Genomic DNA, 57,671 nt, shown 5'->3' on the forward strand with positions numbered 1-57,671 from the left:
AGTAACAGTAACAGTAACAGTAACAGTAACAGTAACAGTAACAGTAACAGTAACAAAAATCGCTCTAGGCAGTTTCATCGAGCATTAAAAATAAATATATAAATCAACCATAATAAGGATATGTCATGTCGTTTATTAAATTTTGCACTTTGGCACTCATTGCCACATCCTCTCTAACTGCGTGTAGCAGTCACAACCAAGCCAACTCGAATGCTAAAACGAGTATTAGCCAGATTGAAGACAGTAACTCATTCCTAAGCACCCTAAAACCAAGCAGCGCTGAAGCGATAATCGGTCAAGTAACAGGTATTACTTCGCAAGATAGAAATCAGCAAAAAGTCACTATCGTAGCCCAAGATGGAAAGTCCTATACCGCGTCTATTAGCAAAGCTAATTTTGGTCAGCAGAATGCTTATCAAATGCAAAAATTGGCGATGGGTGACTATATAGAAGTCGAAGGTGACATAGAAGTAACAGACGAGCAATCAAAGCCAGATGGTGAGCATCAGCTAACTGTACATGCCATGCCATATGTATTACGCAAGATCATTGTCGCTGACCATCAAGTAGACTGCGTAGGCGTTGCGCCACAATCCTGCCTTTTAACAAAGCCAGCTGACCAAGTCGATAGTCAAGTAGATTGGCAGTATCGATATAGTGGTATAGAGGGTTTTGATTATGAGCCGGATTATGAATATACCTTGCTTATAAAAAATACAGCCGTTACTAGACCACCTGCTGATGCATCGTCAGTGCAGAGCAAACTGATTCAAGTCATTGAAAAGAAAAGAACCCAGCCTTAGTGATAAAGATATAACCCCTCTAAACAGACAAGCAACCACACGATTAATTGTTAACATTATTCAACCTGTGGTTGCATCTGACGTTTATTACGCCTAGTATTTCGCTTCTTTAAATAATTCTATTTTTAACAATAACACCTCTACAGGTTTGTCTACTCACAATAAAGAAGGATTCGTTATGCCAACAAATACAACCACAATTATTGATGGTGGCATGGGACGAGAACTGGCGAAACGCGGTGCACCGTTTCGTCAACCTGAATGGTCAGCACTGGCAATGATAGAAGCGCCAGAGATCGTTTGTGATGTACACCGTGCTTATATTAAGAGCGGCGCGGCAGTCATTACGACCAACAGTTACGCGCTAGTACCCTTTCATATCGGCGAGGAACGTTTTGCGGCGCAAGCACAAGATTTGGCAGCAGCGTCAGGTGAAATGGCACGTGCAGCAGTGACGCTGGAAGGCGCAGCAACCAAAGTAGCTGGCTCTATCCCGCCACTGTTTGGCTCCTACCGTGCAGACTTGTTTGATGCTGACCACGTAGAAGATATCGCTACCCCACTGATCAAAGGTCTAAATCCGTATGTCGATTTTTGGCTCGCTGAGACTCAGAGTCTAATCGCCGAATCTATCGCTGTTCGTGAGCTACTTAATACGCTAGATACAGACAATAAACCGCTATGGGTAGCTTTTACTTTAGAAGACAGTATGGATATCGATGTACCACGTCTGCGTTCAGGAGAAACCGTCGAGGAAGCCGTAGCAACGATGGCTGCTCTCGATGTCGAGGCGATACTCTTTAACTGCTGCCAACCTGATGTCATCGAACAAGCATTAGATGTCGCGCAAACTGTACTGCAAGTAAAACAAGCGCAGCATATCAAACTTGGCGCTTATGCCAATGCCTTCCCGCCGCAACCAAAAAATGCCGCCGCAAATGATACGCTTAATGAAGTGCGTGATGATTTAACCCCGCCTGCCTATCTGCTTTGGGCACAAAAGTGGCAAGCACAAGGCGCTTCATTAATCGGTGGCTGCTGCGGTATTGGCCCTGAGCATATTCAGGAATTAAGCCAACATTTTACTGCTACTGCCTAGACATAGGCTGATCCGAATATAGAAAATGTAAGGTAATTAGATCGTTGAGTTCATCATGCTGACGACCATCGAATGTTGTTTGATGGTCGGCATGTTTCTGGTCATGGAGCTAGGGCTGTAAGCGTATCGAAAAATTCAGTAGCAGTTGCAGGCTTGAATGAAATCATCGACTAGCTTGTCATAAATATGCGTATTGTATTCTTAACAGTCTACCCTCTTTCCCGCTACCCTGAAGTCTGTCTACCCGTTTGTATCAGTAGGACCCCACTTAAAATCAGTACCAACGCTATAATTTCTAAGCTGGTGATGTCCTCGCCAATTAACGCGCCAATGATTACAGCAACGACTGGAGCAATATAAGTAGCACCAGCAGCCCGCACTGAACCTAACGTCTCAATAATAAAATAATAAATCAAAAAAGCAGCGCCAGTACCCAAAGCACCCAGACCAAGTATCGTTCCCCACATTGCCCTAGTATCTGTCGTCAGCTGGGTTATACCATCAAAATCAATGAGTACGGAAAGCGTTATGACGGCTAACCCCACTTGCCAAGTGGCTAACGCTAGTGGTGGCAATCTCAGAGGAGACAGATAGCGCCGCGCATACACAAAAGATGCACCCACACTCAAAGATCCTGCCAACATCCATAAAACGCCAACGAGTGAGACACCAGTAGCGCCTTGCCATGGTCGCGCACTTAATGCGATACCAGCAAATCCTAGCGCAAGTCCAATCGCCATTTGCTTGGTCGGACGCTCTTCAGGTAAGAACAGCGCCGCGCCTAAAAAGGTAAATATAGGGATTGAGCCACTTAATAGACCTGCAATGCTACTGGGCAATAGCGCCGTACCTGCGACAAATCCATAATAATAAAATGAAGTTGCAAGCACCGACATCACTATAAAGTGTGGCAAATGCTGTAACTGCGCCCGAGTAATTACTTTGCTGTGCCAAGCAACTGCAACCAATGGCAAGAACCCAAATAGCAGGCGTAAAAATACGGTTTGTGAGGGGCTGATTAGAGCCGTCGCCCATTTCATAAAAATAAAATTCGACCCCCAGATGACCCCGAGAAGCACCAGTGCAGCATATGCTCGAAACATAACATTGGCCTTAACAAATAGATGAGCTGCTTTTTTCAAACAGCTAGCGTCGACAGTGTTTTATTGCTTGTATTAACAGTCTGGTATTAACTATCTTGTATCAATAGGCTTGTACTGACTAACTCGTTACACAGAGCGAATGACGCCACCATCAACCCGTATATTCTGCCCAGTGATGTATCCAGCAGCTTCGGATAATAAAAAGGCAATCGTTGAGGCGATTTCTTCAGAAGTGCCATAACGCCCCATCGGTACACTCTCGCGTCGCTCATCGACTTCAGGCAAGCTATCAATCCAGCCAGGTAAGACATTATTAATACGCACACCTTTTGCTGCATAATCATCTGAGAAAATCTTGGTAAAAGCGCCAAGGCTGGCACGAAAAGCCGTTGACGTAGGAAAAAGCGCAGTCGGCTGCGTTACCCAAGAAGTAGATATATTGACGATAGCACCGCTACCCTGTGCCACCATGATTGGCGTGACCAAACGAATTGCACGTACCGCACTAAGAAAGTAAACCTCTAGCCCTTTATGCCAATCCTCATCAGTGATGTCTAAAATAGTTGCGCGCGGGCCGTGACCAGCAGAGTTTACAAGCGCATCAATACGTCCCCACTGTTGCATCGCCGAATCAACCAAACGTTGTACATCTTCATTAATAAGGTTGGATCCAGTAACACCAATGCCGCCAAGCTCTTTTGCTAAAGCCTCACCTTTACCAGAGGAAGATAAAATAGCGACATGATAACCATCAGCTGCAAGTTTACGAGCAGCGGCAGCACCCATGCCTGACCCGCCTGCTGTGATAAGCGCCACTTTTTTTGTCGTTGTAATATTATCCATATGTCTTTCTCCATTAGTTATCGTTTCATTTATCATAACCAATAAAATCAGATTCCTAACATCATAATAAAAGATGCTAGACTGTAGAAAATCTACAGTCTAGGAAAATAAAGTGACAAACAGTCATCGTACATTGCCACCGCTCAATGCCTTACGTGCATTTGAGGCTGCAGGGCGTCATCTTAATTTTCGGGCAGCGGCGGATGAGCTGTTTGTGACACAGGGCGCGGTCGCTCAGCAGGTAAGAATGCTAGAGGAGCATATCGGCTTTGCTTTGTTTCAAAGACTACCAAGAGGCGTGGCGCTCACCAGCCAAGGTTCTGTTTACTTTGCAGAAGTTACTCGCGCTTTTAAGATTTTGGATAAAGCAACAGCTCAGCTACTCAGAGAACCTAAAACTGTCACTATTAGCGTGACGCCGACTTTTGCCACTAAGCTATTATTGCCGCGCTTATCGGCATTGACTGCTGCGGTCCCTGATGTCGAGTTGCGTACTGTAGCGACCGAGTCCGTTGCAGACTTTGACCGTGATCAGGTAGATATCGCGGTACGCCTGACGCGCCCACCATTCCCTGCGGTATTTGTTACTCAGCTGCTGTTCAAACAAACGCTCGTAGCCGTGGCTAGCCCTCACTTAATGGCCAATAGAGAACTGCCTATATCACTTGAAGCGCTACAAGAGATGCCATTGCTCCATGACTCACATCATCATTGGCCACGATTTTTTGGTACTACAGGTAAGCTAGCCGGTGCTGTATTTAACCAGACCGCATTGGCTTTAGATGCAGCGCTAGCGGGTCAAGGCGTTGCGATTGCTTGTCAGGCGTTTGTACAAGCGGATTTGAATGCAGGAAGATTGGTACAGATAAGCGAGTCAACGCTAACAGTCGATCCAGATTATTATCTTGTTCGCAAAAAGAGTTCGTCATCAACACCAACTGTCGACGCTGTCTGGAACTGGTGTGTCACTCATTTAGCACTGGCTTGATTTAGTCAGGGCTAGCTAAGCATTAAGTTAAACGTCAATATAAATAATCTAATCTCAAACTTATTAACGTTTTTAACCTGTAAAGCTAACTAAGATTTCAGTCGTGCTTTTCTATCCTACTACAGTCGTGCTTCAACATAATGATGCAGACCTTCCTACTTTCTTATCCTCATCTTTTTTCCTCGTTTTATCTTTTTACTAACTACCCTAACTCAGAAGTAAAGTACAGCTACCTATCCCCTTCTCAATCAAAAAACGCCCTATTTTTACGCGATTAAAATACTAAGTTTTTATGTCACATTACGTACAACTTACACAGTTAATTTATCATAAACAATTATCGGCTAAATCATTACTTAATTTTGTATTAGTATGCATTGGTATTCAATAAAAGATTGAAGATACAAGTACTTACATTGTCTATAAGCTATTCTTTTTATATAAATTTCACTTGTTGTACCTGCTTAAGGACCAGACATGACTGCTAACACACAAGAAGCTTTGACTAGCGCAGCACTCAGTTTTCAATTAATGACGCGAGCTGAGCCTCCAGAGTTGGTTATTGCTACGATAAAGTCGTTATTAGCAGTAAAAGAAGCACACGATGAGATATTGATTATCGATAATAATAATAAAGAGACATCGTTATATGAGCCGTTGGCAGCATTTTGCCAAAGCTTAGACGCTAAATTGAACGTCCATTTTTATCACATTGATCGTGTCGAAGGATTCAAAGCGGGCGCTTTAAACTTGGCACTTGGGTTAATGAGTCCAGACTGTAGTCACATTGTGGTTGTCGATAGTGATTACCAAGCATTACCACATGCTAGAGCCTCTATTACACAGGCTATTGCCCAGTATCCTGAGCATACCCTACTGCAGTTTCCGCAGTTTTATCGTAATGAAGGACAGCTCGATGCGCGTAGCGAGTTGAATCACTATTTTAACCATCATCTGTACCGCTCTTTTAATCGCAATCGCGCCTTATCAACGGGTACTTATGCAGTCATTCGACGCTCGGATCTTTTGAGCATAGGAGGCTGGTCAGGCGCTTCTATCACTGAAGATGCTCAGATGGGCGTGCTTATGCATCGACAAGGTTTTCGCAGTCAGTTTGTACCAGAAGTTATTGCCACGGGTTTACTGCCTAACACGCTAGATGACCTAATATGTCAACGCCGACGCTGGATCTACGGCAATATGCAAGTACTCACGGATTACCTGTCAGTCCCGTACCACTCTCCAGTTCAGTATGTATCGCAATCCAAAAGTATGAGTGAACGTCTAGCATATATACGCGCTCATCTGTCTCAATTGAGTGCTTGGGTCAATTTTACAGGGTTCTTTATCCTTTTGCACATCTGCTCATTACTGGTGATGGTTGACATGCTTTTGGTAAATAACGCTGACATGTCGATGCTTGCACCTTTATATGTGGTTTATGCGGTTTATGCGTTTTTTATCTTTAGACGTTTGTGGGCATATTGCCGTGATCAATCGCCTCTCAATCAACAAATAGATGACGACCATCAGCCACGTTTTGGCAGAAAAGTACGAGCATGGTTGATGCATTTGAACTTTTGGGAAATTGGTGCCTTGTCATGGCTTCCGGTGCTGTGGGGACGAGAGAAACCTTTTGTCTGTACGCCAAAACAAAACTATATCCAAAATCGTCAGTCATTATTTATTAAGAATATAGCGGCGTTACCAAAACTGCTATTGGTGCTAAATATCATTACAGTCCTAGTTGTAGCGCCATTTTCACCGCTCTACTCACCAGTACTGTTTATATGTGCAGCGGCAGTTTGTATTCTTAAACTAAGCGCAGCCAAGGTAGCAATAGATAATTTCGCTGATGCTCGAGCAGATATATCGAGTATGAGTAAGGTTCTAAAACAAACTTTAAAGGTAGCCCATGAAAAAAAGACGACTATCACGACATCTTATGCAACGTCTTTATTTAAAGATAAAAAAACCATCGACTCGTAAGAATCAGTACTTCTAAAACTAGTACTTATAAAGATAGTGATTCGTAAAAACTTGCGGTTTATATAAGCCAATTTTGAAACAAGGTCATTCTATTGTCTTTTATCGTTTCTATACTAGGTTCCCTATACACCACTCTACTAACCATAACGCTTATAGCCATGATGCTTATAAATATAAAGGTCTCAAAAACATGATTAGGTCTTCGAATTCACCGCTACGTATTGCCATTATTGCGCATTCACTTTATCCCATTGCCCAGCCTTACGCGGGTGGTCTAGAAATGATTACCCAATTGATTTGTGATGAGCTAGTGGCGCAAGGTCATGAGGTATTGCTTTATGCTCATAAAGATAGCGAGACAAAAGCAACATTGGTGCCTTTATTGACTCGTCATGAGTTTAATAAGATGGTCTATGATAATGAGCATGAAACGGTCGCCATGGGCCGTGAAGAGATGTACCAATATCTCACCTATCAGATAGCCTTACGAGATATTATCGAACGTGATGAGCGCGGTGAGATTGATATCGTACATAATCACAGTTTGCATCACATTCCGATGATGACAGGCCAAGCGTTTGGCGAAAGGTTTTTTACCACTTTTCATACGCCTATTTTTCCACAGTTACGTTTGGCACTTTTGACGCTACGCTCTGGTACAACCACTCAGTTTACAGCGATTAGTAAGCACCAACAGCAGTTGTTTGCTGAATTTGTCCCTTCACAAGTGGTGTATAACGGCATTGATGTCGAATCCTTTACTGCCAATACAGAATCGCTTGGCAATACTGATGGTAGCGATAACGAGGTATATTTTTGGTATGGGCGTATCTGCCCTGAGAAAGGCACTCATTTAGCCATGCGGTACTGTATGGAAGCTGGGAAGAAACTTATCATAGCAGGACCTAAAAGCAACGAAGACTACTTTAATCAAAAAGTAGCCCCTTTACTATTTAAAGACAGTAAGAGTGGCGATGACAAACTATTCAGTTATGTGGGTCATGTCACCAAGGACGAGATTAATAATTACTTGTGCCAAGCAACTGCCATGCTATTTACCAGCACTTGGGATGAGCCATACGGATTGACCTTAGCTGAGAGTTTGGCATGTGGCACACCAGTCATTGGTTTCGATGCTGGAGCCAGTGCCGAAATTATTACTCCAGAGACAGGAGTCATCGTACCTAAAAAAGACAAAGCCGCCTTTATCAATGGTTTTTCTACGATTAAAAACCTATCACGCCAAGCCTGCCGTGACCGCGCCTTACAGTTTTGTTCAGTGTCAGCCATGGTAGACGGCTATCTGGAACTGTACCGAGCAGCGTTAAAAAATAGAACGGTGTTGATAGAAGACAATTCAGAAAGCTATATCAATAGTATTAACGGTATCAACAGCTATGAGCTGTCTGATTTAACAAAAGACTCCCTGCAGTTTTTTAATCAAGCCATTCAAGCGCCAGTTGAAACTGATAATGATCTTGTTAGCTTTTCTGAGGGGTCGTAATGATGCGTATCGGATATTATGCGCATCATCACGGCTCAGGACATTGCCGACAGGCAGACAAGCTGGCTGCATTGCTACCTAATGATGCAAGAGCGCAATTAACGGTATTTACGAGTTTAGATATAGATAGTTATCGTTTTACCGCTATTGATGAACAGCAAATCGTACGTTTGAATGCAGAAGATGAATGCCCCGATGACATATTGGCAGGTCGTGCGGGAGAATATTGGCAACCAGCCAGCTTACACTACTCGCCCGTAGGCAATAGTGACATTCAAAAACGCAGTCACCAAATATTAGACACTATCTTTCGACGTAAGATCGATCTGATGATTATTGATGTCAGCGTCGAGGTGGCCATGCTCTGCCGTGCGGCAAGTATTCCTTACCTTTACGTTAGGCTTCCGGGCATTCGCGATGATGCGCCACATTTGGGTGCTTTCGCTGGCGCGCTTGCCTTACTAGCGCCTTATCCTAAAGCGTTAGAGTCTGCCCACACATCTGAGTGGATCTGCGATAAAACGCTCTATCTTGACTTTATCTACTCTCAAAAAGCTGAGTCATACACTTATGAGAGTTTTATAGATATTTTGGCAAAATTGAGTGTGGATAATGAAACTTCTGTTCCTAAATCTACCCGCCTACCATCTAACAAGACTCAATTAACAGACAAGTCCGGAGCTACAACACATATTATCACCGTTATTAAAGGCTATGGTGGACATAAAGCGATTGACGAAAAACTACCGGAGTTGCGCTCACTACTACCAAATGCATTGATTGTCTCTCTCGGGCCTATAGACGATGACAAACGATGTTATGTCGATATCTCAGCTGAGGTAGATGACGTCACACCATTTATTTGTCATAGCGATTATCTAATGATGGCCTGTGGCCTAAACGCTGTCGCGCAAGCATATCATTACGATACGCCGCTCATAGTAGTGCCTGATGACAGACCTCATAATGAACAAGCCGTCATGGCTGAAGCGTTAGTCGCTCAAAATAAAGCGCTAAATTGGCAGCAGTTTAAAACCTTAATGAGCATCAATAACGGTCAACCTGAATCTCTTGCCCAAACCATTCATTGCCGAAGCAAACAACACCCTACTACATCGGTTGATAGCATTAAAGAAAATAGCAGTGAGGAAGATAGCAGCGAGGAAACTAACGCAGTTACGTCAACGGCTGCTCAAGCGTTTATGCATAGCACCGCTGATTATCCTACTACTAAGCGTTGGTTTGAAAACTGGTTGCTTCCTCGACTCAACTTAACACCCGAATCAACAATTAAAGACTGACTTATTAAATATTGACTTATTAAAAATAACAGGCAACACGATAACGAGGCAAAGATAAACGATGACCATTCAGCCAACGAGTAACGCTAGCACGACTTCTGATACTGTATCGATGACAGTCATTACGACTTGCTATGGTCGTAATCGTCATCTCTATAACCTACTTAGTAGTCTAGAAAATAGTAGTGTAAGGCCAGCCGAAGTCATTATCGTCAACGACGACGCTGATCCCAATCGGTTAGCTGAATTCTCATTAAACATCGTGAAGTTACCGACTACGGTTAAATCAGCTGTGAATGATGGTGGTGATACTAACACTGCAGAGTTTGATATCGGACATAACCGTAATCTTGGGGCACTGCAGGCAACTCACGATATGCTGATTTTTTTGGATGTTGATTGTATCGTAGCGCCTACGTTTATTGAGCAAATGTATAAGAAGCTTCTGCAATATCCTAATGCGCTTTTGATGGGTCAACCACGCTATCTAACGCGACCTTTATCAGTAGAAGAAAATGCACAACTAAAAATTAACCATCTGCCTTTCTCTGTTTTAGACGAGCTGTCTGTCTATAATCCTTATCGTTATAATTTTGATGCAGCTGACTCATATCCTACTGAAACAGAGCAAACCGCTATCAAACAGACTGATGATTACGGTGCATTTTGGAGCCTATGCTTCGCTATCAATCGACAGACTTTTGATAAAATTGGTGGTTTTGACACCCAATATACAGGTTATGGCGCAGAGGATACGGATTTTTCCTTTACAGCACGTCGATTAGATATCGATTTTTACCTTACTGCCGATATCACCTATCATCAGCAGCACAGTGTCTACCGGCCACCCCTCAATCATCTAGACAGTATCATTGTCAATGCCAATCGATTCTATCAAAAATGGCACTGTTGGCCCATGGCAGGATGGTTGTCACAGTTTTCCGATATGGATCTGATTGATTGGACCGAAGAACAGTCGTTACCGATAGCCATACAACGAGAGCCTAGCGACAATGAGATAAAGCGCGCTCATTGCCCTGAAGCTCCCTATGTTTGACTACTTCTAGCAATTTCTAGCTAAACATAGCTTAGTTAATCAATATTCTAGTACCGATGAATAGTCACTCCTGTAGATGGTCGACTCATTTCCTGACGTTCAAAATCCCAATTATGACCATGCCAAAAGTGAGCAGTTTTATCATTGTCATTGAAGCCGATCATTACTATCTCTAACGGTAGTTTCGTGTTTTGAATATGGTGCAAGTATGCTCGAGCTGCAAACATCAGCCGATATAATAGAAAACCTGACGAGGGCGCTGACGAATGAATATCGGTAAAGCATGGATAGTCAGCAACGACTTTATGATGCTCTGATAGCACACTGTGATGAATGGAGCTCAACCATAGTTTTTTCATGTTCGAAGGAATATCTAAGATGCGATGAGCAGTAATAGGATCATCATTAGGGCTTGGGTCATCAGCTAATGTTGGAAACTGATACGGCTGGTTACTCGTCAATACCCCTAGCGGGGCGGTCTCTGCCATTTGCTCCACCACTGATATATGATTGCTTCTAGGCGGTAGGCCAAAATGCAGCTTACTGTCACCAATCTGCCGAAAAAACAGCAGCTTAGGTAACAAACTAGCTAACTGATGGCTGGCAAAAAAATCTGCGTGAATAAAGTGATTAAATAACACTAAGACATCATCGGGCTGCAATAACATCTCAAGCTGCGTCGTGGTCACAGCAGGATTATTTGCAATCAGAACAACTCGTTTAGCTTGATCCAAGGCAGTCTGTATAACGACTGGTAGCGTCAAGAAAGCAGATTGCGCTGTATTTATGTCATTAGATATATATTCGCTCTTCTCTGATAGCGAGATACTCTGTTTGAATATTGGTTTTTTTGTATTGGACTCTATATTGGACATAGCAACCTTAGTTAATGTAATCTTTTGATTGCTACTTTAGCATTATTAGCGATTTTTATAGACAAATTGACGATGTTAGTATACCTATTGCTTTTGCCTTAAATAAGTAAAGCCCTTAAAACTTATACTTGATCAAATTTTTTCACGCTTATATATGAAGCCTTCTTCGTCATAAATTTGATAAGTAACATCTAATAACGTTTCCAGTAATCCAGACTTATCAAAATGCCTGACACTCATCACGATTGGCGAAGTTAATATCCCCTCTTCAAATGGGATATAGGTTATCTCTTGATGACGTAAATGCTCAAGTGTCTTTGGTACGATAGTCAACCCTTCTCCTGCTGCTACTAACCCTAGGGCAATATGCAATTCACGTACTTCCATGAAATAATTCGCCTTCAAATTACGATTTTCAAATAGTTCTAATACGTAATCAATGAAACTGGGCCTCGGTGCTGTTGGATAAAGTAAGAGGTTTTCATTTGTTAAATCGATCAAGCTTAAACTGTCGCGTTTTTCTTTTGATAATGGGTGCTCGATAGGAACAGCGACTACTAAATCTTCCTCTCTAAGCACCATTCGCCTAATGGAAGCATCTTCAAATAACAACCTGCCAAAACCTACATCTATCTTACCTTCTGTCAATGCTTGCGTTTGTTGCCAAGAGTTTAGCTCATACAATTTAACCTCGATATTCGGATGAACTTCTCTGAAACGGGATATTACTCTCGGCAATATGCCATACAATATAGATGATACAAAGCCTATTGAGAGTGAATTATCAAAATTTCCCTTACGAATAGTCATAGTACGCAAGTCGTCTGATTTTTTTAAAATTTGAATAGCATGATCATAAAAAAACTCGCCAGCCTCAGTGAGTTTCAAGGGACGGTTCTCCCTATCGATAAGCGTAACGCCAATCTCTTCTTCCAACTGTTTTATCTGCCGGCTAAGTGGTGGCTGCGAGATGTACAAACGAGCAGCTGCTTTATTGAAGCTTTTTTCTTCTGCCACAGCTATAAAATAGCGTAAATGCCTGAGTTCCATTATTCTTCCTTGATTGACTTCCTATTGCTTCTATCCTAAGTCGTTCTAATTTCTTCCCTTTTATCTATCACCTAATTCATATACAAAATATCCATACCTAAAGAACATAACATACCACCTACCTTCCAACAAAATACCTAAAAAGTATTAAAACAAGACTAAATAGGTCTTAGACATGTCGATATTTAACACCTATAGTTCTTATTAAGCATAAGGAAGCCAAAATTTTATACTAAGGATAGATATGATTCGTTCAATTAATACTTTACTAGTGCCAATACCTACTATTCGAGCGCATAAACTGGCTTGTACCGTGATGAATGAACAAGTATTGGTTCTGGTACATATCCAAACCGAAGATGGCTACGAAGGTTGGGGCGAAGCAACGACGATTGGCGGCTTAAGTTATGCTGAAGAAAGTCCTCATAGTATCAAAACTAATATCGATACTTACTTTACCCCTCTCTTGATGAAAGAAAAGCCTACAAGCACAGCGAAAGCAATGCAGCTATTGAATACCCACATCAGCGGCAATCGTTTTGCAAAATGCGCGATTGAAACTGCTCTACTCGACATCGAAGGCAAAAGACTCAATCTACCTATCAGTGAGCTCATCGGTGGTCGCGTCCGTGATCGTATCGAAGTGGCATGGACGCTTGCTAGTGGAAATACTGATACCGATATCGCTGAAGCTCATCAGATGATTGAACAGAGAAAGCATCGGATTTTTAAATTAAAAATAGGCAGCAACCCTATCCTTGATGATGTCGCCCATGTGTTAGCTATTAAACAAGCTTTACCTGATTGCCGCATCACCGTTGATGTCAATCAAGCATGGACAGAGCTTGAAGCTATGAAAGGTATTAGTCTGTTGCAAAATGGCGGTGTTGACTTAATCGAGCAACCAGTATCGATGCGTAATAAATCAGCGCTGAAGCGTTTAACTGAGCACTTTGACGTGGCTATTATGGCTGACGAAGTCGTGCAAGATCCACATAATGCGTTCCAATTGGCAGCGGATCATTGTGCTGATGTCTTTGCTGTAAAAATCAATCAAGCTGGTGGATTAAAAGCCGCCTGCCTTATCGGACAAATGGCACATCTAGCAGGTATCGAGCTTTATGGCGGGACGATGCTAGAAGGACCTATTGGTACTGCTGCATCAGCGCATGTGTTCTCTACTTATCCTAGTCTGAACTTTGACACGGAGCTTTTTGGCCCGTTGCTACTAACAGAGGATGTTTTAGCTCAACCGCTTGATTATCAAAATTTTGGTTTAATTATTCCAACCGGTGCTGGCCTAGGTATCGAGGTAGATAGCGACAAAGTATATCACTATGCCAGACAAGCAAATTTATCATCCTCAAATCCTATATCGTTAGGAACTTACGTAAGCGACTCTCACGCTGGGGCTTGATAGTGCTCTGCCAAAAGCTCCGTAAAATAAATGCTGATATAGACCAAATATCAGCCATATGACTAACCATAAAATATAAGGACATAATTATGTTATATCACGTCAGAATGGATGTGTTGTTACCGACAGATATGAATGCTGATCAAGTTAATGAACTTAAGCAAGCTGAAAAAGCGCTATCACACAAACTGCAGGAACAAGGTAAGTGGCGTCATATTTGGCGCTTAGCAGGAGAGTATTCTAACTTTAGTATTTTCGATGTCGAAAGTAATGAAGAACTACACGACATTATGATGTCGCTACCACTTTACCCTTATATGAAAGTCGAGGTCACCCCTCTACTTCGTCATCCTTCTTCTATTCGCGATGATGATAGTTAGTGCCTTATAACGCTATTACTAGATTTCATTATTACCTTTGATGCTAATCAAATAATAGCGCCTTAACCCATTTTTTAATAATTATTGGTCTATACCAGACCAACGGGCACCTGTTGCCAAAAATAAGCAGTGAATGAATAAAATTTGAGTAAGAGTACTCGATATAACTACCTTTTAAATAGTCCTCAACAAGGAGAGAGACATGGAACGCAGCCAAATTGAAGCATTAGCCACTCAGTTCATCAAAGGTAAAATTGACTTTCCTGAACAAGTTAACCCACGTATACAAGCTATTGTCTTACGTATCGTAACCGACCTCATGCAGACCATCAATGATTTGAAAATCACGGCAGATGAATACTGGTCTGGGGTTGAGTTCATTGGTGATTTGGGTAAAGAAGCAGGATTACTCTCCCCTGGTCTTGGTTTTGATCATTTTATGGATTTGATGATTGAAGAAGATCTCAAAGCAGCTGGTCTTGATGGTGGCACTGTACGTACGATCGAAGGCCCACTTTATGTTGCTGGAGCTCCAGAAGAAAAAAGTTTTGCACGTTTAGATGACGGCACTGATATTGAGAATGGTACCGTTCTATTCATGCAAGGATGCGTTTATGGCGAAGATGGCAAGCCTTTACCAAACGCCAAGGTTGAGGTCTGGCATGCCAACAGCTTAGGTAACTATTCTTTCTTTGATGAGTCTCAATCTTCTTTTAATCTACGACGCACCATCATTACTGATGAAAACGGCAACTATGCATTCCGTAGCATTGTACCACTAGGTTATGCAGTACCGCCAGAAGGCATGACTCAAAAGGTCTTAGGCGCGCTAGGACGTCATGGTCATCGTCCAGCACACATTCATTTTTTCGCTAGTGCAGACGGTTATCGTAAATTAACCACCCAAATCAATATCGACGGTGATGAATATCTATGGGATGACTTTGCATTTGCTAGTCGTGAGGGTCTAGTTCCCGAAGTAAATATGATTGAAGACGCTGATAAGTTAAAAGAGCATGGTCTTGATAAGCCATATGCCAGTATCGATTTTGATTTTCACTTAGTCAAAGATATCGATAAGCCAGTGCAAGGCAGTGAAGTCGAACGACGCCGTGCGCAAGCTTAACAGTTGAATATCTCAGCTTTATTCGATACAGCTATTTGCTACTGATCAATAGCTATTAAATATATAGATTTGCGCTTGATATACACTTTGTTGTCATGTCAAGCGCAGCAGACTCACATCATTATTCACAAGGAAGACAGTCATGAGCGAGCGTATTAACTTAGTTCCTGAAGGATCAGATATTTCTATCGATGGTTTTTTGGAAGAAAATAAAGAAAAAGGAATTTATCGTCTACATCGTAGCGCTTTTACCAACGAAGAGCTTTTTGAGCTTGAGATGAAACATATCTTTGAAAGCAATTGGGTCTATCTGGCTCATGAGACACAAATTCCTGATAATAATGATTACTACACATCATATATTGGCCGCCAACCCGTCATCGTGGCTCGTAATAAAGAAGGTGAATTGCATTGCATGATCAATGCATGCTCTCATCGAGGCGCTCAATTATGTCGTCATAAGAAAGGCAATAAGACAACTTATACGTGCCCATTCCATGGTTGGACTTTCAATAATTCAGGCAAACTGCTCAAGGTGAAAGATCCACGCGGCGCAGGTTATCCTGACGCCTTTAATAAAGACGCTTCTCATGATCTAAAGCAAGTCAAACTTGCCAACTATAAAGGCTTTTTATTTGCGAGTCTTAATGATGATGTCGAACCGATTGAAGACTGGCTTGGCGGCTCAACCAAAATTCTTGACATGATTGTCAACCAATCTCCAGAAGGCCTAGAAGTACTACGCGGCACCTCAACCTATACCTTTGATGGTAACTGGAAGCTACAAGCTGAAAATGGTGCTGATGGCTACCATGTTTCAGCTGTCCATTGGAACTATGCTGCGACAACAGCACGTCGCAAAGAGCAAGAAGCAACAAAAGAAGACAATATTAAAGCCATGAACGCTGGTAAATGGGGTCGTCAAGGTGGCGGATTCTATTCTTTTGAGAACGGTCATTTACTCCTCTGGACCCAGTGGGAAAACCCGCAGGATCGACCTAACTTTGCATATCGTGATGATTATGTTGCCCAGTATGGTGAAGCAATGGCCGACTGGATGATTGGACGCTCTCGTAACTTATGCTTATATCCAAATGTCTACATTATGGATCAATTTAGCTCGCAAATCCGTATGCTGCGTCCAATAGCCGTTGATAAAACTGAAGTCACAATCTGGTGTATCGCACCGAAAGGCGAAAGCGATGAAGCACGGACTCGTCGTATCCGTCAGTACGAAGATTTCTTTAACGTAACTGGTATGGCAACACCAGATGACTTAGAAGAATTCCGCTCATGCCAGCAAGGCTATAACGGCATTAAGCTCGAATGGAATGACATGTGCCGTGGTTCCGAACACTGGATAGAGGGTGCTGACGAAGGTGCAAAAGCCATTGACTTGAAGCCTTTGTTAAGCGGAGCTAAGACTGAAGATGAAGGATTATATACCGTACAACATCGTTACTGGCATGAAGAGATGAAAAAAGCCTTAGGAAAAGAACAGCAATTACATGGTGCAGGCTAAAAATCCTACGTACTTAGGCCAATATTAAGCCCCATTACTTGCTAGTCATGGATGTTACGAGACTAATAGATACACGAGGATACCGTCAATGAAAAATACAACGATTAATATCGAAGATGTTAGACAGTTTTTGTACCGTGAAGCACGGTTACTTGATGAAAAAAACTGGGAAGAATGGTTAGCCTGTTATGACGAAGACTGTCCATTTTGGATGCCTAGTTGGGATGATGATGGCGAACTAATAAGCAATCCGCAACGTGAAATATCTCTTATTTATTACCCTGATCGTCGTGGACTTGAAGATCGTATTTTCCGTATCGAGACTGAGCGTTCTTCTGCAACCATTCCTGATACCCGTACCACACATAACTTATCTAATATCGAATTACTTGAAGATAATGATGGCATTGTTAGCGTCCGATTTAACTGGATCAATAAGTCTTATCGTTATCATGAGACCAACACTTATTGGGGATTCTCTAAATACAAAATAGATATGAATCAAGCTAGCCCAAAGATTTTGGACAAATACATCGTATTAAAAGATGATTACGTACACCAAATTATGGATGTATATCACGTCTAGAATTCGCATGATTTTATTTATGCTTGCCAGCTAGTACAAATAATTAAATTTAAAAATAGCTTGTTGGTAATTTATAAAGTATCAACAAGCCAACCAAAAATATAGTGATGTTAGTCAGTAGCCATATATTGAAAAAGGATGTTTCTCATGGAATACAACATAGCTCTACAGTTTGAAGATGGTGTCACGGGATTTATCAAATGTGAAGATGATGAAACCGTTGCCGAAGCTGCTTATCGCCAAAAATATAATATCCCTGTGGACTGTCTTGATGGCGCCTGCGGTACCTGCCGTTGTCATTGTGAGTCGGGCAGCTATGACATGCATCCCGATATGTATATTGAAGAAGCACTGACTGAAACCGAAGCTAATGATGGCTACGTCTTGACCTGTCAAATGATCCCTGAGAGCGACTGCGTCATTAAAGTGCCAACCTCATCAGAAGCCTGCAAAGTCAGCAAATCTGTGTTCAAAGGTAAGCTACAGCAGCTAAATGTATTGTCAGAATCTACCATTCACTTCGGCGTTGAGGTTAATAACCCAGATGCCTTAGTATTTTTACCTGGGCAGTATGTCAATATTACTATCCCTGACTCTGATGAGACACGTTCCTACTCTTTTAGCTCAATGCCTAGTACCAATCAGGCTGAATTTGTCGTCCGTAATATTCCAAATGGCAAGATGAGTACCTTTTTATCTGATGTTGCCAAGCTAGGTCAAGATATTGACTTTGAAGGACCATTCGGTAGTTTCTATTTACGTCCTATCGTACGTCCTACTGTATTTTTAGCTGGTGGTACAGGTATCGCACCCTTTTTATCGATGCTAAAAAGCTTAGAAATATCGGGCGCTCATCATCCTATCAAAATGGTCTATGGTGTTACTAATGATGCTGATTTGATAGAGATTGAAAAACTGGAAGAAGTGAAGAAAAACCACGATTGGTTTGACTATTATACCTGTGTAGCAAGCGAAGAAAGTGACCATGAGCGCAAAGGCTATGTGACCAGCCATGTTGAAGCTGATTGGCTAAATAACGGCGATGTTGATGTCTATCTGTGTGGTCCTCTGGCGATGGTCGATGCCGTTAGCCATTGGTTAGATACAAGTAGCCTCAAACCTAGCAATTTTTATTATGAAAAGTTCACACCTAGTGAGCAGTAATATAGCTCAAACAATACAGCGATAGAATACTTTTCTCTAGGAGACAGCAATGAGTAAGCGCTTTGATAATAAAGTATGTGTCGTAACGGGGGCCGCACAAGGTATCGGTCGCGGGGTCGCATTACGCTTAGCAAATGAGGGTGGCAAGATAGTCATGGCAGACTTCTCACCTTTGGTAGAAGACGTGTTAGCAGAAATCACTGCAAATGGCGGGCATGCGACTACCATCCAATCTGATCTTGAGACTTATCAAGGGGCACAGGATGTTATCGATAAAGCACTTGATACCTACGGTCGTATTGACATATTGGTCAATAATGTAGGCGGTGCAATATGGATGAAACCATTCGTCAGTTTCTCTGAGATAGAGATTGAAAAAGAAATCAGTCGCTCACTATTTCCAACATTATGGTGTTGTCATGCAGTATTGCCAGCGATGATTAAACAACAATCTGGCACTATCGTTAATGTTTCCTCCATCGCGACACGTGGTATCAACCGTATACCCTACTCAACTGCAAAAGGCGGTATAAACGCCATGACTGCATCACTTGCTTTTGAATATGCAAGTGATGGAATTCGCGTTAATGCAGTGGCAACAGGTGGTACTGAAGCCCCACCCAGAAAGATTCCACGTAATACAAAGCCTTTAACTGATGAGGAGAAAGGCTGGATGAACGCAGTTGTTGATCAAACCATCGACCGCACATTTATAAAGCGTTACGGCACAATAGATGAACAAGTCAATGCCATCGCATTTTTGGCTTCTGATGAATCTTCCTATATCACTGGAAGCACTATCCCTGTAGGCGGTGGTGACGCAGGCTAATCTCTCTCGTCAGATTATTAAATAGCATAGCGTTGAACAGAGAACTATCTAATCGCTGCTGATTTGCAAGGAAGCAATATGGCAAACGTAATACACACATTGAAAGACGACTGGTCACTCTCTGCCACCGTGGCAGGTTTTTTGGCCGTACTGATCTCTTATGCTGGCCCCTTAATTATCTTTTTTCAGGCAGCACAAGCAGCGCAGGTGTCTGAAACGATGATGGCATCGTGGATCTGGGGAGTATCTATAGGTGCCGCTGTCTCAGGTATCTATTTATCCATTAAGTATAAAACCCCTATCATTACCGCTTGGTCAGCGCCTGGTACCGCACTACTGGTAACCGTCTTTCCGAATATGAGTATTAATGAAGCGATAGCCGCTTATATCGTATCAGCGATTGTGATTTTTTTAGTAGGCGCAACTGGATCTTTTGACAAAATTTTAAGATGGATTCCTAATGGTATCGCTGCCGGTATGATGGCAGGCATCCTGTTTCAATTTGGTTTAGAGTTATTTGTAGCAACTAATACGATGCCATTTATCGTGTTTAGCATGCTTGGCTGTTACTTAGTAGCCAGACGTTTCTCACCGCGCTATACCATGATTTGGGTACTGCTATGCGGTGTCATTTTAAGTGTTCTATTGGGTAAGATGAACCCTGTCGATATAGATTTAGCCATTACCATACCGACTGTGATATGGCCTGAGTGGACGTGGAATGCCGTATTCAACCTTGCGATTCCACTCATTCTTGTCAGCTTAACTGGACAGTTTTTACCCGGCATGGCGATTCTTAATCTTAATGGTTACGACACACCAGCTAAGCCTATCGTCAGTATTACAAGCCTCGCTTCGTTAGCAGTCACCTGTGTAGGGGGTATTACAATTGTCCTAGCAGCAATCACCGCAGCACTTTGTACTGGCAAGGATGCTCATGAATCAAAAGAGAAACGCTACATAGCAGGTGTGGCAAACGGTATTTTTTATCTGTTGGGGGGACTACTTGCCGGTAGTATCGTGATGGTATTTAGCTTGCTGCCCAAAGAGCTAGTCGCAGCATTAGCCGGTCTTGCACTTATCGGTGCTATTTCTACCAACGTTACTATAGCAATGAAAGATGACTCTCAAAGAGACGCAGCGCTTATCACTTTTTTAGCAACAGCATCTGGTATGAGTTTTCTAGGACTAAGCTCTGTTTTTTGGGGCATTCTTATCGGCATGGTTGCTTACTATATTTTAAGCAAAAAACGCTTATTACCTTTGTTTTCATAAGCAAAAATATACGTCATTTTTATCAATAGAACAGCCCAAACAACAAGACAGTCTCGAAGATGCATAAAACTTAAGTCTCGCAATACCTAATATTATTTTTGTATAGGACATAAACATGATTAATAAAGCTGAAAAAAATATCACGGATGTACTTAGCCAAATTAAAGATGGCGCCACTATTATGATTGGTGGTTTTGGAACTGCAGGGCAACCAGCTGAACTCATTGATGGCCTTATCAATTTAGGTGTTAAAGACCTTGTCATTATTAATAATAATGCTGGAAACGGTGATCATGGTCTTGCCAGATTATTAAAAACGGGCGCGGTACGTAAAATCATTTGCTCTTTTCCTCGGCAGTCAGACTCATGGGTATTCGATGAGCTTTATCATGCAGGAAAAGTTGATCTGGAATTAGTACCACAAGGTAATTTAGCTTGCCGTATTCAAGCGGCAGGCATGGGACTTGGGGCCGTATATACCCCAACAGGGTTCGGCACTCTACTCGCAGAAGGCAAAGAAACTCGTCATATCGATGGCAAAGACTATGTCTTGGAATATCCAATTAAAGCTGATTTCGCCTTAATAAAAGCAAACAAGGGTGATCGTTGGGGTAACTTAGTTTACCGAAAATCTGCACGTAACTTTGGTCCAATTATGGCAATGGCAGCTGACGTGACTATCGCTCAAGTCTCTCAAACAGTTGATCTTGGTGAGCTTGATCCTGAGCACGTTATTACACCAGGCATTTTTGTGCAGCACGTGGTGCAAGTCCAAACTGCTAGCGCTAGTACTGAACTTTCTGATACTGCAGCTTAGCCACCGCTAAATACTGCCAATTATAAGGAGCGTCATCATGAGCCATACCTCTTACACCGTTTTGACCCGTGACCAAATAGCCGAACGGGCTGCACAAGACATTCCAGATGGAGCCTATGTCAACTTAGGCATCGGCCTACCGACCAAAATCGCACAATACTTATCTAATGATAAAGACGTATTTTTGCACTCAGAAAACGGCTTATTAGCTTTTGGTCCATCACCTGCCAAAGGTGAAGAAGATCCCGAACTGATTAATGCTGGAAAGGAGTACGTTACTATGCTCGATGGCGGTAGCTACTTTCATCATGGTGACTCTTTTGCCATGATGCGCGGTGGCCATATCGACATTTGCGTGTTGGGTGCGTTTCAAGTAGCTGCTAATGGTGATTTAGCCAATTGGAGTACTGGTGCAGAGGATGCGATACCCGCTGTTGGAGGTGCTATGGACTTAGCCGTCGGCGCTAAAAAAGTCTTTGTAATGACCAATCACATCACCAAAACTGGGGATCCTAAAATCGTCAGCGAACTTACCTACCCTGTGACTGGGAAAAATTGTGTAGATCGGATTTATACCGACCTATGCGTCATTGATGTCACTGACAAAGGACTGCTAGTCACTGAAATGGTCGATGATATGAGCTTTTTGGACTTGCAAGCATTGACTGGTGCAACGCTAATTGACGCTACTCAATAAAAAACCCTCTTACTAAAAGCCTAGAACAATTAAAACTCAGGATAATCACCATGATTGATTCAATCACTAGTTTAAATAATGCTTATATTATCGACGCCATTCGTACCCCTTTTGGTCGTTACGGCGGCGGTCTAGCACCTGTACGTGCAGACGATTTAGGTGCTATCCCTATCAAGGCGCTAATCGAACGTAATACTAATGTCGATTGGGTAAAAGTAGATGACGTCATCTATGGCTGTGCTAACCAAAGCGGTGAAGACAACCGCAATGTTGGACGTATGTCCTCATTGCTAGCCGGCCTACCTTATCAAGTGCCTGCAACTACTGTTAATCGCTTGTGCGGCTCGTCGATGGATGCGTTAGCGATAGCTGCGCGTGCAATTAAAGCCGGTGAAGCTCATCTAATTATTGCAGGCGGCGTTGAGAGTATGAGCCGTGCGCCATTTGTGATGGGTAAGTCAGATAAATCCTTTGGTCGTAGCCAAAATCTTGAAGATACCACTATGGGTTGGCGCTTTATCAATCCAAAAATTGATGAGCTATATGGCACAGAAACCATGCCTCAAACGGCTGAAAATGTTGCAGAGCAATTCAATATCAATCGTGCTGACCAAGATGCATTTGCATTACGTAGCCAACAACGTACTAAAGCGGCGCAAGAGTCAGGATTTTTCAAGGATGAGATTACTCCTGTCGTCATCCCCCAACGTAAAGGCGAGCCTGTCACCATCGATACTGATGAGCATCCTCGTGCTGATACTACACTTGAAAAATTGACCAAATTACGCCCTATCGTCACCGTAGGTGGCACCGTAACCGCTGGAAATGCTTCTGGAATCAATGATGGCGCAGCAGCCTTCTTAATAGCGTCAGAGCAAGCGGTTAAAAAATTCAATTTGAAGCCGCGTGCACGTATCGTGGCCTCAACTACGGTAGGCGTTGAGCCATGTATTATGGGCTTTGCCCCAGCACCCGCAATGAAAAAACTGCTTAAGCAAACAGGACTAACGCTTGATGATATGGATGTCATTGAATTAAACGAAGCCTTTGCTGCGCAAGCTCTAGCTTGTACGCGTGACTTGGAGCTAGCTGATGATAGCGAGCGCGTCAACCCTAACGGCGGTGCGATTGCCCTTGGTCATCCACTCGGCGCATCAGGTGCACGTTTGATCTTAACCGCTCTCAACCAGCTTGAAAAAACGAGTAAGCGTTATGCAATCTGCTCAATGTGTATTGGTGTTGGACAAGGCATCGCAATAATTATTGAACATGTTGAGAGCTGATTAATCGTTCAAAATAAAATAGACACCCAGCTTAATAAGTCAAAAAGAAGACCTTAATCACCCGACAGTTAACACAAGGACGTTCATCATGCCTGTACTTGAAAATAAAGTTGTCACGCTAAACTATGCCACCTTTGGCGATAGCAGCAACCCTGCCCTAATATTCTCCAACTCTTTAGGTACTAGCTATCATATGTGGCAACCACAAATCGATACCTTACAAGCCGATTACTTTATCATCTGCTATGACACTCGTGGCCATGGTAAGTCATCAGCACCCAGAGGTCCTTATAATTTAAACCAGCTTGGGCAAGATGTGATTGATTTGTTAGATCACCTGCATCTTGATAAGGTATTTTTTTGTGGCATTTCTATGGGCGGCATAACAGGTCAATGGTTGGCTATTAATCACCCTGAGCGCTTCCACCACTTGATGTTATGTAATACCGCCGCGAAAATTGGTAACGAAATAGCATGGACGGAGCGTGCAAAATTGGTACGTGAGCAAGGTCTAGCTCCTATCGCGGCTACAGCTGCTCCGCGTTGGTTCACAGCAGATTTTATCGATCATTACCCAGATGTAGTCACGGCATTGTCTAGCGCTCTTGCGGCTGGCAGTGCCGAGGGCTACGCAAGCTGCTGCGAGGCGTTATCTATCGCTGATACTCGCAAACAGTTAAAAGATATTCGTGTACCAATTACAGTGTTAGCAGGCGCTGAAGACCCGGTGACGACCTTTGCCGATGGCCAATATATGGTCGACCATATACCTAACGCTAAGCTCGCCACTATCGATGCCTCGCATATCTCAAATATTGAACAACCTGAAGCATTTAATGAGTATGTTAGATACTACCTGCAATAACGCCAATAAATGCTTTTAAAAACACATTCATTAGCGTTAATTAATTGGGCTAATTTTATCTATTTATCTTATATTTTTAATCATCTATATATTTTTTTAGTATATGGATGATTTTCTGCGTATTCAGTATTTTCATAATAGAAATTAATGAAACTTCTTGGCGTTAATTGTCTTACACACACTCACTGCAAGCATCATTCTTAGTATCTCATACTTGATAAGAGTACCGACTACTCTAATAAAGATAAAAGTCAACATTATTTCAATAGAATGTTATATAGAAAGATATACCTTTTAGGTATCGATTGATACCTAGATAGTTTTTGACTTAGCACCTGTAAAACCCTAACTTGTAAAGCACGTATAAGGATATCATCAACGGAGAATATGAATGGAATCTCAAACCTTAAACATCAATAAAGTTATTGATGAAGCCAAATTTTCACCTTTTCATTGGAAAGTCCTATTTTGGTGCTTACTGATTATTATCTTTGACGGCTACGACCTCATTATTTATGGCGTGGCCCTGCCATTGCTTATGGAAGAGTGGTCATTGACTTCGGTACAAGCAGGTTTTCTTGCTAGCGCAGCACTATTCGGCATGATGTTTGGTGCCATGATTTTTGGTACTTTATCTGACAAAATCGGTCGTAAAAAAACAATTATGATCTGTGTCGCTCTATTCAGTAGCTTTACTTTTTTTGGTGCTTTCGCTAGTGGGCCTATGCAGTTTGCGGCTTTACGCTTCATTGCAGGTCTAGGTATTGGCGGCGTGATGCCAATCTGCGTAGCACTAACATCTGAATACGCACCTAAACGTATGCGTAGTACTTTAGTCGCTATTATGTTCAGCGGTTATGCAATTGGTGGTATGACGTCAGCATTATTAGGATCTTTTTTGGTGCTAGATTTTGGCTGGGAAATTATGTTTTATATTGCGGGCATCCCTACTTTACTATTGCCAATTATCTGGAAGATGCTACCTGAATCCTTGATGTATTTGGTCAAAGAAAAGCGAGAAGACGAAGCTAAAAATATCGTTCAAAAATTGGCTCCTCAAGAAAAAGTCACACCCTCTACTACGTTAGTACTAGACGAACCCACCAAAGGTGATGATGCACCAATTAAAGCGTTATTTCTGAACAGACGTGGATTCACTACTATTATGTTTTGGGTAGCATTTTTTATGTGTTTGCTGATGGTTTACGCTTTAGCAAGCTGGTTACCAAAGCTAATGATTCAAGCCGGTTACTCGCTAGGTGCTAGTATGTTATTTCTATTTGCACTTAATATTGGTGGGATGATTGGGGCTATTGGTGGTGGTGTCCTAGCTGATAAATTCCATTTAAAACCTGTATTGACTATTATGTTTGTCGCTGGGGCAATAGCATTAATTTTGCTTGGCTACAACAGTCCTCAGATTGTACTATATACGCTTATTGCGATTGCAGGTGCTACAACCATCGGCTCACAAATTCTGCTCTATACTTTTGTGGCTCAATATTATCCTACCGCTGTACGTACGACTGCTATGGGTTGGGCGTCAGGGATTGGACGTATTGGTGCTATCGTAGGTCCTATTCTAACTGGTGCGCTACTCACCTTAGAGCTGACCCATCAGATGAACTTCTTATTTATCGCTATACCAGGTATTATCGCAGCCATCGCTATCTTCTTAGTAAATCTGAGCGCAGCGGTCGACAGCAAAGAAAGCAAACTGCAACCAACAAGATTAGATACTTCAGCAGCGTAAAAGTAATATTGACTTTAAAAAATCGTATTACTGTTATCGTAGAAAACACATAGTACATTATCTTTTTATAAACTAATATAACTGGCGTTTCGACCCCGACAATTGCAACGTCAGTTATATTTATAAGAGAATTCCTAGCATATATTCTAATACTTGAATAACATGATAAGTATTGATAAAAAATAATGAATCAAGATAATATATCCCCACTATAACTATGGAAATGCGCCATCGTATCGCTTACTTCTCTAAACACTTCAACTCAAAAATCATATTTTGCCATTATTTCAATTTGCTGACCTGCTGGCATCCATGGGAATGTCGTTACGTCCTGATTTCTCCACTCAATACCCAAATCTAAATCTGGTAAATACTCATAGATAAGATTTGCGCTTTTTACATTAGCAGAAGTATCTGCCGCATCGTCTACATTTACCTCACCATAACGCAAGTTGCCGCGCAGCTTTTGAGTAAATTGATGCTTATATCCTACGCTATAGCCAGTTTGCGAGATAAGCTTCCCATCCTCGGCATCACAGTCTACGCCGCCATTCATAACTAGCGGTCCTCCAACACAGATGGCAGAATAAGCACCCATGCCTTTACCATTGTATATACTGGCATGGAGTGAATCTTTACTCAATGTCAGCTTGCCCGCTAAAGAAACACCGATACCCACATCTGAACCATCTCCGTTCTCAGCATCACGAGCTGTGACAGCCACGTTATAATCAAAGTTAGATATCTTATCTTTATAGCTGACCACCATATCAGGTAAGCTCGCATTATCATAAACAGGATCTTGCGCCGTAAAACGCAGCCCCTTATAAGTATAGTGCAACGTCAAATCTGGACGAATATAAGAGCCTCCACCAGAGGCCGTGCCCAAACCAGTACCCCAGAAGTCAAGCTGCTCCGTAGAAAGAGGCGCTACTGCCAAAAACTGACCATTCCAAGTCTTACCCACTGTCAAATCATCAACCTGAACATAAGCATGACGCAAGCGCAGATTTGAGCCGCCCTTGGCGTAATCGCCATAAAAATCACCTTCGATAAACCCCGTGAGTTTTTTATCATCTACCGACTTGGTCGTTTTAACATTAATACGAGACTGGCGTAAATTGCCCTTAAATTCCGACTCGCCTTCATCAGGAGAGTTAAAAGCACCTTCTGCTTTGATGTAACCACCGATACTCAAAGTCGTGTCGCCTGTTGTCACAAGATCTATTGCTTGTGCAGATACGCATGTTACAACCGTAGCAAAACCTACAGATAGCCTTTTTATATAAAGCATCATTCATTTATTCCCTGTTTTATGTTGATATCCTTATCAATCCCAATTGCTACTACGTTTTCTTTAATCCATAAAAATAAATAATCCTTTTAGATGAAAACCAACTGCTACTTAATAACTACTGTTCAATTAAAAACCCCAATCAGAATTTGACCGATGTATTATGTTTTAGGCTGATGTTTGATATTCTCCAAAGCAGAAATCGCTTCTTTTTGCGACTCATCGATAGGCTTTTTCTGCCCACTCAACTTATCAAGATAGACCAATACCGACTCACCGATCGCAACGACTGTTTTCTGCACTGTACTATAATAGGTATATTCATGAATCAGACTTGAATTACCGATTTTTTTGACCTTGACGCCAATCCATAACTCATCGGGATAAGCAACCGATTTGAGATATCGACATGACGAGGCTGCCATCACCGAAGACGTCTGTTCGTTAAATAAACCAAGCCGCCTATTGTAGTAGATACGAGCATTTTGAGCATATTCGTAATAAACCACATTATTGACATGACCAAAGGAGTCCATATCACCCCATTCCACTTGCTGAGGGTAGATAACCGTAAAGTCATGCAATGGGTGATTGTCGTCACTTGCGACAATCTCTTGTATTTCTGGGAACGTAGGCGCAGCTTCCATAGTTTTTCTCTTTTTATTAGACAGGTTCTGTTATATATAATGAATATGACTCAAGATGTTCGTGGTTCACACACACCTTCCCCTTCCCTAGCATTTAGTCAGACACTAGGGAGATGTAGGTTTTTTCTATTATTAGAGTCACTATGATGGTAACAAGGTTGTTCGGTTAGATTAAATGTTCTGAGTACATCGACCGCATGCGTTTTTTATCGAGTTTTCCGACGCTGGTTTTTGGCATGTCTGTTAGAAACCTCACTTCATTTGGTACACCGTATTTTGGCAGATGACCTCTCTCTACTGCTTGATGACCCAATGCCAAAATATCTTCCATTTTTGTGTCGACATGGTCTGGTTTTAGCACGATCAACGCCAAGGGACGCTCACCCCAACGCTCATCTGGCACACCAATCACCGCGATATCAGCGACGCTAGGATGAAAGGACAAAATGGTTTCGACTTCAAGTGAAGATACCCATTCGCCGCCAGATTTAATGACATCTTTGAGCCTGTCTGTAATGCTTAGCGTGCCATCAGCGGTCATACAGGCGATGTCTTGAGTATGCATCCAGCCGCCTTTCCATAACTCATTACCTGCGTCAGGATTTTTAAAATAGCTTTGGGTCAACCACGGCGCGCGTATCACAAGCTCGCCTGTCGATTTGCCATCCATGGGTTGTGGTTTACCATTTTCATCCCAGATTTCCATCGACACTAACATAACAGGTGAACCTGACAGACAGCGATAATTCAGATTATCCTCTAGCGTCATCGACTCTGTCTTGTCATCAAATACCGCTCGAGACAGTACAGGGCACGATTCTGACATCCCAAACCCTGACATAAACTCGATACCGCACTCGATAGCTGCTTTAGCCAAGCCCTCATTGAGCTTTGAGCCCCCTAGTAACAGTTTAAGATTTTCGAATTTGCGACCGCGTTCTGCCATTTCTTTGAGAAGCATCTGCAATATTGCTGGGACACCATGTGATAGCGTGACTTTGTGCTGCTCAATCAAGTCAACCAATTTTGGTGCCAGATATCTCCCGGGATATACTTGCTTGAGCCCTATCATGGTAGCGCCATACGGCCAGCACCACGCATGTACATGAAACAAAGGCGTCATTGGCATATAGACATCGTTGTAGCGCGCGCCTTGACCTTCGGCGTTGAGGGCTGACGCCAAGGTACTTGCCATCGTCTGTAGTACTATCTGGCGATGAGTAAAGAAAACCCCTTTTGGATCGCCTGTCGTACCACTGGTATAGAATGTCGTAGCGATGGTGTTTTCATCAAAATCTGGGAAGTCAAACTCATCACTAGCGGCGGCTAATAGCGCCTCATATTCGCCATCGACATAGTCTGGCAGCTCAGCTTTCTCACCACCTACTTTGTCACCCTCTGCATCATCAGCCCACATCACATGCTCGATAGAAGGCGCATCGTCACGATAATCTTTAATCATCGGCGCAAATTCAGCATTCAACAATAAGGCTTTTGGTGCAGCATGGTTGACGGTATATAGCACTTTTTCTTCAGATAAACGTACATTAACGGTTTGCAAAATCATGCCCGACATTGGTACTGCAAAGTAGGCCTCAAGGTAACGATGACTGTCCCAATCCATGACCGCGACCACATCACCTGCCTGCAAGCCCATATTTTTTAATACATTGGCCAAGCGGTTAATACGCTTAAAAAACTCAGCATAGGTATAAGTAACTTTGTCCGCATAGCTGATGGTTTGGTTGGTAGAGGCGATTTTGGCGCGGTTTAGTAGTTGTTTTATAATTAACGGGAACCCATACGCTTCTTCTGCTTGATGGTAGTTATCGTGTTCGTTGAGTATGGTTGTCATGGTATCTTCCTTGATAATAAATTGTCCTTGATATAGTCAATTCTCTATAAAAGAGTGACAGCGTTAACCTCACTTGAAGTATCACAGTTACATCTGCGATCGGTTGCCTTATTTCTCTTCTAAACTGAATCAACCATAGTCAGTAATGGGGCGAGCTTGCTTTTGAGTCTTAGACGCGTTCTATCACCATGGCAAGCCCTTGCCCAATACCAATACACAAGCTGACCACGGCATATTTGCCACCTGTGCGCTGTAGCTCTCGAGCGGTACTCAAGGCAATTCTTGCACCAGATGCGCCAAGCGGATGGCCAACAGCGATGGCGCCACCATTGGGATTGACACGCTTATCATCAGAATCAATATCCAACCCTTTTAGACAACCCAGTACCTGTGAGGCAAATGCTTCATTAATCTCAATGACAGACATATCCTCGAGGGTCAAATCAGCACGCTTTAGTGCTAGCTTAATTGCTTCAACAGGACCCACGCCCATGATATTGGGTTCAACACCCATTGCACCTGATGATAGGATCTTGGCAATCGGTTTAAAGCCTAGCTTTTTCTCTGCTTGCTTTGAGCCAATGATGAGCGCGGCAGCACCATCGTTGATGCCAGAGGCATTACCTGCGGTGACGATTCCATCTTTATTTAACGGTTTGAGCTTTTGTAGTGCTTCAATATTAGAGCTGGCACGAGGATGCTCATCTTCCGTGACTATTTTTGCAGGCAATTTCTTACCTTGGGGTACGGTGATAGGTGTTATCTCATCGTCAAAAAACCCTGCTTGCTTGGCAGCTTGGTACTTGGCTTGTGATGCTGCTGCAAACTTATCGGCTTCCTCGCGCGTAATACCATACTTCTGCGCAACATTATCGCCTGTCTGCGGCATGGTATCACTGCCGAACTGCTCAATAATTTTTGGGTTGGGGAAACGGCTACCAATGGTCGTATCAAATACTTTGAAGTCACGGCTAAAAGGCTGTTCTGTCTTGGCAAATACAAACGGTGCACGCGTCATCGACTCGACCCCACCCGCTAAAATAATATCCCCTTCGTTACACGTAATACTGCGTGCAGCATCGACCACAGTAGACAGACCTGACGCACATAGACGGTTGACTGTCTGACCTGGCGTGGTGACATCCAGTCCTGCTAACAAAGCCGCGTTACGTGCGATATTGCGAGAGTCCTCACCCGCTTGGTTGGCACTGCCTAGCAACACTTCATCAAAGATATCAGCAGATAGTTGGTGCTTTTCGACCAACGCTTTCATCACGGTGGCGACCAAATCATCAGCACGTACGGTTGCTAATGCGCCAACATATCGACCAAAAGGACTTCTTAATCCATCATAAATATAGGCATCTAACATAACGTTTCCTTGTCGTATTTCTAACTGTGAATAATAAATTTATGGTTTAGCAATATTGCTGTGTCGTCAATATTAGTAAGTGTTTTGCTGAGTAAACAATGACATGTCAAGCTTGGCTCGGCGTTGCAGCCAAGGGCTTGGACGATAACGTGGGTCACCTGTGAGCGCATAGATACGTTCTAAAATGAGCAATACACGTGAGGCCCCAAGATGGTCGCCCCAAGAGATAGGACCATATGGATAACCTAGCCCAAGCTTGACGGCATTATCGATGTCTTCAGGTGAAGCAATCCCTTGCATAGCAATGTCACAACCAAGGTTAATCACCATAGCGACCACACGTTGTGCTACAAAGCCCACGCTTTCGGCAATCAGCGTGGCACCGACCATAGGCTGTGTGGTTGCCTCACTGGCAGCCAAGCCCTTACTGAATAATGCATAAGCTTGTGCGACAAATGTTTCCTGCGTGACGAGACTTGGCATCAAAGTACGATGCTTTGCTAGTCCAGTGAGCATATCAATGGCAACGGCTTGCTTAGGATTAACTTGATAACGAATGGCAGCATTGGTCGTATCTTCACCATAGGGTGCGAGCAGCACCAAACTATCAGGGTTTGGCTTGTCGTTGTCGTCGATAGCGACACCCTGAGACTTTAGGTAATCGACCAGCTGAGTTTTGTCTTCTACCAGATCAGCGCCAACCCAAACTGAGGTAATAACGGCATCAGATATGAGTGCTTCGGACGACTGATCTTGAGCAGTGGCCGTTGACAACTTCTGACCGTTTTCATAGTGATAAAACCCTGCACCAACCTTACGACCAAGCTTTTTACCTACTAGCATTTGACGGGTCAATGGATGCGGACGATAGCGCGCTTCGTGATAGAACTGATTGTAAATCGACTCCATCACGGGGTGCGACACATCGATACCAGTGAGGTCTAACAGCTCAAACGGCCCCATGCGAAATCCTGCGCCTTCACGCAAAATTCGGTCAATACTCTCAAACGTGGTTACCCCTTCACCCAATATCTTTAACGCTTCTGTACCGTACGCTCTACCGCCATGATTGACGATAAAACCCGGTGTGTCTTTTGCTACCACGCCTAGATGACCCATACGTTTGGCCAAATCGGAGAGAACGTCAATCACTGATTGCTGAGTAGACAGACCTGGAATGACCTCTACAATTTTCATTAAAGGGACTGGATTAAAGAAGTGAAATCCTGCCACGCGCTCCGGATGATCGCAGTCAGCAGCAATTGCTGTCACTGATAAGGAGGAGGTATTGGTCGCCAAAATAGTATCGGCAGTGACCACACCTTCTAACTGGGCAAAAAGTTGTTTTTTGATGTCTAGATTTTCGATAATGGCTTCAACTACTATCTCAGCAGTCGCAATTTGGCTAAGCTCTTGTAGCACCGTCAAATTACTTAAAATATCCTGTAGTTGCTCATCAGTAAACTTACCTTTAGCAGTGAGTTTTTCGAGGGTACTTTGCAAGGATTGTCGTCCTTGTTCAGCAGCGCCTGATTTGGCGTCATATAAAAGTACTTGGATACCAGCTTGAGCAGCAATTTGAGCAATACCCATGCCCATAATACCAGTGCCGATAATGGCAATTGTGTTCACAGTCATAATAACTCTCTACATAGTTTGCTATGAAATTTCGGTTCAAAGGTGATAACTTGCTTCAAAAGCGATCACAATGTGGCTTTGAATTCACGTGCTTATGAATTCACATGCTGATGAATTAACGCGGCTAGGAATTAGTGCCCTTTGTACTCTGCAGGACGCTTTTCCAAGAAGGCTTTAGCGCCTTCTTTTTGGTCATGAGTATTGAACAAAATCTGGAAAGCCTTACGCTCTAGAGCCAACGCACCTTCTAAAGGCATATCAACACCTAGATTTGCCACTTCTTTGATTTGCGCTAAGGCAATGGGAGAGTAATGTGATAGCTGCTCAGCAATCTCAATGGCGCGTGTGATAGTAGCCTCATCTTTAACGACTTCAGATACCAGCCCCATTGTGTCCGCCTCATCAGCTCTGATCATATCGCCCGTTAGTACCATTTTCATGGCCTTATGTTTGCCAATCGCGCGAAACAAACGCTGCGTTCCGCCAGCACCTGGCATGAGTCCTATCTTGATTTCGGGTTGACCAAATTTGGCAGACTTGCCTGCGATGATGATGTCAGCATGCATGGCCAACTCACAGCCACCGCCCAGAGCGTAACCATTGACGGCAGCAATAATAGGTTTTTGGCAGTTAGTAATGGCATCCCAATAGCGCTCACTATGACGCAGGTACATATCCACTGTACTTGTAGTCAAGAAATCGTTGATATCCGCACCAGCGGCAAACACCTTGTCACCACCAGTAAGGACGATCGCTTTGGTTTGTGGGTCATCATTTAATTGAATGAACAGGTCTGCCATTTGCTGACGTAGCTCACTGTTTAGTGCATTGCGCACTTTAGGGCGATTAAGTCTAACGACACTCACGCCCTCTCCTTTTTTCTCACAAATAATGAGCGGCTCTTCCATGATCGACTCCTCAAACTTCATTCTTGTATAAAGTATAAATACCCTAACAAAGCATTTATTGTGGATATTAAATATCGCTATGCGGTATTTAATATCAATATATACTGTTTATTTTGGTTTGTGAAGCATAAAAATTTGATAAATTAGAATAAATTTAAAATAAAAAGTTATATTCAATTATATAAATACCGCAATGCGGTTTTTTAAACCAAAACTATTGTAATTTAATAATTCATCGATTATGCTGTTTATCCAAGGACTTCACATTATTTAGTACTGTCACAGAGCTGATATTGATATCAGGCATCAATCAAACAAGGAAGATTCATATGATTAGAGATAAAGAGACCCTCGACCACATCACTCAAACCATTCGTAACTTCGTTAACGATCAACTTGTCCCTATGGAACATTGGGTTGCCGAAAATGACCGCCTTCCAGAAGAGATCATTGAGCAAATGCGAGAATTAGGGCTTTTTGGACTGACCATACCCGAAGAGTACGGCGGACTTGGTGTCACTATGGAAGAAGAAGTCACGTTGGCATTTGAGTTAGGACGTACCTCTCCTGCGTTTCGTTCATTAATAGGGACAAATAATGGTATTGGCTCATCTGGCCTAGTAATTGATGGCACTGAAGCACAAAAGCAGAAGTATCTACCTCGGTTGGCCAGTGGTGAAATCATCGGTTCGTTCTGTTTGACTGAGCCGGAGTCAGGCTCAGATGCCGCCTCATTGAAAACAACCGCTATTAAGGATGGTGATACTTATATCATTAATGGCACCAAACGTTATATCACCAATGCCCCGCAGGCTGGTGTATTCACTGTCATGGCACGCACCGATCCACAGAACAAACGCTCTGGCGGTATTTCAGCATTTATTGTCGAAAGCGACACGCCTGGTATTACTTTGGGCAAAATTGATAAAAAAATGGGCCAAAAAGGCGCGCATACCTGTGATGTGATCTTTGATAATTGCGTCGTACCGGCGGATGCACTCATCGGCGGAGTTGAGGGGGTTGGCTTTAAAACGGCCATGAAAGTTCTTGATAAAGGGCGCTTGCATATTGCGGCAGCCAGTACTGGAGCCGCCACACGCATGCTGAATGATGCACTCAATTATGCTGTCGAGCGTAAGCAATTTGGTCAACCAATTGCTAGTTTTCAGCTTATCCAAGGTATGCTCGCTGACTCAAAAGCAGAAATCTATGCCGCTAAATCAATGGTGTTAGACGCTGCACGTTTGCGTGACGAAGGCAAAGACGTCGTTACCGAATCCTCATGCGCCAAAATGTTTGCCACTGAGATGTGTGGCCGTGTTGCTGATAGAGCGGTACAAATTCATGGCGGTGCCGGTTATATCGCAGACTACGGTATTGAACGTTTTTATCGTGATGTACGTCTATATCGTTTGTATGAAGGTACCACGCAAATTCAGCAAGTCATCATTGCCCGCAATATGATTAAAGAAGCCAGCGAGTAATCCTTACCACTTTTTCATCCACCAGAATGCACGGCGGTATTTGCTAGGATGCTGATACCGTTCCCTTCTATTTTTACCACTACGCATCAAATTAGTTTTTCATTCTCACAACGTTAAGGATATAAATTGTGAAAAGTGTCGCTATAACTGCAGATCCAAGTATAAGCTCCACTCAAAAACAACCTTGGAAACTGGCCTTTGTTTTTTGTTTTTTAGTTTTACTATGTGATGGGGCTGATATCGGTATTCTTGCCTTTACCTTATCAAGTCTAAAACTAGAGTTTGCACTGACTAATGTACAAGCTGGCGCTTTAGGCAGTTGGTCGTTATTTGGTATGGCAATCGGTGGGTTCTTTGGTGGTTGGGCTTGCGATCGCTTTGGCCGAGTACGTGTTATCGTTCTTGCGACTGGCATGTTCTCTATATTGTCTGGTTTTAGTGGATTGGTGCAGAGCTATGAGCAGTTTGTCACGCTACGGGTTATTGCCTGCTTGGGGCTGGGTAGTCTTTATATCGCTACCAATACGCTTATGTCAGAGATGGTACCTACCAAGCATCGAACCACTGTACTTGCTGCATTAATGACTGGATTTACTTTAGGCTCATTGGTTATCACCAGTGTATCCGCTTGGATTATCCCTAGCTATGGTTGGCGTACTCTATATCTACTGACGTTTTTGCCGATACTTTTGGCAGTATCAATGTACTTTTTGGTACCTGAACCCCAGTCTTGGAAAGACGCTCGAGCACTAAAACTGAGCGGCGCACTAAATACTTTCAAAAAAGCAGAGAACCCATACAAAGCGATAATGGAGAATCCGAAACACCGTATCATGTTTATCCTATGGTCAATGAGCTCAGGACTTTTGTTATTCGGCTATTTTGGTGTCAGCAACTGGCTACCTTCTTATCTAGAAACTGAATTGGGTATCAAGTTCAAAGAAATGGCACTGTATATGGCGGGAACGTACCTGACTATGATGTTTGCCAAAGTCGTGGCTGGATTTATGGCTGATAAAATCGGACGTAAGATAGTATTTGCCTTTGGTACGATGGGCACCGCATTGTTTATTCCTATTCTAGTGTATATGCATACTCCAGAAAATATCGGTTGGTTAATGATCACCTTTGGTTTCTTATATGGTATCCCCTATGCCATCAATGCCACCTATCTAACCGAAAGTTTCCCTACTGCTATCCGAGGTACTGCGATTGGTGGTGCATTTAATATCGGACGGCTTGGCTCTGTAATTGCTCCTGTTGCCATTGGTTATATGGCCATGCATAACTCTATCGGCGCAGGTTTATTACTTATGGCAGGTGCATATTTCTTATGTGGTCTTATCCCTACTTTGTTCATTAAAGAAAAGCAGTACGATCCACAACAAGCCTAACCATACCTCTTATAACGTATAACGCTACCGTTCATACCGCATAGCGAAACAATAGTTTCTCATTATGCTATGCTGAGAATGTGAAAGTAAATTGATATAATATAATCAAAGAGACAGTGGGTAACTGTGGGCTGATATTAGCTCACAGAATGCTATGAATAATGAAGTTTTGTGATTTTATAACGCTTGTATGAATTTGATTGGGGATAATAGACGACATATGACTAATGATACCCTTGCCGATGAAGACACTAACAATGAGATGCATATTGAACTGTTAGAACCCATTGCAGAGATGAGAGATAAAAACGACAGACAGTTTGTCACAGCGTTGGCTCGAGGGTTAGAGCTGCTGCGTTGTTTTACCCCGCAGCGACCTTATCTAGGCAACCAAGACCTAAGTCAGCTGACAGGACTTCCTAAAGGAACCATTACTCGTCTGACCTATACGTTGGTCAAATTGGGATATTTAAAACAATCGACCAATAGCAGTAAGTACCAGCTCTCAACAGGGGTACTAAGTTTTGGTTATACCATGATGACTAATATCTCTATCAACAACCTTGCGACTCCTTATATGGAAGAGCTAGCAGATTATGCCAATAGTGCCGTTGCCATGGCTACTCGTGATCGACTAATGATGGTGTATCTAAACGTTGTGCAAGGCCAAGGAACTACGACTATGCAACGCAATGTCGGCTCTTACCTACCTATTCATTTAAGTTCGATGGGGAGAGCCTGTTTGGCGAGTATGCCACCTGCTGAGCAAGAGTTTATCCTTAATGCGATTCGTAGTAAGTATAAAGATGATTGGCTAAAGATTAGACGAGGATTAGACAAAGCCTTTCAAGACTATGAAGACTACGGTTATTGTTTTTCAATTAGTGAATGGCAAAAGGATGTCAATGCGGTAGCCATTGCGCTGATGCACCCGACAGAAGGCTTGCTCACTTTTAACTGCGGCGCACCAAGCTTTATCCTCAGTCGTACCAAACTAGAAGAAGACATTGCCCCTCGCCTACTGCATATGAAAAATATGATTGAGAGTAATCTATATATTAGCTAGCATCACTCAAATGAGCCCTATAAAAATAACGATTTATCTCCACCAACTATTCAAGCGGTAATCATATAAATCATTCATATCGCTTTTGCATTTTATGTTACATGCCTTTAGACGTGTTTTTTGAGGATTCACCATGAGCCAGCTTTTTTCGCCTTTAAAACTTGGGCAACTAACACTAGATAACCGTATTATCATCGCCCCTATGTGCCAGTACTCTGCCAACGATGGCGCGGCAAGCGATTGGCATACGATCCATTTGGGCCAAATGAGTTTGAGCGGCGCAGGACTACTTATTTTAGAAGCGACTGCGGTCAATCCACAAGGGCGTATCAGCTATGCTGATTTGGGATTATGGGATGACAGGACGCAAGCGGCACTGGATAAAACGCTAACAGCAATCAGGCAGTACAGTCCTATGCCGATAGGCGTACAACTTGCCCATGCTGGACGTAAAGCGTCAACCGAAAAGCCATGGGACGGCGGCGATTCGATTGCCTCTGAGCAGTTAAATGGCTGGCAAACGGTAGCACCGTCGGCGCTTGCGTATGACGAAAGTTCCACTGTGCCCACAGCAATGGAGCAAAATGACATTGATGTGCTAGTAAGTGATTTTGTAAATGCGGCAAAACGCGCCGATACGCTAGGCCTTGATTTGATTGAACTTCACGGTGCCCATGGTTATCTACTACATCAGTTTTTGTCGCCACTTTCTAACAAACGTGATGATCAATACGGCGGTAACCTTGAGAACAGAATGCGCTTGTTACTTGAGGTGTTTACAGCGGTTCGAGCTGAGTTTTCAAGTGAAAAGCCTGTGGGCGTGCGTGTGTCTGCAACCGATTGGGTTGAAGGCGGCTGGGATCTCACACAAACGATTGAGCTGGCTAAAGCATTAGAGGCATTAGGCTGTGATTATATCCATGTGAGCACCGCAGGACTTAGCCCAGACCAGCAGATCCCTGTAGAGCCTAACTTCCAAGTGCCTTTTGCAACCGCGATAAAAGAAGCCGTAGATATACCCGTCATCGCAGTGGGCTTAATCACCGAAGCCGAGCAAGCGCAAAGCATCATTGCTGAGCAGCAAGCGGATGCGGTTGCATTGGCACGCGGTATACTTTATGACCCGCACTGGCCTTGGCACGCTGCTGCCGAGCTTGGTGCAAAAGTAAAAGCGCCTAAACAATATCTGCGCTCAAGCCCGCACGGTAAGCCTTCTCCAATAGAGTGATTGTGATTGTAATTGAACAAAGATATAGACTGAAGACATTACTTGCTTTAGTCTATGTTCTAACTCGCTAGACTTCGAGCTGAAGTAGTTATCTCTTAATAAGTTAGGCAAGAATCAGGGTGTTTAACTTGATAATGGGAGGTATATCAATGCCCAGCTCAGGCGCAAAAAGCTGAAGCGCAATTTGTGCCAAAATTGACGCTCGCACCATTGGAACAGAGGAAGCGACAGTTGTCTATCGCTTAGAGCTATTTGCTAAGGCTCAAAGGCAGTAAACAAAAAAACCAGGATTAATTGCATTCCCGACCAATCATATTGTGAAGTCTTGGATCTATTTTGCTCACACTCTGCTATTTTTCGATAAAATTTCTCTTGAATCCCTTCTTTATTCAGCAATTCCCCTTGATATTTACCCAGTGACCTATCAAACCCACGCCACTCAACTAAGGTATAATCGCCATTTTCCTTTAGCACGTCATCTCCAAGGTATAACTCTATGCTACCAGCAAGGTTATTGATGTTTACTGATTGCTCTCCAGTTGGACCAATCGTCGGGTAATTTTCAGCCAAAGGTAAATCCGGATAATGTAATACCCGAATATTTTCTGGTAAGTTGGTTTTCTCAAGCGATTTTTTTGCAACATAAGCAGCTGTATCGTTATCAAGAAATGCAATAATTTTGTTTCTAATACCTACCCAACAAAGCTTTTCACTTGAGAGACTAAGGAGCTAGCACCTCCAGACGCATTAGCTACTCCAAAATCCATGAACCTGTAATAGTCAGCCAAATGGGGATATAGTAGTTTTAGTGAACGCTCTATAATTGATTTATCCGATGAGCCTTTGAACTCAGCGGAACTTGACTAAATCTAAGCTCTTTAAAGCCAGCAATAAAGTCATCAATAGTCACACTGTTTAAGAAGTTATACTCTTCTATATAATATTCAGGCATTCCATCAGGGCGGTCATCTGAAAGGAATGACCTTCGCTCATTAACACTATCTTCAAATTGACGTTTAACAAACGCCATGGTGTAGCCCATCACCTCCAAACGTTCGATAGCATTTTTTACAGAAGATTTATAATGATGTGCTGTTTCAAGGCACTCTTCCTCGTCTTGAAGTTCTCCCCAAACTAGCGAATTCCGGCTGCCTACTTTTTGTGTAAAAACATTCTTGTCAGACTCAGTGAACAGCGTCATCACCTCTGGGTCAACGTAACTTTTTGATGACAACACAGGATAGTCATCTATATATAATTCAGTACATGAACCCATTTAACTCTCTCAAGCTCCAACGTCTAAATCAGGTGCGCCGCGGGCACCGCCTGAATTTCATTGTTAAGCAAATTTTAATATAATCCTTGATATACTGGAGTCTTGAACCAAATCTCTCCAAGGTTTTTTGTGCTCCACAAATCGAACACATAGCCATTTTCTATCCCACCATGTTGCCTGCTCAATAGATTTATTGAACAGCCGATGTCTTGTAAATACTGATATTGGAGCTTCAGGGCTTCTTGACTTGTTCTCGCTTTTTTGAAGTAAAGGGCTGTTTCTTTTGTTTTCCCATCACCACTAGCTACAGGCTTTTTCTCAGAAAAAACATTGGTGATCTTTGATCCCTTTTGAAAACATACCTCAACTAAATGATGTACATTCCATGTAATAACGGGATGAAAAATCTTCTTTGTATTTAGGAATTCAAAAATAGAGTAACTGCAAATTATAATGCTTTGAATATTTTTGTGATCAAGCCTTTTTTTCTCAATAGTACCTTTTCCTAGCTCCCCTGAAGATACCAAAAGGTTGTTCCCATAGTTTGGGTGAACAAATTCACATAAATAATCGTAAGTATCATTTGCATCAGTAATCTCTTTGGTCAATTCTTTAATGGCATCATTAATATGTATAGCCTCATCACTCTTTGACTTTGAGTTATTTTTACCCTCTCCCGAATAGACTCGATTTAGAACCTCTTCAGATTTAGATATTATTTTGTCGATTTTTTCAATGCTTCCCTGATTCTTCAAATTGTCTAGCATCTTTGAAACATTATTAACGAGGTAGATCAAAACAGCTAGTTGCTCTAATAGCGAACGCGTATTATTTGCAAGAGATAATGGATTCTCTGTTTCTATTGAATGTATGATCGCTTGAGCTAAAAGGCTAAACTTATAATTGAATAGCTCTATGCAGTAAAAGGTACTATCTGCAATGTGATACAATCTTTTTGAAACCATATTCAATGGTGGTGATAATTTACTGGATCTCTTTTCAACCTGGTCTCTTACTTCACTGAATCGTTCGTCATGGTTTCTTAAGAAGCCAGTTTCTTCTATTTCAGCTACGAATTCGCGCAAAGATTTTAACGTATTTTCAATATTTTCCATAAAAAATTTATTAACTCGATATATGCTATTCGCCTAGATATAATGTCTTCTACACGGTGTTGCCTCCGCTTTTCGTGAGTTAACTTAATTAAAAGCCAACGCCATAGCTACTCTATTAAATAACTAAGTAGTAGAAGCTAACACAAATAAAATTAGCATATTTTTGTCTAATCTTATACATAAAAATCTAATAAAGTCCCCTATATCCAACTACAATCTCCGTCACCACATCATTGCCTTCCTGCCATGGCTGAAACTTAGTCATGGCTTGTACAAATAACGGATGTTCCAACCAGTGTTGTAGCCACAGATGTAGCTTGGGATAAGGCAAACTATAAAAGACATCTCGATCCACATAGGCGAATTAGAGAACGAACGGCATATTACTAATATCAGCGATGGTCATACTACTCCCTAACAAACAAGTCCTGTCAGTTGGCAACTCTTCCAAAACTTGACTCATTATCAATATTCTGTCTGAGTCACCTCTAGATGACGATCCGAATACGTATTAGACAGCGTATTGTGAGTCATTTACCTTGTTGCCTATTACCATAACAGCATACGTTATTCATATCATAATCCATGAATAATACAATCGATTAATATCGTAACTAATAAGCTTTTCAGAATGCATTAGGGCTCTAGTGGAAAAACTAATTGATAATATTTAGTAAGTATCATCTCTAAAGTGTTGCTAGCTTGCCGACCTTTCGCAAAAAGCTCCTAAGATTGTATTAATGGTTCAGTATCTGCTAGAAAAAGTCACCTTTCTTTAACTTTCATAAAAGTACGTAACGCTATGACTCGCTATTATCTACTTATTCAATAAAGCGACGTTCAACTCAGATACCTTTAACCATTAAATAAAAACTCTTACTTATAATCAGCCTAAAAGGACCTTACTATGAAAAACTTCAACATGAAAAAAATCGCTATCAGCTCATTATTGGCCGTATCTACTTGCTTTGCTATGATCGGTCCAGCAAATGCTGCCCAACAAGTTGTCGTGGTCAAAGACAAACATCAGACAAAACAAGCAGTCGTCGTTAAAGCAAAGCCCAAAGCGAAACAAGTGGTTGTGGTTAAAGCAAAGCCTAAGTCCAAGCAAGTTATCGTAGCGAAAGCAAAACCTAAAGCCAAAAAAGTAATCGTTGTTAAAGACAAACATCCAGCACAAAAAGTGGTCGTTGTGAAATCAAGATAGACCAAGCAAGTCCGATACCCTATACAGCTTATGTAGAACCCGCTATATTAAGCAGAGAACACCACTACCTCATCGTCTTCCTGCCATGGCTGAAACTTAGTCATGGCTTGTACAAATAACGGGTGTTCCAACCAGTGTTGTAGCCACATCTGTAATTTCGGGTAAGGCAAACTATAAAAAATATCACGATCTACATGGGCAAACTGGCGAACAAACGGCATGATACCAATATCAGCAACCGTCACGCTATTGCCTAGTAGATACGTATGCTTAGTCAATAACGCTTCTAAATCCTGCAGAAAAATTTCACCTTTTTGTCGATATTCTATTTGAGTCATCTCAGGGTGAAGATCGGCATATTTGTAGCGATCGAGCCACTGCTTAAACTCATTGTCGTTTTGTGCTATCAAAGCATTGGCCTGAGATAAAACGCTTTCATCCAGCAGTCCTTGCGAATCTTTTTGCTTAAGCGCCCACATCATGATCTCTGCACTCTCTTCAATGACGGATCCATCTGAAAGCTGTAATACAGGAACCGTGCCTTTTGGACTAATCGCTAGCATCTGATCTGGCTTATTCTTTAGCGTGATTTCCCGTAGCTCTACTGGCAACTCGGCGAATATTAGTCCGAGACGAGCGCGCATAGCATAAGGACAGCGACGAAAAGAGTACAAGCGAGGCAACGAGGTGTTCATAGATTCCTCCATAGTTGAATAGGAATTAAGCAATAGGTAAATAATAGGTAAAAAGCAAACAAAGAAGAATTAGCAGACGCAAACCTACTGACATTAATAGTTATTAAGGCGCTGTTTAATAGGTGACAGACTTATAATTGGCCATAGTTTCTACTAATGACTGTGGTAGATAAGCATCTTTCAGGTGCGCGTGCGGATAATGCTGCTCAATCCATGATTGATAGTTATAGACAGTTAGCGTACCACAATATAATAAATATAAAACCTGCACGCCGATGCTACGTGACAACCCCATTACGCAATGAAAATTAATAAGTGTGATGAGGCTAACCTTTACCTGACTATTTTCTACCTGACTACCCTCTACCAAATTCTCATTATTAGCGGTTATCGGTTGTGTCTCTGCTGATTGTATCAACGCTTCAATTTGTTGAAATAGATCAATGTAGTCTTGGAGCAATACATCATTTAATGGCTGCAAATCCAACAAAGGTAAATACAAGTAATGAACTGTCGTACTCACGCTGCTATTAGCAGCTATTTTAAGATTATGAGCGTGGCTAGATATCTCAGCAGCCAAATCAACAACAATAATTTGATAGCGAACTGTAGGCCGATTGCTTTCTGTCGAACTCGGCAATTCTAATGAGCTGGAGCCAAATAACCAATACGTTAAATAACTACTTAGATCCGTCTGCATCAAGCGAGCTGAAGCAACAACTTTGACCTTGTCATTAATAGCATACGGCGTGAGTGGATACTTTTGATTTTTGGAGAAAACTTTAAAATACCACTGCCCTAAAAGTGACATGCCATTGTAAATAATAATGATTGGCGCAAACTTCATCCAAGTATATACCGTGAGTCGACCGCTACTGGATTTTTGAAACCAGCGTGTATCCCGCATTTGCCTGACCTGTTGATAGGCACAAGCCAACATCGTAAAACTAATCAGCCAATATGCAGCAATGATGATAGCTAAAGTTTCTATAGACTCAGACGCTATCATACTCATATTAGCAAAGTAAAACCCTGCTATCGCTATCAATAAGAATCCTATTACTCCTAGTGTCAGATGCTTGATTACCAGTGCATTACGGATTCGATTTGAGAGTATCAGCACCAACACTGCCAACACTGCTCCGCCGAACATATCTAGCAAATGGTGTTGATACGTCAACACTGTCGACAGGGCAATCAATGTACATATGCCAGTCAGCAATAATCGATAAGCCGCTAAAATCCATCTCTTTTTAGACGCTACAACATCCCATAATGATACGCCAAGCAACATGGCATAACTGACATGCAATGATGGGAGCTGATTGAATGGCTTGTCCACCAATTGCAAAAACTGATAGCCAAATTGCGTCCAATCGTCAGGTATCGAACGATTGTATGAGAAACGAGCAGGATAAAAATAGAAAATTAAACAGGCAAAAATGGTCGTCAAAATTAAGCGGTAGGTCAATAGAGATAATTGCGTGGACGTCCGCACTAAGAAAAAACTAGCCACAAATAAAATCAATGACCAGCTATAAGGAACAATCATAGCGGGAATGAAAGGAACCATGCTGTCAAATGGCGTGGCAAGATTATGAATTTGCGATGGGTAGAGTGTATATAAAGATACGCTATAGGCAGTCATCAAATTATAAAGCAAATAAAATATCGATAACGCAAGACCTAGGTGTTTGAATCTAGTTAAATTTGATGGAGTTTGCAACACCTAGTACCTCGTTTGGCTATTGAATAAACATTTCAAAAAACTTTGGCAATATAATCATAGTTAAAGTTGTCATAATAGCAACTTATTGTTGGCTAAAAACTGCCCAAACCCATTGGAAATACAGTGATTTTGAACTTATACTTGACTATTTTCTGGACTTAGAAGGATTTGAGAAATGCAGTTTTTGAGGATGATAAGTCAGCAGTTGAGTCGATTTACGGCATTGGTTATTATTTTAGCGGCCGCAGTGACATTTATAGAGCCTGCGACTTTTTCTTGGGTGACAGGTGATACCCAAGTCATCGTTCTGGGTGTCATTATGCTCGCAATGGGTATGACACTAGGTAAAGAAGACTATAAGGTGTTGGCCCAGCGCCCGCTTGATATTTTTATCGGTTCAATTATCCAATATACCATTATGCCGATATTAGCGATTAGCGTGGCTAGATTGTTTGACTTATCGCCTGGGCTGACACTGGGTCTAGTATTGGTTGGTACTTGTCCTGGTGGTGTGTCTTCAAACATTATGAGCTACCTTGCCAAAGGTGATGTGGCGTTTTCGGTAGGTATGACCACCGTATCGACCATCATTGCACCGTTAGTGACGCCACTTTGGCTCAATTATTTAGTTGGTCAGTCTGTAGAAATGGATGGCTGGGGTATGTTCCGCTTTATGCTATTAGTGACATTGTTGCCAGTCGCTATCGGCTCTATGTTAAACATACTATTTCAAAACAAACACTGGTTTAATGATGTACGTGCGGTGATGCCAGGCGTGGCTGTATTAGCTTTCGCCGCTATCGTCGGTGGCGTTGCCGCTGTATTTGGTGATCAGTTCTTGCAGTCAGGGCTAGTCGTTATCTTGGCCATTGCGGTACACAATATCGTCGGCTATGTATTGGGCTACTACTCAGGTGCCTTATTTGGTATGAGCAAACCCAAAAAACGCACCATATCTATCGAGGTTGGCGTACAAAATGCAGGTCTGGCCACGGGCTTAAGTACGAAGTTTTTCCCTGGCAATGCAGAGTCCGCCATCGCTGCCGCCGTCGCTTGTATTTGGCACTCTGTTTCTGGCTCTATATTGGCCAATATCTTCGCTTGGTGGGATAAGCGTCAGGAAGCGAAAAATCCTACCGTCATCGAGACTGAAGAGACCATGGAGCTTGGTAAACCAATCAGAAATCATTAGTACTAATAAAGATAATACTAAGCTAGGTGACATTGAACTAGGTGATATTGAACTAGCTAATAAAGTTAAAACGCTATGAGTTAAAACACTATGCTAGATTATTATTTCTAGCATAGTGTTTTCTAACAAAGCACCTTCTAATACAGAGTCTTTCAACATAGTGTTTTTTAACATAGTGTTTTTTAACATAGAGTCTTTTAACATGGTGGCTTCTAATATAGCGCTCTCCAGCATAGTATTTTTAGAACAGCACTGTCGACAATTTGCATGAACTACTAGCCTCTCTTCTAGGTTCTCACTTAACGTAGTCTACCGTAACTCATTTCCAAAACGTTTACGCACCTGACGCAAGTATAAAGCTGGCGCAATACGCCACAGTAAACTGCCAAAGCGTGAGATAGGGTCCGGCAATATCCAACGTTTGCGCCGCTGCAAACCTTGATTGATCTGTTCGGCCATCCACTCAGCACTACGCATATTACCGATCATTGACCGTGGATGCTTTGCGATACTGCCATCACGGCCGAGCGCATGGTTCTCGATAGGTGTATCAAGAAAGCTGGGATAGACCATAAGGATATGTATACCTTCAGATTCTAGTTCCAAGCGCAATACTTCAAAGAACTGTGTCAGCGCACCTTTTGCCGCACAATACGCTGCTCGTCCAGGAACTGGCATCCAGCCAGCCATTGAGCCGATACATATAATTTGACCTTTGGACTCTCTTAGCATCGGTAGCGCAGCCATAGTCAGCTCCACTGCCCCCTGCCAATCTACCGCCATTACTTTGCGAAACACCGCAGGATCAGTCTGATGTGCTGGTGATCGATGGGTAATCCCAGCATTGTTCACCAATAGATCAAGACGGCCAAAGCGCTCGCTAACTTGCTCAATAAGCGCAGCAATATCATTAACTTGAGTGATATCAGTGACGACTGTCATGACTCTAGCAGAGTCCTCTAACTCACGAGCGCGGGCGATCAGCGCTTGCTCATCTATATCAGCGAGTACTAAGTGATGTCCAGCAGCATACCAGTGCTGTGCCATTGCCCAACCAAGTCCTGATGCAGCACCAGTGATTAAAGTAATATTTATTGATGACATTGGTGGCATTGATGATTTTCTCCCTATCAAGGTTTACGCAATCCATTGCATTCGATGAAGTACTCGAAGGTTTCGGCAGACGTTTTTTCTAAACAATAACCAAACTCTTCTTTAAGTCGCCTGTTACTCAGTACTGGGCGATAACGCAAAAAATTAACCTGTTCTGGTCCTGTTGGCTTACCGGCCCACTTTGCCACCTGTAAGCCAGCTTTAACCAAACCCACTGACAGGGTCAATAGCGGTTTATTAAGTCGGTTTGCGATATCCCTCATCGTCAGTGCGCCATCGCCTGCCATGTTGTAGATGCCAGATTTATTCTCGCGAATTCCCATTTCCATAGCACCAATCACATCTTGATCCCAAATAAACACAAAAGGCGACTCACTGCCTTTGAGCGCAAGCACACGCGGTGCCATAAACAGACTGGTAATTTGATTGCGCGTATCAGCGCCTAGTACGGTGCCAGGTCGAAAGATCAGCTGCTGTAATTGTGGATGCTGCTCGCGAAAATCTGCAAGCATTTCCTCGACCTGCCTTTTGTGATCCGAGTAAGCAAACTCAGGGTTACCGCGTAGTGCATCTTGCTCATCAATCCATTCAGGATTGTCAGCATGATATCCGTAAGCAGCACCCGAGCTGGTGAGTGTTATATGTGCGACATCTTCTTTGATACAGCAATTAAGTACGTTACGCGTGCCATTGACATCGATATCATAGTCACGAGCACGATCTTTTGACGCTTGTAAGATAGAAGCGAGATGCACGACATGGGTGATGCCCTCTTCTTTTAGTAGCGTTGCCAAACGCTCATCACGCACGTCTAATACGTGAATTGGAAAGTCTAGATCATCGCGCTTGCGGATGTCCGTGCCGACCACATGATAATGAGCAGCCAGACGATTGCCCAGTTGATGACCGATATAACCTGCGGCACCAGTGATTAATATGCGTTTATTCACTATGCGTTTATTCATTGCGCTTTTATTCATAGGGTATCCGTGCCCAAATTTGTGAAAGTGTCAGTCCTGACACTAAATGCCATACACCCCAGAATGCCGTAATCAGCATCATGCCGCCTGCTTCTGGGAAAAAAGTAAATAAAATAACCAGTCCTAGCCCTGAGTTTTGTATTCCTACTTCTAAAGTCACCGCGCGCCGATCCGCGACTGGCAACTTGAGCATCAGCCCCATGCCATAACCTAAAAAAAGTGCCAATAAATTATGACCAACGACCAACCAAAAAAAGCTATGGAAACGCTCTAAAAATAGCGCAAAATTGCTAGAAAAAGCGATTGCGACAAAAACTATTAGTACAAGCAGCGAGAAAATACGTAGCGGTTTTTGGATATGTACGACCAGATCAGGTAAGCGTCGCCCTGTTACCATCCCTAGCACTAAAGGTAACGCTAACACTAATAGAACCAGTAACAGAATACTACTAGGCTCAATCGTTATCTTTGTCAGATACTCACGCGTGTGTGGGTTAAGCCAACCATAAAAGGCAAAATTGACTGGTGTTAATATAGCCGCAGCGAGACTTGATACCGCAGTCATACTAACTGACACCGCGACGTTACCGCGTGCCAGCCAAGTCATAATGTTAGAAAAACTACCACCTGGGCAAGACGCGACCAAAATCATTCCTAGCGCCAACTCAGGATCGATATTCAATGCCCACGTAAACAGGCACGTGGCTAAGGGTAGTAGAAAGAACTGAGCGAACAGACCCGCTATCGGCGCAATAGGAGATAAAATGATACGCTTAAAATCTTCAATACGTAAACTCAATGACACGCCAAACATCATTAGCGCCAAAATGAGATTGAGCAGAATTAAGCTCCGTGGCTCAAACGCCACTGCCGCTATCATACCTCTGATGCCAATACAGGCTGTTCTGTTTCAAGCTCAGCGATATGCTTGGACAGCGTCTCTAAGTATTCATCTTTGTTCACGTAATATGCCATACGCGCAAGCTTAATGTAATCATAGCCACCATCGAGCGTTTTGCCTGCACGCTTACGTTTCACTTTATTGAACTGTTTAACGGCTGCTGTATTTTGCTGACGCTGCTGAATATATAGTGCAACGAGCCTAGCTTGTTGATTTCGACCTTCCCACCCTAGCCCTGCTGCCTCAACCATACCCATCATAAATAAATTATTATGCTTAGGGTGAAAGACATTCATATAAAGCTGCGGCGCGTCATGATTGGCAGGCCAATTAAGCTGAGCGCGCTCAATAAATGGATAATCTAGTAAATACCCAGTCGCCATAAGAATCAAATCATAATCCTGACTTTCCCCATCACTAAAGGTCGCCGTATGACCATCGATGCGGCGAATATCACGACGCGCTTTAATATCGCCATGACCCAAATGATGTAATACCAATGAATTGACCACAGGGTGTGATTCGTACATGCGATAGTTTGGGTTTGGCAGTCCATAATCAGAAGGTTTTCCGATGACCATACGAATCATCGCCGCATCCATGCGCTGCTTGATTGGGCGCGGTAACTTTAGTTTTCCGCCTAGCGTGTCAATGGGCTGACCCTTGATAAATTTGGGAAGAAAGTAGTAGCCGCGGCGCAGACTGATATCTACTGATTTGGCATGATGTACCGCGTCAACAGCGATATCAGCGCCCGAGTTACCACAACCAACGATCAACACACGTTTGTCTTTAAATACTGACGGGCTACGATATTCAGAGGAATGCATCAACGTGCCGGCAAACGTACCCGGCAAGCTTGGGATATTGGGGGTATGTAAAGTACCATTTGCCATGAGGACACCATCAAACAGTCGCGATTGCTTTTGACCATTGCACTCGCTAACTAAGCGCCAACCCTCCCCTTCAGGCACCATGCTGATCACGCGCGTGGAGAATTCATAATGTGATTTTAGATTGAACGTATCTGAAAAATCGCGGAAGTATTGACGGAGCTGGGTATGATGAGGATACGCCGCGACTGAGTCACTCATAGGAAACTCTTTGAACTCCGTCATACGTTTGGACGAAATCAAATGGGCACTTTCATACATGGTACTGTGCGGATTGTCGATATCCCAGAGGCCCCCTACATCTGTGTGTAGCTCAAAGCCGACAAAAGGAATATTGAGTTTTTGCAAATTTCGGGCTGCAGCAAGCCCCATTGGACCTGCCCCAATTACTGCGTACATAAGCGCCACCTTAGAAATCCATTTCAATTATATAAATCAGTCAATTCCGTTTGACTGCACCTCTGGTGGGCGATACCAGCGTACTCCATGCCCGTGATAAAACAATAGCATACATTGATACATGAACTGGCTCAAATGAATAAATTGTCCATACAGACTACTTATAATAGGTAAACCCACCCTCTGCTTTATACTTCTTTTTCGCTTGCTCTATACAGCCTAATCTTCTCCCAAATATAAAAGCACTGCCCTATTTATAGATGATGCTATTAGCACCTTATCAAGCAACAGCCGTAGTTTACCAAACCTAGTATATTTAAAATTGACTCAGTAATTCATTGTAATAGAAATGATTATCATTATAATAACGATTTAAATTACATTCTGGAAATATTCATGCAACTGTCTCGCTTATCTGCTGCTTTGTTTCGTCTTAACTCTCTGAATGTGTCTGGCGCTTCTCTACGATTAGCGTCCATACCTTCACGTTTGCTATCAACGAAATCGCTACCTCTAAAATCACTATGTTCAGTCATCATACTAACCACAAGTCACTCAGCATGGGCGCTAGTAGATGATGCAGATAATCAAACCACCCCTAACGTAGTACTTGATACTATCGTCGTGACCAGTAGTGCTGATGCGTCAGCAGATGGATTACCTAGCGCATATGAAGGTGGACAGGTGGCGACAGGCAGCCGCGTCGGACTCTTGGGCAATCAAGACATCATGGACACGCCGTTCTCTACCACCTCATATACCAATGAGTATATCGCCAATCAGCAAGCGCAAAGTGTGGGCGATCTACTCAAAAAAGATCCTACTGTACGTGTGGCAAGAGGTTTTGGTAACTTTCAAGAAGCCTACTTCATGCGTGGCTTTATCACCACATCAGATGACACCATGTATAACGGTCTATACGGCATCTTACCAAGACAGTACATTGCAACTGAATTATTCGAGCGCGTCGAAGTCCAGCGCGGTGCCTCAGCGATGTTAAATGGCGCAGCACCGAGTGGCGGTAACGCAGGTGGTACAATAAATTTGCTACCGAAACGTGCTGGTAATGAGCCGCTACGTCAGCTAACGCTTGGCTATGGTCAAGGTGACCAAGGTAAGGTCGCAATCGATGTCAGTGATCGCTTTGGTAGCGATGATGCTATTGGCGTTCGTTTTAATGCTGCTTATCAAGATGGTGACAGTGCTATTGACGATGAATCATCGACCTTGGGTTTGGCTGCCCTCGGTTTGGATTATAGAGCGGATCAGTACCGACTATCAGCTGATTTGGGCTGGCAAGACAACAAACTCAAAGAGACTCGTCCTAGTGTCAATCTTGGTGGGGTGTCTAGTGTACCAAAAGCACCAGACGGCTCAAAAAATTGGACGCAACCTTGGACCTACTCCGATGAAGAGGATGTCTTTGGTACCATTCGAGGAGAATATGATTTTACTGATAACATTACCGCTTATGGTGCTTACGGTGTGCGAAGTGGCGAGGAAGAAAACTCACTAGCCAATTTAACCGTCAACAACGTTGATGGTGCGGGTACAGTTTATCGCTTTGACAATACTCGAGAAGATAAAGTACAAAGCGCCGAGCTCGGTCTGCGTGGTAAATGGCAAACGGGTGAAGTGGCTCATAATTGGGTACTAGCAGCTGATCTCTATGACCAAGAAGAAAAAGGTGCATTCGCGTATGATTTTGGTAATCAACCCGCGACCAATTTGTACCACCCTACCGACTACGCTGAGGTCCCTTTTACAAGCACAGCAATCTTCGGTGGTAACTTAGACGATCCAAAACTAACCAACAAAAAGCAGTTTCAAAGCTTTGCGTTAGCAGACACGATCTCACTGTTCGACGATAAGCTAAAAACTACGGTAGGCGTGCGTCATCAGAACTTAAAAACCACCAGCTATGATGCTAATACACAAGCAGAAACTGGTAGTTATGATGAAAGCGCATGGACACCAAGTGTCGGTATCGTTTATCAGCCAACAATGGACTGGTCTGTGTATGGTAATTATATCGAAAGTCTAGCACCAGGAAAAAGAGCGCCTCTAACTAACGATAATGGCGCTGTCACTAATGGTGGTCAAAATCTAGATCCGTACGTGAGTGAGCAAACTGAACTGGGTGTGAAATATGACAATGGCATGATTGGCAGTAGTCTCGCTGTTTTCCGAACTGATGAACCGCGTGGTTATATCAACAACTCAAATACGTTTACTGCTGCTGGAGAAAATCGTCATCAAGGTGTGGAGTTGACTGTCTTTGGTAGCCCAAGTGAAAACATGCGCCTAAATGCTGGTGTTACTTACTTAAGTGCTAAGCAAAAAGACACTGGTGATAGTGCATTAGATGGCAATCGAGTGATTGGTGTGCCTACCTTACAGAGCAATGTCAACCTAGAGTATGATTTAGCCGCCGTTGAAGGACTGACATTAACGGGCGATATTATCCACACAGGCTCTCGTTATTCGGATAATGCCAATACCTTAAAGGTTGATGGTTATACTACCTTAGACCTTGGTGCACGCTATCGCACTATGCTGGCAGGACAAGACGTTACTCTAAAAGGTATGGTAACCAATGTCACAGGTGAAGATTATTGGCAGTCAGTGGGTGGTTATGCAGATTCAGGCTATCTCAATGCGGGTGAACCAACGGCCTTAAAAGTATCAGCAACGTTCGATTTTTAAGCTTTATTAGTAGGCTTTCTTAGGTTCTATAAAAGGGATTAGGCGCGACCTACTCCCTTTTCTGCTATCAAAAATTTATTTTATTACTGAGTTACTATGTCTTCTCATACTACAGCGTCCTCTCGTACGACCGCTTCTTTATATCATATGATTTGGGCGAATTATCGTCTGCCTTTTCTTAAAGTCATTCTGCTAAATTTGGTCAATGCCGCTGTCAGTGTGGGTATTATTGCCTATATCAATCATACCTTTATCAGTCAGCCAGTATTTGATACTTTATCTTGGCTCAGCTTGACGCAGTTTTCACTGCTAGTGTTGTTACTGCTAGTGACGACATTTTTATCGCAATATGCCTTAACGCGATTGGGGCACCGATTTGTCTATGAGCTTAGAACCAAACTGGTCAAACAAATCATCGATACCACCGTTCCTCAGATAGACCATTTGGGTAGTGCACGCTTACTTGCCAGCTTGTCTTCAGATATTCAATCAATTACCGTTGCTTTTGTCCGTATGCCAGAGCTGGTGCAAGGTATCATTTTATCTGTTGGCGTTGGGCTATATCTAGGCTGGTTGTCGTTGCCATTATTGTTTATTGTCATGTTTTGGATTGTGATGACGATTTGGATAAGTACCATATTGGTCAAGCATGTCTACACGCATTTGACCGAATTGAGAGAGATTAATGACGCGTTATATCAAGACTATCAGTCGATAATAGAGGGTCGCAAAGAGTTAGCACTTAACCAACACCGAGCAGAAAAACTGTATACAGATGATTTTTTGGCTCATGCTAAATCGTACGAGAAGACCGTGACCAAGTCTGATACTTTTCATCTATCAGCGGTGAACTGGTCCAATATTATGATGTTCGCATCGATTGGTATCGTGTTTGCAGTGGCCAATTATCTAGATATACCAATGGGAGTTGCTACTACTTTTTCTTTGACGATTTTGTTTATGCAGTCGCCGCTCCTACATGCGGTGGGTGCGTACCCAACATTGCAGACTGCTCAAGTTGCACTAGAAAAGATACAGTCTTTAGAATTGGCCGAGCATCAGCCAAGCTTTGCGACAGATACTGTTGCACAGGACTGGCAGTCCATAACTCTGAATAATATCAATTATCGCTATGTAGGCAGTAGCAACAGTAGTAATGCACCAGACACAGCAGTTAATGATAATGCTCAAAATAGCGACAACAGTGATAACAACCAAAACCCTGCCAATAATATCTTAAAGTCCGTCAATTTAACCTTGCAACGAGGTGACGTGGTTTTCTTAATCGGTGCGAATGGTAGCGGTAAATCCACCCTTGCCAAAATCATTACTGGTATCTTTACTCCTACTACAGGAACGGTACAAGTCGATGGACAAAGCGTTAATTCAGAGAACAATGCCGATTTTAGACAGCTATTTTCTGCGATTTTTAGCGACCAACATCTATTTAAGCAGCTGATTGGATATGAGGGTAATGATCCTGATGCGGCCCTAGTATCTGACTGGCTGCATAAGCTCAATCTACAAGAAAAAGTAAGTGTGTCTGACCATAAACTCTCTACAGATAAGCTATCACAGGGTCAGCGCAAACGCTTGGCCATGCTAATCGCTGTCGCCGAACAAAAGGACATATTACTGCTCGATGAGTGGGCAGCCGACCAAGACCCTGCTTTTCGTCGCGTATTTTACCAGACGCTCATCCCTGAGCTAAAAGCCATGGGTAAGACACTATTTATTATTAGTCATGATGACGGTTATTTTGAGCATGCTGATCGATTATTACTGATGAAAGAAGGCCGTCTCGTTGAGCTAAATGCCGAAGAGCGACAGCGTGCCAGTAAAGATGCCATTGCTATGCTCAAGTAAGCAATACTTTAACTACTAGCATGAACCGGGCTATTTCAATCCCATAAAACGTTTGATCAATTTTAAGCTAAGTAGCAGTTAATCTGAGCATTTTTTGAAATAATCCATTCTTAAAATCAGCAATTTTTAAGCAAAAAAAGGAGCGCCTTACTATAAGGCGCTCTTTTACTATATAAGGAACAACGATATCTTACCGTTCGCTTATTTTAACCATTCCTGCAAAAACCCAACTCGAGAAATCACCAAGAAGTCTAATAGCGCGATAGCTACAATCGTGATAATAGCAGTCGGGAATATGATAGCCACAACTAATAAAGGAATAGCAAGCGGCCACCAGACGGAAACATTTAAGCCGCGAGCTGGTGGGTTTAATCCTACGTTATTACTCGCCTGACGAGGACGACGCTGCCACCACATGATATAGCCACTGACACAAATAGCGATTACTGCTAGGCAAAATAGTACATTAGCCAGTACGCTCCACCATCCGAGTGTGCCCATATGCAGCGCGATACCAGCCGCCATAAACTTACCAAACGCATTATAATCATCAAAATGAATATCAGCTAAGACATTACCCGAATAACGGTCGATATGTACCGTACGATCTGCTATCGGACTTTTCATATCATAGCTCATTGAGTCTTGGCTAATGGTCCAGACGCCTGTACTACCTTGTGGTAGGTTCAATTGATAACGCCCTACAAAACCGATTTCACGAGCGTAGCGATCCACCGTATCAATCATAATGGGTATATTGGCGGCGATACCATCTTTGCCCTTGGTCGTACCTGATACAGGCATTGGCGTCAGCTCAAGTACCCAAGGAACTTCTTTGGTGTCGCTTGAGTTTAGAGCACTGCCATGTGTGGGTGCATTAGTATGCGCCTCAGACGCTGCCGCACCATGTACATGCGGCGCTGGTGTAGACTCTTGCATAGCAGCATGCTGACTGTGATCAATCGATACGGGAACAGGCGCAACACCCCACTTACCCGCAGGAAACTGGCTCCATGCCTGCACCACTCTCTCACCCCATACACCTGCCCATGCCATGCCCGATATGCAGAAAAACAGTAGCAGCACAGATATCCAACTACCCAATGTCGCATGAGTCGTACGGATAAAAGAGCGTTTTTTCTTATTGGTTACGCTCTCATTAGGTATCAGCATAGCTTTGACTGATTTACGTTTTTGCCACCACAGATACCAACCAGACAAAATCATCAAAATAGTCAATGATGCCGCTGTTTCTAACAAATAATCACCGACTTTACCAATCAGCAAGTCACTGTGGATATCATTAAACGTACTATAAAGACCGCTACTGGTAGGCACACTTTGGACTATATCAGCCGTATAAGGGTTGACTGCCACCATGTTGCTTTGGTCGTCTGATTTTATCTGAAATAAAGCCACCGTATCAGTATCACGAGGGGCGATATATTTAACCAGTGTGCTATCAGGCAAGGTGCTCAGCGCGTTCTTTGCTTGAGTAGAGACAGGTGCTTGAACTGTAGACTCTGGCACGACAACCGTTAAGCGGTCGTTGTCACGTCCTACTGAGTTGGACATAAACAGCATACCGAGCGCCGTTATCGCCAAGACAACTAAAAAGGGAGCAACAAAAATACCTGCATAAAAATGCCAACGCCACACTGTGAAATAGCGTTGGTTGTTGGTGGATTGGTTGGAGGGTGTGTCCATAAATGTGACCTTAAACAATCTTTGGTTGCTCAATAAACAACGTAAACCTATCGATAATCATGGTATATCTGCTTACAAGACCAATCTTAAAAGGTCTCGTAAAGATCTAGCATGACGCCGTACAGTGACGTCGACAGAGCAATGCAAAAATTCTACTGTAAATAATTGTATTCAGAATGCTGCTGCATAATACGAGAAAAGTCTGACAAAAACCATCGTTTAAAACACATCGTTCAAAACAGTAAGTCTGCGTGACTCTATTCGCAATACTCTGTCTTTAGCCCCTTATTGACAGTGCAAATACTTCTCAAAACTGTCTCGTTGTAACTTTTTAATGATAATAATTATCATTAGTGTTATTATTAGCGTCGTTATAATTTTGCTTTAACTGTCACAAATAATATTTAATCATTTTAGTCCAAGAGGAAATCTGATGCGGTCTCATCTAACCACTAACGTCATTCGCAAAAAATATCTTACTACAGCAGTACAAATTGGCCTGATTATGGGTATGAGTCACGCCGCTTACGCTGTAGAGACGACAAACAATACTGAAAACGATGAGGCTGCTACACCATCAGCCACCTTAGATGCTATTACCGTCTACTCAGATGGCTATCGTAGTACTGGCACCAAAACTGCACTTGACCCAAACGATGCGCCAATGAGCTATACCAGAA

The 57,671-nt window shown here is 42.8% G+C and carries 49 protein-coding genes (1 of these 49 running past the window's edge); 29 read left to right on the forward strand and 20 right to left on the reverse strand.

What is annotated here, in order from left to right:
• Positions 1–125: 125 nt before the first annotated feature.
• Both V6252_RS12405 and V6252_RS12410 read left to right on the forward strand, forming a co-directional pair.
• Positions 126–803, forward strand: coding sequence for a DUF4377 domain-containing protein (locus V6252_RS12405; RefSeq protein ID WP_341610641.1), 678 nt, complete (start codon positions 126–128; stop codon positions 801–803).
• Between the two features lie 178 nt (positions 804–981).
• Entirely contained in the window at positions 982–1,902 is a 921-nt protein-coding gene (locus tag V6252_RS12410; protein ID WP_341610642.1) for a homocysteine S-methyltransferase family protein, read from the forward strand.
• Positions 1,903–2,126: 224 nt separating this feature from the next.
• Here the strand turns inward: V6252_RS12410 and V6252_RS12415 are convergent, their stop codons facing one another.
• Positions 2,127–3,005, reverse strand: a complete 879-nt coding sequence (locus V6252_RS12415; protein WP_341610643.1) for a DMT family transporter — start codon at positions 3,003–3,005, stop codon at positions 2,127–2,129.
• Between the two features lie 126 nt (positions 3,006–3,131).
• Positions 3,132–3,848, reverse strand: coding sequence for an SDR family oxidoreductase (locus tag V6252_RS12420; RefSeq protein ID WP_290177219.1), 717 nt, complete (start codon positions 3,846–3,848; stop codon positions 3,132–3,134).
• A 112-nt stretch (positions 3,849–3,960) separates the two neighbouring features.
• On the opposite strand from V6252_RS12420, the gene V6252_RS12425 reads away from it, so the two are divergent.
• The 5 genes from V6252_RS12425 to V6252_RS12445 all read left to right on the forward strand — a co-directional run bounded on the left by V6252_RS12425 (position 3,961) and on the right by V6252_RS12445 (position 10,687).
• Positions 3,961–4,836 carry a LysR substrate-binding domain-containing protein gene (locus V6252_RS12425; RefSeq protein WP_290177218.1) on the forward strand — a complete coding sequence of 292 codons (876 nt, stop codon included), beginning with the start codon at positions 3,961–3,963 and terminating at the stop codon, positions 4,834–4,836.
• A gap of 477 nt (positions 4,837–5,313) precedes the next feature.
• On the forward strand, positions 5,314–6,825 hold the full coding sequence (locus V6252_RS12430; RefSeq protein WP_341610644.1) for a glycosyltransferase family 2 protein: 1,512 nt from the start codon (positions 5,314–5,316) through the stop codon (positions 6,823–6,825).
• Between the two features lie 190 nt (positions 6,826–7,015).
• Positions 7,016–8,329, forward strand: coding sequence for a glycosyltransferase (locus V6252_RS12435; protein WP_341610645.1), 1,314 nt, complete (start codon positions 7,016–7,018; stop codon positions 8,327–8,329).
• Positions 8,329–9,630: a hypothetical protein gene (locus V6252_RS12440; protein WP_341610646.1), complete on the forward strand. Its 1,302-nt coding sequence runs from the start codon at positions 8,329–8,331 to the stop codon at positions 9,628–9,630. Before V6252_RS12435 ends, V6252_RS12440 begins: the two co-directional genes overlap by 1 nt.
• A 61-nt stretch (positions 9,631–9,691) precedes the next feature.
• Positions 9,692–10,687 carry a glycosyltransferase family 2 protein gene (locus tag V6252_RS12445; RefSeq protein ID WP_341610647.1) on the forward strand — a complete coding sequence of 332 codons (996 nt, stop codon included), beginning with the start codon at positions 9,692–9,694 and terminating at the stop codon, positions 10,685–10,687.
• Between the two features lie 47 nt (positions 10,688–10,734).
• Here the strand turns inward: V6252_RS12445 and V6252_RS12450 are convergent, their stop codons facing one another.
• Both V6252_RS12450 and V6252_RS12455 read right to left on the reverse strand, forming a co-directional pair.
• Complete coding sequence (locus V6252_RS12450; RefSeq protein WP_341610648.1) at positions 10,735–11,562, reverse strand: hypothetical protein; 828 nt, start codon at positions 11,560–11,562, stop codon at positions 10,735–10,737.
• A 132-nt stretch (positions 11,563–11,694) separates the two neighbouring features.
• Positions 11,695–12,612 carry a LysR family transcriptional regulator gene (locus tag V6252_RS12455; protein WP_341610649.1) on the reverse strand — a complete coding sequence of 306 codons (918 nt, stop codon included), beginning with the start codon at positions 12,610–12,612 and terminating at the stop codon, positions 11,695–11,697.
• A 244-nt stretch (positions 12,613–12,856) separates the two neighbouring features.
• Here V6252_RS12455 and V6252_RS12460 point away from each other — a divergent pair, with 244 nt between their 5' ends.
• From V6252_RS12460 to V6252_RS12520, 13 genes are all read left to right on the forward strand, one after another.
• Positions 12,857–14,029 carry a muconate/chloromuconate family cycloisomerase gene (locus V6252_RS12460; protein WP_341610650.1) on the forward strand — a complete coding sequence of 391 codons (1,173 nt, stop codon included), beginning with the start codon at positions 12,857–12,859 and terminating at the stop codon, positions 14,027–14,029.
• A gap of 89 nt (positions 14,030–14,118) precedes the next feature.
• Positions 14,119–14,409 carry a muconolactone Delta-isomerase gene (gene catC / locus V6252_RS12465; protein ID WP_179799432.1) on the forward strand — a complete coding sequence of 97 codons (291 nt, stop codon included), beginning with the start codon at positions 14,119–14,121 and terminating at the stop codon, positions 14,407–14,409.
• Between the two features lie 202 nt (positions 14,410–14,611).
• Positions 14,612–15,535 carry a catechol 1,2-dioxygenase gene (gene catA, locus V6252_RS12470; RefSeq protein ID WP_341610651.1) on the forward strand — a complete coding sequence of 308 codons (924 nt, stop codon included), beginning with the start codon at positions 14,612–14,614 and terminating at the stop codon, positions 15,533–15,535.
• Between the two features lie 142 nt (positions 15,536–15,677).
• Positions 15,678–17,057, forward strand: coding sequence for a benzoate 1,2-dioxygenase large subunit (gene benA / locus V6252_RS12475; RefSeq protein ID WP_341610652.1), 1,380 nt, complete (start codon positions 15,678–15,680; stop codon positions 17,055–17,057).
• A gap of 88 nt (positions 17,058–17,145) precedes the next feature.
• Positions 17,146–17,643 carry a benzoate 1,2-dioxygenase small subunit gene (gene benB, locus V6252_RS12480; RefSeq protein ID WP_341610653.1) on the forward strand — a complete coding sequence of 166 codons (498 nt, stop codon included), beginning with the start codon at positions 17,146–17,148 and terminating at the stop codon, positions 17,641–17,643.
• 138 nt (positions 17,644–17,781) lie between these two features.
• Positions 17,782–18,807: a benzoate 1,2-dioxygenase electron transfer component BenC gene (gene benC / locus V6252_RS12485; RefSeq protein ID WP_341610654.1), complete on the forward strand. Its 1,026-nt coding sequence runs from the start codon at positions 17,782–17,784 to the stop codon at positions 18,805–18,807.
• A 49-nt stretch (positions 18,808–18,856) separates the two neighbouring features.
• Positions 18,857–19,636, forward strand: coding sequence for a 1,6-dihydroxycyclohexa-2,4-diene-1-carboxylate dehydrogenase (locus V6252_RS12490; protein ID WP_341610655.1), 780 nt, complete (start codon positions 18,857–18,859; stop codon positions 19,634–19,636).
• A 78-nt stretch (positions 19,637–19,714) separates the two neighbouring features.
• Complete coding sequence (benE, locus tag V6252_RS12495) at positions 19,715–20,911, forward strand: benzoate/H(+) symporter BenE (RefSeq protein ID WP_341610656.1); 1,197 nt, start codon at positions 19,715–19,717, stop codon at positions 20,909–20,911.
• Between the two features lie 115 nt (positions 20,912–21,026).
• Positions 21,027–21,728, forward strand: coding sequence for a 3-oxoacid CoA-transferase subunit A (locus tag V6252_RS12500; protein ID WP_341610657.1), 702 nt, complete (start codon positions 21,027–21,029; stop codon positions 21,726–21,728).
• Positions 21,729–21,765: 37 nt separating this feature from the next.
• A complete protein-coding gene (locus V6252_RS12505; protein ID WP_341610658.1) occupies positions 21,766–22,425 on the forward strand; it encodes a 3-oxoacid CoA-transferase subunit B in 660 nt (219 codons plus the stop codon).
• A 50-nt stretch (positions 22,426–22,475) separates the two neighbouring features.
• Complete coding sequence (pcaF, locus tag V6252_RS12510) at positions 22,476–23,708, forward strand: 3-oxoadipyl-CoA thiolase (protein ID WP_341610659.1); 1,233 nt, start codon at positions 22,476–22,478, stop codon at positions 23,706–23,708.
• 88 nt (positions 23,709–23,796) lie between these two features.
• Positions 23,797–24,573, forward strand: coding sequence for a 3-oxoadipate enol-lactonase (gene pcaD / locus V6252_RS12515; RefSeq protein ID WP_341610660.1), 777 nt, complete (start codon positions 23,797–23,799; stop codon positions 24,571–24,573).
• Between the two features lie 391 nt (positions 24,574–24,964).
• Positions 24,965–26,326, forward strand: a complete 1,362-nt coding sequence (locus V6252_RS12520; protein ID WP_101204507.1) for an MFS transporter — start codon at positions 24,965–24,967, stop codon at positions 26,324–26,326.
• Between the two features lie 262 nt (positions 26,327–26,588).
• Here the strand turns inward: V6252_RS12520 and V6252_RS12525 are convergent, their stop codons facing one another.
• The 6 genes from V6252_RS12525 to V6252_RS12550 form a co-directional block, all read right to left on the reverse strand.
• Positions 26,589–27,623, reverse strand: a complete 1,035-nt coding sequence (locus V6252_RS12525) for a hypothetical protein (RefSeq protein ID WP_341610661.1) — start codon at positions 27,621–27,623, stop codon at positions 26,589–26,591.
• 158 nt (positions 27,624–27,781) lie between these two features.
• A complete protein-coding gene (locus tag V6252_RS12530) occupies positions 27,782–28,267 on the reverse strand; it encodes a thioesterase family protein (RefSeq protein ID WP_341610662.1) in 486 nt (161 codons plus the stop codon).
• Positions 28,268–28,433: 166 nt separating this feature from the next.
• The gene (locus V6252_RS12535; RefSeq protein ID WP_341610663.1) at positions 28,434–30,122 is read right to left on the reverse strand and encodes a fatty acid--CoA ligase; all 1,689 of its coding nucleotides are present in this window, start codon (positions 30,120–30,122) and stop codon (positions 28,434–28,436) included.
• A gap of 169 nt (positions 30,123–30,291) precedes the next feature.
• Positions 30,292–31,494, reverse strand: a complete 1,203-nt coding sequence (locus V6252_RS12540; protein ID WP_341610664.1) for a 3-oxoadipyl-CoA thiolase — start codon at positions 31,492–31,494, stop codon at positions 30,292–30,294.
• Between the two features lie 72 nt (positions 31,495–31,566).
• Positions 31,567–33,132 (reverse strand): 3-hydroxyacyl-CoA dehydrogenase, encoded by a 1,566-nt coding sequence (locus V6252_RS12545; RefSeq protein ID WP_341610665.1) that lies wholly within the window; start codon positions 33,130–33,132, stop codon positions 31,567–31,569.
• Between the two features lie 131 nt (positions 33,133–33,263).
• Positions 33,264–34,040, reverse strand: a complete 777-nt coding sequence (locus V6252_RS12550) for an enoyl-CoA hydratase (protein WP_341610666.1) — start codon at positions 34,038–34,040, stop codon at positions 33,264–33,266.
• A 329-nt stretch (positions 34,041–34,369) separates the two neighbouring features.
• On the opposite strand from V6252_RS12550, the gene V6252_RS12555 reads away from it, so the two are divergent.
• The 4 genes from V6252_RS12555 to V6252_RS12570 all read left to right on the forward strand — a co-directional run bounded on the left by V6252_RS12555 (position 34,370) and on the right by V6252_RS12570 (position 39,212).
• Positions 34,370–35,524 carry an acyl-CoA dehydrogenase family protein gene (locus V6252_RS12555; protein ID WP_057759953.1) on the forward strand — a complete coding sequence of 385 codons (1,155 nt, stop codon included), beginning with the start codon at positions 34,370–34,372 and terminating at the stop codon, positions 35,522–35,524.
• 128 nt (positions 35,525–35,652) lie between these two features.
• Positions 35,653–36,918 carry an MFS transporter gene (locus V6252_RS12560; protein ID WP_425355881.1) on the forward strand — a complete coding sequence of 422 codons (1,266 nt, stop codon included), beginning with the start codon at positions 35,653–35,655 and terminating at the stop codon, positions 36,916–36,918.
• Positions 36,919–37,138: 220 nt separating this feature from the next.
• The gene (locus V6252_RS12565) at positions 37,139–37,984 is read left to right on the forward strand and encodes an IclR family transcriptional regulator (protein ID WP_201579655.1); all 846 of its coding nucleotides are present in this window, start codon (positions 37,139–37,141) and stop codon (positions 37,982–37,984) included.
• A 133-nt stretch (positions 37,985–38,117) separates the two neighbouring features.
• A complete protein-coding gene (locus V6252_RS12570) occupies positions 38,118–39,212 on the forward strand; it encodes an NADH:flavin oxidoreductase/NADH oxidase (protein ID WP_341610667.1) in 1,095 nt (364 codons plus the stop codon).
• 255 nt (positions 39,213–39,467) lie between these two features.
• Here the strand turns inward: V6252_RS12570 and V6252_RS12575 are convergent, their stop codons facing one another.
• The 3 genes from V6252_RS12575 to V6252_RS12585 form a co-directional block, all read right to left on the reverse strand.
• Positions 39,468–39,782 (reverse strand): hypothetical protein, encoded by a 315-nt coding sequence (locus tag V6252_RS12575; protein ID WP_341610668.1) that lies wholly within the window; start codon positions 39,780–39,782, stop codon positions 39,468–39,470.
• 247 nt (positions 39,783–40,029) lie between these two features.
• Complete coding sequence (locus V6252_RS12580) at positions 40,030–40,488, reverse strand: HEPN/Toprim-associated domain-containing protein (RefSeq protein WP_341610669.1); 459 nt, start codon at positions 40,486–40,488, stop codon at positions 40,030–40,032.
• Between the two features lie 74 nt (positions 40,489–40,562).
• Positions 40,563–41,603: a hypothetical protein gene (locus V6252_RS12585; protein WP_341610670.1), complete on the reverse strand. Its 1,041-nt coding sequence runs from the start codon at positions 41,601–41,603 to the stop codon at positions 40,563–40,565.
• 907 nt (positions 41,604–42,510) lie between these two features.
• Between V6252_RS12585 and V6252_RS12590 the strand changes: the two genes are divergently transcribed.
• Positions 42,511–42,810, forward strand: coding sequence for a hypothetical protein (locus tag V6252_RS12590; protein WP_341610671.1), 300 nt, complete (start codon positions 42,511–42,513; stop codon positions 42,808–42,810).
• Between the two features lie 47 nt (positions 42,811–42,857).
• On the opposite strand, the gene V6252_RS12595 is transcribed toward V6252_RS12590, so the two are convergent.
• Together V6252_RS12595 and V6252_RS12600 are read right to left on the reverse strand one after the other, a co-directional pair.
• Complete coding sequence (locus V6252_RS12595; protein WP_341610672.1) at positions 42,858–43,505, reverse strand: glutathione S-transferase; 648 nt, start codon at positions 43,503–43,505, stop codon at positions 42,858–42,860.
• Positions 43,506–43,620: 115 nt separating this feature from the next.
• A complete protein-coding gene (locus V6252_RS12600; protein WP_341610683.1) occupies positions 43,621–45,153 on the reverse strand; it encodes a phosphatase PAP2 family protein in 1,533 nt (510 codons plus the stop codon).
• A 256-nt stretch (positions 45,154–45,409) separates the two neighbouring features.
• On the opposite strand from V6252_RS12600, the gene V6252_RS12605 reads away from it, so the two are divergent.
• Positions 45,410–46,426, forward strand: coding sequence for a bile acid:sodium symporter family protein (locus tag V6252_RS12605; RefSeq protein WP_290179017.1), 1,017 nt, complete (start codon positions 45,410–45,412; stop codon positions 46,424–46,426).
• Positions 46,427–46,735: 309 nt separating this feature from the next.
• On the opposite strand, the gene V6252_RS12610 is transcribed toward V6252_RS12605, so the two are convergent.
• Genes V6252_RS12610 through V6252_RS12625 form a run of 4 tightly spaced genes read right to left on the reverse strand, consistent with a single transcriptional unit; the run spans position 46,736 to position 50,712 of the window.
• On the reverse strand, positions 46,736–47,539 hold the full coding sequence (locus tag V6252_RS12610) for an SDR family oxidoreductase (protein ID WP_296210416.1): 804 nt from the start codon (positions 47,537–47,539) through the stop codon (positions 46,736–46,738).
• A gap of 17 nt (positions 47,540–47,556) precedes the next feature.
• A complete protein-coding gene (locus V6252_RS12615; RefSeq protein WP_341610673.1) occupies positions 47,557–48,519 on the reverse strand; it encodes an SDR family oxidoreductase in 963 nt (320 codons plus the stop codon).
• The gene (locus V6252_RS12620; RefSeq protein ID WP_341610674.1) at positions 48,512–49,399 is read right to left on the reverse strand and encodes a bile acid:sodium symporter family protein; all 888 of its coding nucleotides are present in this window, start codon (positions 49,397–49,399) and stop codon (positions 48,512–48,514) included. Before V6252_RS12620 ends, V6252_RS12615 begins: the two co-directional genes overlap by 8 nt.
• Positions 49,396–50,712 (reverse strand): flavin-containing monooxygenase, encoded by a 1,317-nt coding sequence (locus tag V6252_RS12625; RefSeq protein WP_341610675.1) that lies wholly within the window; start codon positions 50,710–50,712, stop codon positions 49,396–49,398. The genes V6252_RS12620 and V6252_RS12625 overlap by 4 nt, the downstream gene beginning before the upstream one ends.
• Before the next feature lie 396 nt (positions 50,713–51,108).
• Here V6252_RS12625 and V6252_RS12630 point away from each other — a divergent pair, with 396 nt between their 5' ends.
• The gene (locus V6252_RS12630; protein ID WP_341610676.1) at positions 51,109–53,418 is read left to right on the forward strand and encodes a TonB-dependent receptor; all 2,310 of its coding nucleotides are present in this window, start codon (positions 51,109–51,111) and stop codon (positions 53,416–53,418) included.
• A gap of 147 nt (positions 53,419–53,565) precedes the next feature.
• Positions 53,566–55,284: a multidrug ABC transporter permease/ATP-binding protein gene (locus V6252_RS12635; protein WP_425355882.1), complete on the forward strand. Its 1,719-nt coding sequence runs from the start codon at positions 53,566–53,568 to the stop codon at positions 55,282–55,284.
• Positions 55,285–55,485: 201 nt separating this feature from the next.
• On the opposite strand, the gene V6252_RS12640 is transcribed toward V6252_RS12635, so the two are convergent.
• Positions 55,486–56,991, reverse strand: a complete 1,506-nt coding sequence (locus tag V6252_RS12640; RefSeq protein ID WP_341610678.1) for a PepSY domain-containing protein — start codon at positions 56,989–56,991, stop codon at positions 55,486–55,488.
• Between the two features lie 433 nt (positions 56,992–57,424).
• Between V6252_RS12640 and V6252_RS12645 the strand changes: the two genes are divergently transcribed.
• Positions 57,425–57,671, forward strand: the beginning of a protein-coding gene (locus V6252_RS12645) for a TonB-dependent siderophore receptor (protein ID WP_341610679.1). The gene runs 1,934 nt beyond the window's last position; only the first 247 of its 2,181 coding nucleotides appear in the window; it begins with the start codon at positions 57,425–57,427; its stop codon lies beyond the right edge, outside the window.

The sequence above is a fragment of the Psychrobacter proteolyticus genome, assembly GCF_038155145.1.
Taxonomy (GTDB): domain Bacteria; phylum Pseudomonadota; class Gammaproteobacteria; order Pseudomonadales; family Moraxellaceae; genus Psychrobacter; species Psychrobacter proteolyticus_B.

What these genes read in the sequence shown, in the direction of transcription:
- V6252_RS12405 (WP_341610641.1), top strand. Translation starts at nt 126, where the DNA reads ATGTCGTTTATTAAATTTTGCACTTTGGCACTCATTGCCACATCCTCT.
- V6252_RS12410 (WP_341610642.1), top strand. Translation starts at nt 982, where the DNA reads ATGCCAACAAATACAACCACAATTATTGATGGTGGCATGGGACGAGAA.
- V6252_RS12415 (WP_341610643.1), bottom strand. Translation starts at nt 3,005, where the DNA reads ATGTTTCGAGCATATGCTGCACTGGTGCTTCTCGGGGTCATCTGGGGG.
- V6252_RS12420 (WP_290177219.1), bottom strand. Translation starts at nt 3,848, where the DNA reads ATGGATAATATTACAACGACAAAAAAAGTGGCGCTTATCACAGCAGGC.
- V6252_RS12430 (WP_341610644.1), top strand. Translation starts at nt 5,314, where the DNA reads ATGACTGCTAACACACAAGAAGCTTTGACTAGCGCAGCACTCAGTTTT.
- V6252_RS12435 (WP_341610645.1), top strand. Translation starts at nt 7,016, where the DNA reads ATGATTAGGTCTTCGAATTCACCGCTACGTATTGCCATTATTGCGCAT.
- V6252_RS12440 (WP_341610646.1), top strand. Translation starts at nt 8,329, where the DNA reads ATGATGCGTATCGGATATTATGCGCATCATCACGGCTCAGGACATTGC.
- V6252_RS12445 (WP_341610647.1), top strand. Translation starts at nt 9,692, where the DNA reads ATGACCATTCAGCCAACGAGTAACGCTAGCACGACTTCTGATACTGTA.
- V6252_RS12450 (WP_341610648.1), bottom strand. Translation starts at nt 11,562, where the DNA reads ATGTCCAATATAGAGTCCAATACAAAAAAACCAATATTCAAACAGAGT.
- V6252_RS12455 (WP_341610649.1), bottom strand. Translation starts at nt 12,612, where the DNA reads ATGGAACTCAGGCATTTACGCTATTTTATAGCTGTGGCAGAAGAAAAA.
- V6252_RS12460 (WP_341610650.1), top strand. Translation starts at nt 12,857, where the DNA reads ATGATTCGTTCAATTAATACTTTACTAGTGCCAATACCTACTATTCGA.
- catC (WP_179799432.1), top strand. Translation starts at nt 14,119, where the DNA reads ATGTTATATCACGTCAGAATGGATGTGTTGTTACCGACAGATATGAAT.
- catA (WP_341610651.1), top strand. Translation starts at nt 14,612, where the DNA reads ATGGAACGCAGCCAAATTGAAGCATTAGCCACTCAGTTCATCAAAGGT.
- benA (WP_341610652.1), top strand. Translation starts at nt 15,678, where the DNA reads ATGAGCGAGCGTATTAACTTAGTTCCTGAAGGATCAGATATTTCTATC.
- benB (WP_341610653.1), top strand. Translation starts at nt 17,146, where the DNA reads ATGAAAAATACAACGATTAATATCGAAGATGTTAGACAGTTTTTGTAC.
- benC (WP_341610654.1), top strand. Translation starts at nt 17,782, where the DNA reads ATGTTTCTCATGGAATACAACATAGCTCTACAGTTTGAAGATGGTGTC.
- V6252_RS12490 (WP_341610655.1), top strand. Translation starts at nt 18,857, where the DNA reads ATGAGTAAGCGCTTTGATAATAAAGTATGTGTCGTAACGGGGGCCGCA.
- benE (WP_341610656.1), top strand. Translation starts at nt 19,715, where the DNA reads ATGGCAAACGTAATACACACATTGAAAGACGACTGGTCACTCTCTGCC.
- V6252_RS12500 (WP_341610657.1), top strand. Translation starts at nt 21,027, where the DNA reads ATGATTAATAAAGCTGAAAAAAATATCACGGATGTACTTAGCCAAATT.
- V6252_RS12505 (WP_341610658.1), top strand. Translation starts at nt 21,766, where the DNA reads ATGAGCCATACCTCTTACACCGTTTTGACCCGTGACCAAATAGCCGAA.
- pcaF (WP_341610659.1), top strand. Translation starts at nt 22,476, where the DNA reads ATGATTGATTCAATCACTAGTTTAAATAATGCTTATATTATCGACGCC.
- pcaD (WP_341610660.1), top strand. Translation starts at nt 23,797, where the DNA reads ATGCCTGTACTTGAAAATAAAGTTGTCACGCTAAACTATGCCACCTTT.
- V6252_RS12520 (WP_101204507.1), top strand. Translation starts at nt 24,965, where the DNA reads ATGGAATCTCAAACCTTAAACATCAATAAAGTTATTGATGAAGCCAAA.
- V6252_RS12525 (WP_341610661.1), bottom strand. Translation starts at nt 27,623, where the DNA reads ATGATGCTTTATATAAAAAGGCTATCTGTAGGTTTTGCTACGGTTGTA.
- V6252_RS12530 (WP_341610662.1), bottom strand. Translation starts at nt 28,267, where the DNA reads ATGGAAGCTGCGCCTACGTTCCCAGAAATACAAGAGATTGTCGCAAGT.
- V6252_RS12535 (WP_341610663.1), bottom strand. Translation starts at nt 30,122, where the DNA reads ATGACAACCATACTCAACGAACACGATAACTACCATCAAGCAGAAGAA.
- V6252_RS12540 (WP_341610664.1), bottom strand. Translation starts at nt 31,494, where the DNA reads ATGTTAGATGCCTATATTTATGATGGATTAAGAAGTCCTTTTGGTCGA.
- V6252_RS12545 (WP_341610665.1), bottom strand. Translation starts at nt 33,132, where the DNA reads ATGACTGTGAACACAATTGCCATTATCGGCACTGGTATTATGGGCATG.
- V6252_RS12550 (WP_341610666.1), bottom strand. Translation starts at nt 34,040, where the DNA reads ATGGAAGAGCCGCTCATTATTTGTGAGAAAAAAGGAGAGGGCGTGAGT.
- V6252_RS12555 (WP_057759953.1), top strand. Translation starts at nt 34,370, where the DNA reads ATGATTAGAGATAAAGAGACCCTCGACCACATCACTCAAACCATTCGT.
- V6252_RS12565 (WP_201579655.1), top strand. Translation starts at nt 37,139, where the DNA reads ATGACTAATGATACCCTTGCCGATGAAGACACTAACAATGAGATGCAT.
- V6252_RS12570 (WP_341610667.1), top strand. Translation starts at nt 38,118, where the DNA reads ATGAGCCAGCTTTTTTCGCCTTTAAAACTTGGGCAACTAACACTAGAT.
- V6252_RS12580 (WP_341610669.1), bottom strand. Translation starts at nt 40,488, where the DNA reads ATGGGTTCATGTACTGAATTATATATAGATGACTATCCTGTGTTGTCA.
- V6252_RS12585 (WP_341610670.1), bottom strand. Translation starts at nt 41,603, where the DNA reads ATGGAAAATATTGAAAATACGTTAAAATCTTTGCGCGAATTCGTAGCT.
- V6252_RS12590 (WP_341610671.1), top strand. Translation starts at nt 42,511, where the DNA reads ATGAAAAACTTCAACATGAAAAAAATCGCTATCAGCTCATTATTGGCC.
- V6252_RS12595 (WP_341610672.1), bottom strand. Translation starts at nt 43,505, where the DNA reads ATGAACACCTCGTTGCCTCGCTTGTACTCTTTTCGTCGCTGTCCTTAT.
- V6252_RS12600 (WP_341610683.1), bottom strand. Translation starts at nt 45,153, where the DNA reads ATGACTGCCTATAGCGTATCTTTATATACACTCTACCCATCGCAAATT.
- V6252_RS12605 (WP_290179017.1), top strand. Translation starts at nt 45,410, where the DNA reads ATGCAGTTTTTGAGGATGATAAGTCAGCAGTTGAGTCGATTTACGGCA.
- V6252_RS12610 (WP_296210416.1), bottom strand. Translation starts at nt 47,539, where the DNA reads ATGCCACCAATGTCATCAATAAATATTACTTTAATCACTGGTGCTGCA.
- V6252_RS12615 (WP_341610673.1), bottom strand. Translation starts at nt 48,519, where the DNA reads ATGAATAAAAGCGCAATGAATAAACGCATAGTGAATAAACGCATATTA.
- V6252_RS12620 (WP_341610674.1), bottom strand. Translation starts at nt 49,399, where the DNA reads ATGATAGCGGCAGTGGCGTTTGAGCCACGGAGCTTAATTCTGCTCAAT.
- V6252_RS12625 (WP_341610675.1), bottom strand. Translation starts at nt 50,712, where the DNA reads ATGTACGCAGTAATTGGGGCAGGTCCAATGGGGCTTGCTGCAGCCCGA.
- V6252_RS12630 (WP_341610676.1), top strand. Translation starts at nt 51,109, where the DNA reads ATGCAACTGTCTCGCTTATCTGCTGCTTTGTTTCGTCTTAACTCTCTG.
- V6252_RS12635 (WP_425355882.1), top strand. Translation starts at nt 53,566, where the DNA reads ATGATTTGGGCGAATTATCGTCTGCCTTTTCTTAAAGTCATTCTGCTA.
- V6252_RS12640 (WP_341610678.1), bottom strand. Translation starts at nt 56,991, where the DNA reads ATGGACACACCCTCCAACCAATCCACCAACAACCAACGCTATTTCACA.